General features: G+C 68.0%; 56 protein-coding genes and 1 tRNA gene (1 of these 57 only partly in view). 43 read left to right on the forward strand and 14 right to left on the reverse strand.

Annotated features, from left to right (window positions below; translation table 11 throughout):
• Positions 1–96: 96 nt before the first annotated feature.
• The 3 genes from ASE67_RS00005 to recJ form a co-directional block, all read right to left on the reverse strand.
• Positions 97–1,998, reverse strand: a complete 1,902-nt coding sequence (locus tag ASE67_RS00005; RefSeq protein WP_156348440.1) for a site-specific integrase — start codon at positions 1,996–1,998, stop codon at positions 97–99.
• Between the two features lie 98 nt (positions 1,999–2,096).
• Positions 2,097–2,171 (reverse strand) — tRNA-Glu (locus tag ASE67_RS00010).
• Positions 2,172–2,240: 69 nt separating this feature from the next.
• Positions 2,241–4,004 (reverse strand): single-stranded-DNA-specific exonuclease RecJ, encoded by a 1,764-nt coding sequence (gene recJ / locus ASE67_RS00015; RefSeq protein WP_055755619.1) that lies wholly within the window; start codon positions 4,002–4,004, stop codon positions 2,241–2,243.
• An 88-nt stretch (positions 4,005–4,092) separates the two neighbouring features.
• On the opposite strand from recJ, the gene ASE67_RS00020 reads away from it, so the two are divergent.
• From ASE67_RS00020 to tatC, 35 genes are all read left to right on the forward strand, one after another.
• Complete coding sequence (locus ASE67_RS00020; RefSeq protein WP_055755621.1) at positions 4,093–5,301, forward strand: trans-sulfuration enzyme family protein; 1,209 nt, start codon at positions 4,093–4,095, stop codon at positions 5,299–5,301.
• On the forward strand, positions 5,298–5,696 hold the full coding sequence (gene apaG / locus ASE67_RS00025) for a Co2+/Mg2+ efflux protein ApaG (protein WP_055755623.1): 399 nt from the start codon (positions 5,298–5,300) through the stop codon (positions 5,694–5,696). Before ASE67_RS00020 ends, apaG begins: the two co-directional genes overlap by 4 nt.
• Entirely contained in the window at positions 5,693–6,484 is a 792-nt protein-coding gene (locus ASE67_RS00030) for a LysR family transcriptional regulator (protein WP_055755626.1), read from the forward strand. The genes apaG and ASE67_RS00030 overlap by 4 nt, the downstream gene beginning before the upstream one ends.
• A gap of 109 nt (positions 6,485–6,593) precedes the next feature.
• Positions 6,594–7,586, forward strand: coding sequence for a cysteine synthase A (locus tag ASE67_RS00035; protein WP_055755628.1), 993 nt, complete (start codon positions 6,594–6,596; stop codon positions 7,584–7,586).
• Positions 7,587–7,598: 12 nt separating this feature from the next.
• Positions 7,599–7,880, forward strand: a complete 282-nt coding sequence (locus tag ASE67_RS00040) for a hypothetical protein (protein WP_055755629.1) — start codon at positions 7,599–7,601, stop codon at positions 7,878–7,880.
• Positions 7,881–8,274: 394 nt separating this feature from the next.
• Complete coding sequence (locus ASE67_RS18350; RefSeq protein ID WP_055755632.1) at positions 8,275–8,742, forward strand: division/cell wall cluster transcriptional repressor MraZ; 468 nt, start codon at positions 8,275–8,277, stop codon at positions 8,740–8,742.
• Positions 8,743–8,768: 26 nt separating this feature from the next.
• Positions 8,769–9,689: a 16S rRNA (cytosine(1402)-N(4))-methyltransferase RsmH gene (rsmH, locus tag ASE67_RS00050; protein WP_443025521.1), complete on the forward strand. Its 921-nt coding sequence runs from the start codon at positions 8,769–8,771 to the stop codon at positions 9,687–9,689.
• The gene (locus ASE67_RS00055) at positions 9,689–10,258 is read left to right on the forward strand and encodes a hypothetical protein (RefSeq protein ID WP_055755636.1); all 570 of its coding nucleotides are present in this window, start codon (positions 9,689–9,691) and stop codon (positions 10,256–10,258) included. The genes rsmH and ASE67_RS00055 overlap by 1 nt, the downstream gene beginning before the upstream one ends.
• Positions 10,255–11,970 carry a peptidoglycan D,D-transpeptidase FtsI family protein gene (locus tag ASE67_RS00060; RefSeq protein ID WP_055755637.1) on the forward strand — a complete coding sequence of 572 codons (1,716 nt, stop codon included), beginning with the start codon at positions 10,255–10,257 and terminating at the stop codon, positions 11,968–11,970. The genes ASE67_RS00055 and ASE67_RS00060 overlap by 4 nt, the downstream gene beginning before the upstream one ends.
• The gene (locus tag ASE67_RS00065; protein ID WP_055755639.1) at positions 11,967–13,382 is read left to right on the forward strand and encodes a UDP-N-acetylmuramoyl-L-alanyl-D-glutamate--2,6-diaminopimelate ligase; all 1,416 of its coding nucleotides are present in this window, start codon (positions 11,967–11,969) and stop codon (positions 13,380–13,382) included. Before ASE67_RS00060 ends, ASE67_RS00065 begins: the two co-directional genes overlap by 4 nt.
• A gap of 1 nt (position 13,383) precedes the next feature.
• The gene (locus tag ASE67_RS00070; RefSeq protein WP_235511782.1) at positions 13,384–14,754 is read left to right on the forward strand and encodes a UDP-N-acetylmuramoyl-tripeptide--D-alanyl-D-alanine ligase; all 1,371 of its coding nucleotides are present in this window, start codon (positions 13,384–13,386) and stop codon (positions 14,752–14,754) included.
• Positions 14,754–15,824 (forward strand): phospho-N-acetylmuramoyl-pentapeptide-transferase, encoded by a 1,071-nt coding sequence (gene mraY, locus ASE67_RS00075; protein ID WP_055756841.1) that lies wholly within the window; start codon positions 14,754–14,756, stop codon positions 15,822–15,824. The genes ASE67_RS00070 and mraY overlap by 1 nt, the downstream gene beginning before the upstream one ends.
• Entirely contained in the window at positions 15,821–17,176 is a 1,356-nt protein-coding gene (gene murD / locus ASE67_RS00080) for a UDP-N-acetylmuramoyl-L-alanine--D-glutamate ligase (RefSeq protein ID WP_055755643.1), read from the forward strand. The genes mraY and murD overlap by 4 nt, the downstream gene beginning before the upstream one ends.
• 5 nt (positions 17,177–17,181) lie before the next feature.
• Positions 17,182–18,405 (forward strand): FtsW/RodA/SpoVE family cell cycle protein, encoded by a 1,224-nt coding sequence (locus ASE67_RS00085; protein ID WP_200909338.1) that lies wholly within the window; start codon positions 17,182–17,184, stop codon positions 18,403–18,405.
• A complete protein-coding gene (gene murG / locus ASE67_RS00090) occupies positions 18,402–19,547 on the forward strand; it encodes an undecaprenyldiphospho-muramoylpentapeptide beta-N-acetylglucosaminyltransferase (RefSeq protein ID WP_055755648.1) in 1,146 nt (381 codons plus the stop codon). The genes ASE67_RS00085 and murG overlap by 4 nt, the downstream gene beginning before the upstream one ends.
• A complete protein-coding gene (gene murC, locus ASE67_RS00095) occupies positions 19,544–20,950 on the forward strand; it encodes a UDP-N-acetylmuramate--L-alanine ligase (protein WP_055755649.1) in 1,407 nt (468 codons plus the stop codon). Before murG ends, murC begins: the two co-directional genes overlap by 4 nt.
• A complete protein-coding gene (locus ASE67_RS00100; protein ID WP_055755652.1) occupies positions 20,947–21,141 on the forward strand; it encodes a hypothetical protein in 195 nt (64 codons plus the stop codon). Before murC ends, ASE67_RS00100 begins: the two co-directional genes overlap by 4 nt.
• Positions 21,138–22,019, forward strand: a complete 882-nt coding sequence (gene murB, locus ASE67_RS00105; RefSeq protein WP_055755654.1) for a UDP-N-acetylmuramate dehydrogenase — start codon at positions 21,138–21,140, stop codon at positions 22,017–22,019. Before ASE67_RS00100 ends, murB begins: the two co-directional genes overlap by 4 nt.
• Positions 22,020–22,158: 139 nt before the next feature.
• Complete coding sequence (locus ASE67_RS00110; protein ID WP_268795337.1) at positions 22,159–23,082, forward strand: D-alanine--D-alanine ligase; 924 nt, start codon at positions 22,159–22,161, stop codon at positions 23,080–23,082.
• Positions 23,079–24,011 carry a cell division protein FtsQ/DivIB gene (locus ASE67_RS00115; RefSeq protein ID WP_055755656.1) on the forward strand — a complete coding sequence of 311 codons (933 nt, stop codon included), beginning with the start codon at positions 23,079–23,081 and terminating at the stop codon, positions 24,009–24,011. Before ASE67_RS00110 ends, ASE67_RS00115 begins: the two co-directional genes overlap by 4 nt.
• 15 nt (positions 24,012–24,026) lie before the next feature.
• On the forward strand, positions 24,027–25,286 hold the full coding sequence (gene ftsA, locus ASE67_RS00120) for a cell division protein FtsA (RefSeq protein WP_055755658.1): 1,260 nt from the start codon (positions 24,027–24,029) through the stop codon (positions 25,284–25,286).
• A 110-nt stretch (positions 25,287–25,396) separates the two neighbouring features.
• Complete coding sequence (gene ftsZ / locus ASE67_RS00125) at positions 25,397–26,896, forward strand: cell division protein FtsZ (protein WP_055755660.1); 1,500 nt, start codon at positions 25,397–25,399, stop codon at positions 26,894–26,896.
• A 502-nt stretch (positions 26,897–27,398) separates the two neighbouring features.
• Positions 27,399–29,333: an SPOR domain-containing protein gene (locus ASE67_RS00130; protein ID WP_055755662.1), complete on the forward strand. Its 1,935-nt coding sequence runs from the start codon at positions 27,399–27,401 to the stop codon at positions 29,331–29,333.
• Positions 29,330–30,490, forward strand: coding sequence for a deoxyguanosinetriphosphate triphosphohydrolase (locus ASE67_RS00135; protein ID WP_055755664.1), 1,161 nt, complete (start codon positions 29,330–29,332; stop codon positions 30,488–30,490). Before ASE67_RS00130 ends, ASE67_RS00135 begins: the two co-directional genes overlap by 4 nt.
• Positions 30,491–30,547: 57 nt before the next feature.
• Entirely contained in the window at positions 30,548–31,987 is a 1,440-nt protein-coding gene (locus ASE67_RS00140; RefSeq protein ID WP_327196649.1) for a DUF1800 domain-containing protein, read from the forward strand.
• A gap of 3 nt (positions 31,988–31,990) precedes the next feature.
• Positions 31,991–33,136, forward strand: a complete 1,146-nt coding sequence (locus ASE67_RS00145; protein WP_055755666.1) for a DUF1501 domain-containing protein — start codon at positions 31,991–31,993, stop codon at positions 33,134–33,136.
• Positions 33,137–33,198: 62 nt separating this feature from the next.
• Positions 33,199–34,926, forward strand: coding sequence for an arginine--tRNA ligase (argS, locus tag ASE67_RS00150; RefSeq protein WP_055755669.1), 1,728 nt, complete (start codon positions 33,199–33,201; stop codon positions 34,924–34,926).
• Positions 34,926–35,657 carry an SPOR domain-containing protein gene (locus tag ASE67_RS00155; protein WP_055755671.1) on the forward strand — a complete coding sequence of 244 codons (732 nt, stop codon included), beginning with the start codon at positions 34,926–34,928 and terminating at the stop codon, positions 35,655–35,657. The genes argS and ASE67_RS00155 overlap by 1 nt, the downstream gene beginning before the upstream one ends.
• A 46-nt stretch (positions 35,658–35,703) precedes the next feature.
• Positions 35,704–36,708, forward strand: coding sequence for a beta-N-acetylhexosaminidase (nagZ, locus tag ASE67_RS00160; RefSeq protein ID WP_055755673.1), 1,005 nt, complete (start codon positions 35,704–35,706; stop codon positions 36,706–36,708).
• A gap of 58 nt (positions 36,709–36,766) precedes the next feature.
• Positions 36,767–37,198: a hypothetical protein gene (locus ASE67_RS00165; RefSeq protein WP_235511729.1), complete on the forward strand. Its 432-nt coding sequence runs from the start codon at positions 36,767–36,769 to the stop codon at positions 37,196–37,198.
• Positions 37,199–37,231: 33 nt separating this feature from the next.
• On the forward strand, positions 37,232–37,963 hold the full coding sequence (locus ASE67_RS00170) for a segregation and condensation protein A (protein WP_055755677.1): 732 nt from the start codon (positions 37,232–37,234) through the stop codon (positions 37,961–37,963).
• Positions 37,960–38,526, forward strand: a complete 567-nt coding sequence (gene scpB / locus ASE67_RS00175) for an SMC-Scp complex subunit ScpB (protein WP_055755679.1) — start codon at positions 37,960–37,962, stop codon at positions 38,524–38,526. Before ASE67_RS00170 ends, scpB begins: the two co-directional genes overlap by 4 nt.
• A 38-nt stretch (positions 38,527–38,564) precedes the next feature.
• On the forward strand, positions 38,565–38,846 hold the full coding sequence (locus ASE67_RS00180) for a twin-arginine translocase TatA/TatE family subunit (RefSeq protein WP_055755681.1): 282 nt from the start codon (positions 38,565–38,567) through the stop codon (positions 38,844–38,846).
• Positions 38,847–38,893: 47 nt separating this feature from the next.
• On the forward strand, positions 38,894–39,334 hold the full coding sequence (tatB, locus tag ASE67_RS00185; RefSeq protein ID WP_055755683.1) for a Sec-independent protein translocase protein TatB: 441 nt from the start codon (positions 38,894–38,896) through the stop codon (positions 39,332–39,334).
• On the forward strand, positions 39,331–40,104 hold the full coding sequence (gene tatC, locus ASE67_RS00190; protein ID WP_055755685.1) for a twin-arginine translocase subunit TatC: 774 nt from the start codon (positions 39,331–39,333) through the stop codon (positions 40,102–40,104). The genes tatB and tatC overlap by 4 nt, the downstream gene beginning before the upstream one ends.
• A gap of 89 nt (positions 40,105–40,193) precedes the next feature.
• On the opposite strand, the gene ASE67_RS00195 is transcribed toward tatC, so the two are convergent.
• The 4 genes from ASE67_RS00195 to lipB form a co-directional block, all read right to left on the reverse strand.
• Positions 40,194–40,328, reverse strand: coding sequence for an entericidin A/B family lipoprotein (locus ASE67_RS00195; RefSeq protein WP_055755687.1), 135 nt, complete (start codon positions 40,326–40,328; stop codon positions 40,194–40,196).
• A 307-nt stretch (positions 40,329–40,635) separates the two neighbouring features.
• Positions 40,636–41,307 (reverse strand): hypothetical protein, encoded by a 672-nt coding sequence (locus ASE67_RS00200; RefSeq protein WP_055755689.1) that lies wholly within the window; start codon positions 41,305–41,307, stop codon positions 40,636–40,638.
• Positions 41,308–41,510: 203 nt separating this feature from the next.
• Positions 41,511–41,783, reverse strand: a complete 273-nt coding sequence (locus tag ASE67_RS00205; RefSeq protein WP_055755690.1) for a hypothetical protein — start codon at positions 41,781–41,783, stop codon at positions 41,511–41,513.
• A gap of 87 nt (positions 41,784–41,870) precedes the next feature.
• Positions 41,871–42,557 (reverse strand): lipoyl(octanoyl) transferase LipB, encoded by a 687-nt coding sequence (gene lipB / locus ASE67_RS00210; RefSeq protein WP_055755691.1) that lies wholly within the window; start codon positions 42,555–42,557, stop codon positions 41,871–41,873.
• A gap of 60 nt (positions 42,558–42,617) precedes the next feature.
• On the opposite strand from lipB, the gene ASE67_RS00215 reads away from it, so the two are divergent.
• The gene (locus tag ASE67_RS00215) at positions 42,618–43,454 is read left to right on the forward strand and encodes a hypothetical protein (RefSeq protein WP_055755692.1); all 837 of its coding nucleotides are present in this window, start codon (positions 42,618–42,620) and stop codon (positions 43,452–43,454) included.
• Positions 43,451–44,185 carry a hypothetical protein gene (locus ASE67_RS00220; protein ID WP_055755693.1) on the forward strand — a complete coding sequence of 245 codons (735 nt, stop codon included), beginning with the start codon at positions 43,451–43,453 and terminating at the stop codon, positions 44,183–44,185. The genes ASE67_RS00215 and ASE67_RS00220 overlap by 4 nt, the downstream gene beginning before the upstream one ends.
• Here the strand turns inward: ASE67_RS00220 and ASE67_RS00225 are convergent.
• Both ASE67_RS00225 and hemF read right to left on the reverse strand, forming a co-directional pair.
• Positions 44,158–44,751: a GNAT family N-acetyltransferase gene (locus ASE67_RS00225; RefSeq protein ID WP_055755694.1), complete on the reverse strand. Its 594-nt coding sequence runs from the start codon at positions 44,749–44,751 to the stop codon at positions 44,158–44,160. The genes ASE67_RS00220 and ASE67_RS00225 overlap by 28 nt on opposite strands.
• Before the next feature lie 4 nt (positions 44,752–44,755).
• The gene (gene hemF / locus ASE67_RS00230) at positions 44,756–45,598 is read right to left on the reverse strand and encodes an oxygen-dependent coproporphyrinogen oxidase (RefSeq protein WP_055755696.1); all 843 of its coding nucleotides are present in this window, start codon (positions 45,596–45,598) and stop codon (positions 44,756–44,758) included.
• A gap of 181 nt (positions 45,599–45,779) precedes the next feature.
• On the opposite strand from hemF, the gene kduI reads away from it, so the two are divergent.
• From kduI to ASE67_RS00260, 6 genes are read left to right on the forward strand one after another with little or no spacing between them, the layout of a single operon-like run.
• The gene (gene kduI, locus ASE67_RS00235) at positions 45,780–46,619 is read left to right on the forward strand and encodes a 5-dehydro-4-deoxy-D-glucuronate isomerase (protein WP_055755698.1); all 840 of its coding nucleotides are present in this window, start codon (positions 45,780–45,782) and stop codon (positions 46,617–46,619) included.
• Between the two features lie 5 nt (positions 46,620–46,624).
• Positions 46,625–47,380, forward strand: a complete 756-nt coding sequence (gene kduD, locus ASE67_RS00240; protein WP_055756849.1) for a 2-dehydro-3-deoxy-D-gluconate 5-dehydrogenase KduD — start codon at positions 46,625–46,627, stop codon at positions 47,378–47,380.
• Positions 47,377–48,378: a sugar kinase gene (locus ASE67_RS00245; protein WP_055755699.1), complete on the forward strand. Its 1,002-nt coding sequence runs from the start codon at positions 47,377–47,379 to the stop codon at positions 48,376–48,378. Before kduD ends, ASE67_RS00245 begins: the two co-directional genes overlap by 4 nt.
• A 55-nt stretch (positions 48,379–48,433) precedes the next feature.
• Complete coding sequence (locus tag ASE67_RS00250; RefSeq protein WP_055755701.1) at positions 48,434–51,022, forward strand: PAS domain-containing protein; 2,589 nt, start codon at positions 48,434–48,436, stop codon at positions 51,020–51,022.
• The gene (locus ASE67_RS00255) at positions 51,019–52,215 is read left to right on the forward strand and encodes an MFS transporter (protein ID WP_055755703.1); all 1,197 of its coding nucleotides are present in this window, start codon (positions 51,019–51,021) and stop codon (positions 52,213–52,215) included. The genes ASE67_RS00250 and ASE67_RS00255 overlap by 4 nt, the downstream gene beginning before the upstream one ends.
• A 45-nt stretch (positions 52,216–52,260) precedes the next feature.
• Positions 52,261–53,049 (forward strand): metallophosphoesterase family protein, encoded by a 789-nt coding sequence (locus tag ASE67_RS00260; RefSeq protein WP_055755705.1) that lies wholly within the window; start codon positions 52,261–52,263, stop codon positions 53,047–53,049.
• Between the two features lie 243 nt (positions 53,050–53,292).
• Here the strand turns inward: ASE67_RS00260 and ASE67_RS00265 are convergent, their stop codons facing one another.
• The 5 genes from ASE67_RS00265 to ASE67_RS00285 form a co-directional block, all read right to left on the reverse strand.
• The gene (locus ASE67_RS00265) at positions 53,293–54,042 is read right to left on the reverse strand and encodes a class I SAM-dependent methyltransferase (RefSeq protein ID WP_055755708.1); all 750 of its coding nucleotides are present in this window, start codon (positions 54,040–54,042) and stop codon (positions 53,293–53,295) included.
• 155 nt (positions 54,043–54,197) lie between these two features.
• Positions 54,198–54,758 carry a 30S ribosomal protein S9 gene (gene rpsI / locus ASE67_RS00270; RefSeq protein WP_082456864.1) on the reverse strand — a complete coding sequence of 187 codons (561 nt, stop codon included), beginning with the start codon at positions 54,756–54,758 and terminating at the stop codon, positions 54,198–54,200.
• Positions 54,758–55,237: a 50S ribosomal protein L13 gene (rplM, locus tag ASE67_RS00275; RefSeq protein WP_082456865.1), complete on the reverse strand. Its 480-nt coding sequence runs from the start codon at positions 55,235–55,237 to the stop codon at positions 54,758–54,760. Before rplM ends, rpsI begins: the two co-directional genes overlap by 1 nt.
• A gap of 128 nt (positions 55,238–55,365) precedes the next feature.
• A complete protein-coding gene (locus ASE67_RS00280; protein WP_055755710.1) occupies positions 55,366–56,160 on the reverse strand; it encodes a hypothetical protein in 795 nt (264 codons plus the stop codon).
• Positions 56,160–56,793, reverse strand: the 3' portion of a protein-coding gene (locus ASE67_RS00285; RefSeq protein WP_055755712.1) for a COX15/CtaA family protein. The gene runs 395 nt beyond the window's last position; the window shows 634 of its 1,029 coding nt (coding positions 396–1,029); its start codon lies beyond the right edge, outside the window; the stop codon is at positions 56,160–56,162. Before ASE67_RS00285 ends, ASE67_RS00280 begins: the two co-directional genes overlap by 1 nt.

The raw sequence follows: 56,793 nt of genomic DNA on the forward strand, positions 1-56,793 counted from the left end.
CGCCTATGATCTGATCCTCGGTAAAACGGCCTCGCCGCATCGCTCGTCTCCATCTGACGAGCTAACTTACCAGTGGCATGATTCCCGGGGAGCACGTCAGTTCGCAAGGTGAACATGCTGGTGCAGAATCGAGACCAGTCCGTACTTGTCGCCTTCGGTGGCATTGGAATGTCCCTTGATCGAATTGGCGACGCGCGTCGGGATTTGGCTCAGATCCGCGCGGTCGGTGAACTCATGCCGGGTCGAGTGGAAGACGTAGCGGGGATCTTCCGTCACCACACGATCAAGATAGCGGTTCAGCCGGCGGCTTAATTCCTTGACGAAATTGCCGTTGCGGTCGGGTTCAAGATCGAACAGTCGGGCATGCCCGGCTTTCCGGCGGCGCTCGACATAGTCACGGAATCCGAGGTCGATCAAACGCTCGTGAATGACGACGTAGCGCTCCGATGCTTCGGTCTTGACGTGCTGGTCCTTGCCGGTGCCGGTGATATGGACATAGGTGCAGCGGCCCTCGAACTCGTCACCGTAGGTCCGGCGCAAATCACACTCATGGATGTCTTTGAGCGCGATCTGGCCGATCTCGCCCAGTCGTGGGCCGCCAACGACCCCGAACAGCAGGCACCAGTAGAGTTCATCCTGATAGACGTGCGGCCCCGGCTTGGCGCGTGCCGCATCTCCCTTGCCTGCGCAACCGGTGAACAGCGGCGAGTCGAACAACGTCTGCATCATCGCCGAGGTAAACGGCAAGCGCGGCCGCTTCTGGCCCTTGCGCGTCTTGGAATAGCCAGCGATCTCGATGTCGGCGGCGACGTTGACGCCCTGTCCGAGATCGGACTGGATTTTGCCGAGGATGGAGCTGATCGCGCCGACATCCTTTTTGACCGACCCCGGTGCCAGCCGGTCGGGGGCAGGCTGGTTGCGGTCGCCAGCTTCCCACTCGCGGCGCGCTTGCCGCGCTGCGTCGATAACCGAGCGTAGGGTCCGCCCCGACGCGACCACGCGTGCCAGTTCGGTCTGCGGCGGTATGTCGGATACGAGATTGCGGAATTCGATGACTTGGTCGCGGGTTATGTCGCCCACCACCACGTCGCCGAATAGTGCGACGAAGCGTGCGACTGCCCGCTTCGCTTCGGTGATCGCCGAAGCACCGGGACGGCGCTGCTCCTGCCAGTAGCGGCACGCCTCGGTCAGCGGCATGGCGAGCAGACCGTTGTGGCGACCAGATGTCGGGGCGGCAGCTTTCGCCGGAAGGGACGGCAGGTTGATGGGCGGCGGAGCGTTTGTCTGCGCGAACGGGATCATGGCCGCGTGGATATTGGACGGCCAGTGGTCGAACCGATGCTCGGCTAGCTTGCGCAAATAGGCTTCGGCGACAGCATCATACACGTCGTCGGGCTCGAGATCGAGGCGCGGCTCGATCGACCGCATGTAGCTCACCACGAACCAGATCGGGCGGAATACGCGCCGACGCAGCAGGATCGTCGCCAATTCCTGATAGACCAGCCCGTCGGCGATCCCGCGCCCTTCGAGGATCTCGGCGCGGAGCCGGAACACGTCGCGTTCGGGCTCGGCGTCGATCGATGGCACCACATCAATGATGGTCGCAGGTTCATGGGCGGGTATGTCGCCCCACCATTGCGGCTGGCCGGCTTCCTCGCCGCCGGCCCATGAGTCACACACGAAGGTGGCGAGCAGATTTAGCTGTTGGCCGACGGCTGCGTCCATCGATCCGCGCGCTACCGCGAGTCCGGCAAAAGCCCGATCGAGCAACGCCAGCGCTTCGACTTCCGCCCGACGGCCGCTGGCGTCGCGCAACTCGCGGATGAGCGCCTTGTGCCGGGCAATCAGCATGCCGCGCTTCTCCGCGGCCAGCAGCGGGTCGGTTGTGCCGAGGCTCTCCGTCCACGCGGTCTTGCCGACCATCGCTCGGAGGTCGGCCGGTACGACCATGCGGAACTGCTCGTTCTTCGATTTTTTACGCCTGACGGAATGCGACATCCGACGCCCCATATGTAGCACCCTTTTGTAGCACTGGGCGCCTAACGAAGCGTTGATTTTGCTGGTATTCCGCCAATCTCCGCTACTTAGCTGGGAGATGGTGACCCCTACGGGAATCGAACCCGTGTTTCAGCCGTGAAAGGGCCGCGTCCTAACCGCTAGACGAAGGGGCCATCTGGTGGCGTGGACGGGCTGTTAGAAGAGGGTCGGCGATCGGTCAACAGCTATTTCAGATTTTTTGCTCAATCCGCCCACGCCATGTCGTCGATATGCAGTTCGGCGGCCGGGCGGCTGCCCCAGTCGTCGAGCTTTGCGCGGCCCGCCAGCCACAGCTTGCGGTGCGGCGGTGCGCCCAGCAGTGCTATGCCCAGATCGGTTTCAGCCTGGCGAAAGGCCACGCCCTTGAACCGGCGGCCATCGTCGCCGGTCAGGATCGCGCGGACATGGCCGTTGCCGACGATATCCGCCTTCACGATCCGCACCGGGCCTGCCGCCACGCGCGGGGCGGGCCAGCCCATGCCATAGGGGCCACCGGCCTCCAGCGCCTCGATCAGCAGCGGGCTGACCCCGCCGGGGGCGAGCACCGCATCGACCAGCAGTGCGCGATCCTCGCGAGCGCGCTCGACCGGTTCGGCCATGCGCTGGTGCAGGAAATCGGCGAGCGCGGGGATGGCGTCCTCCGCCACGGTCACGCCGGCCGCCGCCGCATGGCCGCCGCCCGCGCTGACCAGCCCGAGTTCCTTGGCCGCAAGGATCGCCGCCCCCATGTCGACGCCGGGGATCGACCGGCCCGAACCCTTGCCCACGCCATGGTCGTCGATGGCGATGACCAGCACCGGGCGGCCGAGCTTTTCCTTCAGCCGCCCGGCAACGATGCCGATGACGCCCGGATGCCAGCCGCGTCCGGACACCACCACGCAGCCGCGCGATTCCTGCGCGCGCGCCGACAGGTCGGCCGATGCCTGCACATCGCCTTCGATCAACCGGCGTTCCTCGTTCAGCCGGTCGAGTTCGACCGCAAGGGTGCGGGCTTCCTCCGGGTCCTGCGTCGTCAGCAGGCGAACGCCGAGATCGGACTTGCCGACCCGTCCGCCGGCGTTGATGCGTGGCCCTAGCGCAAAGCCGAGGTCGGTGGCGGTCGGCGCGCGGGTCAGGCGCGATGCCTCGATCAGTGCGGCGATACCGATATTCTGCCGTCGGGCCATGACCTTCAGCCCCTGGGCCACGAACGCCCGGTTCAGCCCGCGCAGCTGCGCCACATCGGCGACGGTGCCGAGCGCCACGAGGTCGAGCAGGTCGAGCAGCTTCGGTTCGGTACGGCCGGCAAAGAAACCGCGTGCGCGCAACGTCCGCACCAGCGCCGCCGCCAGCAGGAACGCGACTCCCACCGCCGCCAGATGGCCGTGCGCCGCGCCTTCGCCCTCATCGAGCCGGTTCGGGTTGACGATGGCGAGCGCGGGGGGAAGCGCGGTGGTGCATTGGTGATGGTCGACCACCAGCACATCGACCCCGGCGTCGCGGGTGGCGGCCAGCGCCTCGAACGCCTGCGCGCCGCAATCGACCGTGACGATCAGCGTCGCGCCTTCGCCCGCCAGCAGCAGCATCGCCGGCGCGTTGGGGCCATATCCCTCACGCTGCCGGTCGGGGATATAGGGGCGGGCGGCCAGGCCCAGGTCGCGCAGCAACCGCACCAGCAGCGCGGCCGACGTCGCGCCATCGACGTCGTAATCGCCAAAGATCGCGATCGGCTCCTGCGCCATCACCGCATCGGCGAGCCGATCTGCGGCGCGGTCCATGTCGCGAAAGATCGACGGATCGGGCATGAATTCGCGGATGCTGGGCGCCTTGTGCGCGGCAATGCCCTCGCGCGGGCAGCCACGGGCCAGCAGGATACGGGTGACGAGATCGTCGGCGACGAACCCGTCGTCGCACACATCGCCCTCCAACCCGCGCCAGCGCCACGGCTGGCCCAGAATGGAGCGATGCACATTGAGTACGGAACGCATCGCCGCGCTGTACCCCGTGGGGGCAGGTGGGTCCAGCGGGGCGCATCTCCTCTGGAAATTTGAGGGGCAAACGCGCAAAGACGGCGCCATGAAGCGCAAGACCGGACAAGACCGCAGCATCACCGCCACCTGGCGTCCCGCAACGCAGGCCGTGCGCGGGGGCACCGCACGCAGCGAATATGGCGAGACGTCGGAGGCGTTGTTCCTCACCTCGGGCTATGCCTATGACTGTGCCGGCGACGCCGCCGCGCGGTTCGCGGGCGAACAGGTCGGCATGACCTATTCGCGGCTGCAGAACCCGACGGTCGAGATGCTGGAAGAGCGTATCGCCCTGCTCGAAGGGGCGGAGAGCTGTCGCACCATGGCGACCGGCATGGCGGCGATGACCGCGGCCTTGCTCAGCCAGCTGTCGTCGGGCGACCATCTGGTCGGCGGGCGGGCGGCGTTCGGGTCGTGCCGGTGGCTGACCGACACGCTGCTGCCGAAGTTCGGCATCGAAACCGATGTGGTCGATGCGCGCGACACTCAGGCGTTCATCGATGCCAGTCGCCCGAACACGAAGGTCTGGTTCTTCGAAACGCCGGCCAACCCGACGATGGACGTCGCCGACCTGACCGCGATCTGCGCGGCGGCGCGCGAGCGCGGCATTGTCACCGTGGTCGACAACGCCTTTGCCAGCCCGGCGCTGCAACGCCCGATGGAGTTCGGCGCGGACGTGGTGGCCTATAGCGCGACCAAGCTGATGGAAGGGCAGGGCCGCGTCCTCGCCGGTGCCGTCTGCGGGACGAAGGCGTTCATCGACGACGTGCTGCTGCCCTTCACCCGCAACACCGGGCCGACGCTCAGCGCGTTCAACGCCTGGGTGGTGCTGAAAGGGCTGGAGACGCTCGACCTGCGGGTCATGCGCCAGTCGGAAAACGCGCTGAAGGTCGCGAGCTTCCTCGAAGGACGCGTGCCGAAGATCAATGCGCCCGGCTTGCCGAGCCATCCGCAGCACGCGCTGTGCATGCGCCAGATGAAGATGGCCGGGCCGATCTTCTCGTTCGAACTGGATGGTGGTCGCGCCCAGGCGCACGGCCTGCTCGATGCGCTGCAGCTAATCGATATCTCGAACAATATCGGCGACTCGCGCTCGCTGATGACGCATCCCGCCTCCACCACCCATTCGGGCGTGGCCGAGGAAAAGCGGATCGAGATGGGCATTTCCGAAGGAATGATCCGCATCAATGTGGGTCTGGAGGACCCGGAAGACCTGATCGTCGACCTCGATCAGGCATTGCGGGCGGTCGCCCTATGAAGGCGTTGTTCCCGCACGAGGCGACGACCGGCGGTATCGTGGTGCGGGTATCGGCGACCTATCTGCCCGAACAGTCGCAGCCCGCGCAGGGGCGCTGGTTCTGGGCCTATCACATCCGGATCGAGAATGATTCGGAACGGACGGTGCAGCTGCTTACCCGCCACTGGATCATCACCGACGGGCGCGGCGAACGGCATAGCGTGGAGGGCGAAGGCGTGATCGGCGAACTGCCCGTGATCGAACCGGGCGGCAGCTTCGATTATGTGTCGGGCTGTCCGCTGTCGACCTCCAGCGGGGCGATGCAGGGGAGCTATCACATGCTGGCCGATGACGGGGAGACGTTCGACGTGGCCATTCCACGCTTCGGGCTGCTGGCACCGGCGGTCGGCGCATGAAGCGGACGCACCTTCCGCTCAACGGCCTGCGCGTGCTGGACGCGGCGGCCCGCCATCTGTCGTTCACCCGCGCCGCCGACGAATTGGCGGTGACCCCGGCGGCCGTCGGCCAGCAGGTCCGCGCGCTGGAGGATACGCTGGGCGTCGTCCTGTTCCGCCGCACGACCCGTGGCCTCGAACTGACGCCGGAGGGTGAGGCCGGGTTGGCAGCATTGCGCGGCGGCTTCCTGCAGTTCGAGGAAGCGGTGCGCGCGATGCAGGCGGGACAATCGTCCAAGTCGCTGACCATCGCCGCGCCGCGCGACGTCACGCAAAAATGGCTGCTCCCGCGCCTGTCGCGCATCGCCGCCGCCGATCCCGAACTGCGCTTCGCGCTGGTCGCGGCGGACGATGCGCTCGACTTCACCGAAGCCAATCTCGACCTCGCGATCCGCTGGGGTGAGGGGCCGGGCGCGCATGAGGGCGAGGCGCTCGAGTCGGACGGCATGGTCACCGTCGAACGCGTCGGTGGCGGGGCGGATACCCGCATCGGCTGGCCCGGTTGCAACCCGGAGGATGCGACCGCGCTGGTCCGCGTCGCCGATGCCGGTCTCGCGATCGATGCGGCGGCGGCGGGGCTGGGGCGGGCGACCGTGCCCGAACTGCTCGCCCGCGACGACATCGCTGCCGGGCGCGTCGCGGTGACCGGCGAGCCCAAGTCCGGGCGGCTCGGCTATTGGCTGGTCGCACCCTTGCCACAGTGGCGGCAGGCGAAGGTGAAGGCGCTGGTGGACGTGCTGGCGGGGTAGCGCCCAAGGTACCCCCCTCAGCCACCCCCAAGCCACTATTGCCTGCCCTCAACCCATTCTACCGCGCCGCCGCCTTGCCGTGTTGCGCCGTCCGCGCCATCTGGAACCCATGCATACTGCTCTCGATACGCTCGCCCTGATCGGCAACACCCCGCTCGTCCGGCTGAAGGGGCCGAGCGAAGCGGCGGGGGCGGAGATTTTCGCCAAGTGCGAATTCGCCAATCCCGGCGCCAGCGTGAAGGACCGCGCCGCGCTGTCGATCGTCGAGGATGCGGAAGCGCGAGGCCTCATCCAGCCGGGCGGGACGATCGTCGAGGGGACGGCGGGCAATACCGGCATCGGCCTCGCGCTGGTCGCCAATGCCAAGGGCTATCGCACGATCATCGTGATGCCCGAGACGCAGAGCCGCGAGAAGATGGACACGCTGCGCGCGCTGGGTGCCGAACTGGTGCTGGTGCCGGCCGCGCCCTATTCGAACCCCGGCCATTTCGTGCACACCAGCAGGCGTATCGCCGAGGAAACGCCCAACGCGATCTGGGCGAACCAATTCGACAATATCGCCAATCGTCGCGCGCATATCGTCGGGACCGCTACCGAAATCTGGGAACAGATGGACGGCCGGATCGATGGCTTCACCTGTGCGGCGGGGACCGGCGGTACGCTGGCCGGCGTCGGGCTGGGGCTGAAGGAAAAGGACGAATCGGTCACCATCGCGCTGACCGACCCGCACGGCGCGGCGCTGTACGACTATTATGCCCATGGCGAATTGCGCTCCGAAGGATCGTCGGTCGCCGAGGGGATCGGGCAGGGGCGGATCACCGCGAACTTAGACGGTGCGCCGATCGACACCCAGTTCCGCGTGTCGGACGAGGAGGGCATGGTCTGGGTCCGCCGGCTGCTGGCGGAGGAGGGGCTGTGCCTCGGCCTGTCGTCGGGGATCAACGTTGCGGGTGCGGTGCTGCTCGCGCGGCAATTGGGGCCGGGCAGCCGGGTGGCGACGATCCTGTGCGATACCGGCTTTCGCTATCTGTCCACGCTGTACAATCCCGAATGGCTGGCGGCCAAGGGGTTGGCGGTCGACAGCGGGACGACTTCGGCGTAACACCGCGCCCAGATGACGCCGCGATCGGACCAATCCCAATTACTGCAACGCCTGCGCGTCGGCGCGACCGGACTGGTGCTGGTCGTGCTGCTGATCGTGCTCGCCAGCGCCCTGTTCCGCTCGGCGATCGACGAGGCGCCGATCGGCGAGGATGTCGCGACGGTCGAGGAACAGGCCAATCTGGCGGTCGCGAATCTCACTCCGACCGGTAACCCGGACGAACCGCTGGCCGAACTCGGCATTTCGCCTGGGGCTGCGCCCAGCGGGAATATCGCGACTCCCGAGATTCGCTGATCCCGGCCACGCGCGTCGTCCCGTCGAAAGCCGGCTTTCCCAACGATAGCGGAGACAGGCACCGCCGTAGGTCCTGGCCTTCGCTCGGGTAGCGGATCGGCCCGCATTTCCCACGCCTTCCCAGTCCGTCCCATCGCCAGTGGGGCACGGTCCCATCGCCGCGCCCGCGCTCACCCAAAAATACGGTGAGAACAAACAACGTACATCCCAAAATCTGCTATTCAAGTGGTGCTTTTTCCCACTCTCACCCAACTTCTCCCATTGTTACCCATGTTGCATTTTGGTACGTCTCGAGGCGTCACAGGGGGCAGGTCCTGGGATCGTCGTTACACACTGCCCGGCGCGTATTTGCCGGCGGTCGACGCTTCTCCTGCGTGACCGAACAGGGGCTGTGTTGGAGAGGGAACTCTACCTGAGCTACGGGCTACAGGCAGTCGACGCGAAGGGTCGCGTCGCGGTGCCTGCCAAGCTGCGCTCGGTGCTGGAGAAGAACGCCGACGCCCGCGAACTCCTGCTCAAACGGCACGCCAAGCATGTCTGCCTCAGCGCCTTCGATGCCGCCTGGCCGAAGATCCTCTATTCGCGCAAACCCCAGGGCAGCGACGAGGACGCCGACACCGACTATAATGTCGCGGGCAAGGCGTTCGGCAACCTCGAAACCGCACCGTTCGACAGCGCGGGGCGGTTCGTCCTGCCGACCTTCTATCGCCGCCGTGCCAAGATCGACAAATGGGCGTTCTTCCACGGGCGCGGCGACACGTTCAACATCTGGGACCCGCACACGCTGATCGCCGACATGGAGATCGACGCCGACACGCGCGAGCTGTGCGAATTCCTGATGGAAGAAAAGGGGCTGTTGTGACCGACGCGCCGCACGTCCCCGTCCTGATGACCGAGGCGGTCGCTGCGCTCGCGATCCAGCCGGGCGAGGTCCATGTCGACGCGACCTTCGGCGCGGGCGGCTATACCCGCGCGATGCTGGCCGCCGGTGCGCGGGTGATCGCGTTCGACCGCGATCCGACCGCGCACGATGCCGCCGCGCCGCTGCTGGCCGAGGCGGGCGATCGCCTGACGCTGATCCGCGCGCCCTTCTCGGCGATGGCGAGCGAGCTGGCCGCGCGCGATATCGATGCGGTCGATGGCGTCGTGATGGACATCGGCGTGTCCTCGATGCAGCTCGACCAGGCCGATCGCGGCTTCTCGTTCCAGTATGACGGCCCACTCGACATGCGGATGAGCCGCGAGGGGATCACCGCCGCCGAGTGGCTGAACACCGCCGCCGAGGCCGAGATTTCGGACGTGCTCGACCGGTATGGCGAGGAACCGCGCCATCGCCGCGTCGCGAACTTCATCATCGGCGCGCGGCCACTGGAGCGTACCGGCGAACTGGCCGCCGTCGTCCGCCGCGCGCTGGGTCATCGTCCGCATGAAAAGAAGGACCCGGCGACCCGCGCGTTCCAGGCGATCCGCATCCACCTGAACGACGAGCTGGGCGAACTGACCGCCGGCCTCGCCGCGGCGGAGCGGGTGCTGCGGCCCGGCGGACGGCTGTCGGTCGTCAGCTTCCACAGCCTCGAGGACCGGATCGTGAAGCGGTTCCTGCGGGAGCGCGGCGGGGCGATGCCGGCCGGCTCGCGCCATCGCCCGGTCGTGGCGCAGGGGCCGGCGCCCAGCTTTGGCGACATTGCCAAGGCGGTGCGGCCAAGTGACGAAGAAATTTCGATTAACCCGCGCGCACGGTCGGCTACGCTGCGCTCGGGCCTTCGCACGGCGTCCGCGCCGTGGAGTTCGAACGGGAGTGCGATGTGATGGGTGCGTTCGGGTTCGGGACGTTGGGCAAACTGGTGGCGGTCGGCGTGATGGCGCCGGCCTTCTATCTCGTCATCTCGCAGGGCGCGGCGGAACGCGGCCGGGTCGAGGCGGTCGAGCGCTCGATCGTGCAGGCGCGCAAGGATATCCGCGCGCTGGAAACCGAATTCGACACCCGCGCGAACATGGCGCAGCTGGAACGCTGGAACGGTGACGTGCTGGCGCTCGCCGCGCCGCGCGCCGAACAATATGTCGGCGGCGAGCATCAGCTGGCGTCGCTGCCGGGCCGTACCGAGGGGGGGAATGTCGCGCTCGCCTATGTCGTACCCAGCGCGCCGATGGAAATGGCCGCCGCGGCGCCCGAACCGACCCTCGCCGCCGCGCCCGTCGCGACCCCGGCCAAGGGTGAAAAGGGCAAGCCGGTGGTGAAGCCGGTCGGCGCGGTGCGGACAGCGGCGGTGATCCCCGCCAAGGCGCGGGCGGTGGCGATGCTCGACCGCACGCTGCTCAGCGACGCGACCATGGCCGATCTTGCCCGCTCGGCACGCAAGGAAGCGGCCAGGCCGTGATCGTCGTCGTGGCGCCCCCCCTCAACCAGCAACGATCCGATGGTGCGCGGCACACATTGGTCAACATCGCCCATTACCGGTTGATGGTGCTGATGCTGCTGTTCGCGGCGGGCGTCACGGTCATTCTCGCGCGGCTGATGCTGCTGGCGGTCGCGGCCGAGCCGCGTTCGGCGATCGCGGCGGAGGCGGCGCTGGTTCCGCTGCGCGGCGATCTGGTCGATCGCAACGGCGCGCCGCTCGCCCGCACCATCGACGCCTGGTCGATCGCGGTGCGCCCGGACAAGGTGATCGGCGACAAGAAGCAGCTGGCGCAGCAGCTCGCCGAGCTGATGCCCGAACATGACGTCGGCTATTATTATGCGCAGCTGAACCTGGAGCGCAATTTCGTCTATCTGCGCCGCCGCGCGCTGCCCGAACTGGTGCAGGCGGTGAATGCGCTGGGCGATCCGGGCATCGTGCTCGGCCGCGAACCGGAGCGCCTGTATCCGCAAAGTGCGATGGCGGCCCATGCGCTCGGCTATCTCGACATGGATGGGCGCGGCGTGCGCGGCATGGAGAAGTATCTGAACGGCCGGCTGGTCGACCCGGCCGAGCGTGGGCGGCCGGTCGCACTCAGCCTCGACCTGCGGGTGCAGGCCGCACTGGAAAGCGAACTCGCCAACGCGATGGCGGTGTTCCAGGCACGCGGCGCGGGCGGCATCGTGCTGGACAGCGATACCGGCGAAGTGATCGCCATGACCTCGCTGCCGACGTTTAACCCCAATGCCGTGACCGCGAACACCGGACAGATGAACACGGTGACGCAGGGCGTGTACGAGCTGGGGTCGGCGTTCAAGCCGCTGACGATGGCCGCCGCCCTCGACAGCGGCGTCGTGCCGTCGCTGTCGAAGCGCTATGACGCGACCCAGCCGCTGGCCGTTGGCGGCTTCCGCATCCGCGACGATCATGCGCAGAAGCGGTGGCTCGACGTGCCGGAGATCCTCGTCCATTCGTCGAACATCGGTACCGCCCGCATCGCCGACGAAATGGGGCAGGCGCGGATGGAGAACCTGTTCCGTGCGCTGCATTTCGACACCGCGCCCGACATCGAACTGGAAAAGTCGCGCACCATCTGGCCGCATTACTGGGGCCGCACGACCACGATGACCACCGCCTATGGCCATGGCATCGCGGTGACGCCGCTGCACCTCGCCAGCGCCTATGCCGCGTTGGTCAATGGCGGCATCTGGCGCCCGGCGACGATGCTGAAGCTGAAGCCCGGTCAGGCCCCGGCCGGCAGCCGCGTGTTTTCGGAAGCGACCAGCGCCAAGATGCGCGGCCTGCTGCGCCTGATCGTCACCGACGGTACGGGAAAGAAGGCCGAGGCACCCGGCTTCCGCGTCGGCGGGAAGACCGGCACCGCCGAAACCGTCGGCGCAGGCGGCGGCTATTCGAAGAAGGTCAACGTCTCGACCTTTGCCGCCGTCTTTCCGATGGATCGCCCGCGCTATGTCGTGATCGCCATGCTCGACAGCCCGAAGGGAACGAAGGAAACCTTCGGCTTCACCACCGCCGCATGGACCGCCGCGCCGGTGGTCAGCCGGGTGATTTCGCGCACCGGGCCGCTGCTGGGGGTGATTCCCGACGGCAATGCCGATATTGACCTCGCCGGACTGCGTTCGCTGCTGTGGCGGGCGCCGGGGGATGCGAAGAAGCTGGCGAACGTCGAATGAAATTAGGAACCATCACGGGCGGTGACGAACCGCAGACGGTGACCGGCTTCGCGATCGATCATCGCAAGGTCGCACCCGGCACGATTTTCGGCGCCTTCGAAGGCGCACGGGTGAATGGCGAGGACTTCATTCCCGCCGCGATCGCCGCCGGCGCGATTGCCGTCGTGGCGCGGCCCGAAGCGGTCGTGGAGGGCGCGGTCCACATCGCCGCGCGCGACCCGCGCGAGGCGTTCGCCCGCGCCGCCGCGCAATTCTTCGCGCCGTTCCCGCCGACCTGCGTCGCGGTGACCGGCACCAACGGCAAGACCAGCACCGTCGAAATGGTGCGCCAGTTGTGGCGGATGCAGGGGCATCACGCCGCCTCGATCGGCACGCTGGGCGTCACCACCGCCGACGAACGCGTCGTCACCGGCCTGACCACGCCCGATATCGTCACCTTCCTGTCTAACGTCGCAGGGCTGGCGCGCGAGGGCGTGACCCATGTCGCGTTCGAGGCGTCGAGCCACGGCCTGTCGCAATATCGCACCGAGGGACTCCCGGTTCGTGCGGCGGCCTTCACCAATCTCAGCCGCGATCACCTCGACTATCATGGTGACATGGCGAGCTACCTGACCGCCAAGCTGCGCCTGTTTTCCGAAGTGCTTGCCGATGACGGCACGGTCGTGGTGTGGATCGACGACCCCCATGCCGACCGGGTGATGGACCTCGCGCGGGTACGCGGCAATCGCCTCATCACCGTTGGTGAACATGGCGAGACGCTGCGCCTGATCGGGCGGGAGCCGAGCCTGCTCGGCCAAGCGCTGACGATCGAGGCGGAGGGCGCGACGCACAAGGTGCAGTTGCCGCTGATCGGTGCCTATCAGGCGGCGAACGCGCTGACCGCCGCCGGCCTCGTGCTGGCGACCGGCGGCACGCTTGCAGCGACGCTCGCTGGCCTTGCCCGGTTGCAGCCGGTGCGCGGGCGGCTGGAGCGCGCGGTGATCCTGCCCAACGGTGCGCCGGTCTATGTCGACTATGCGCACACTCCCGACGCGCTCGAAGCCGCCATCGCTGCGCTCCGTCCCCATGCCGAGGGGCGGCTGATCGTCGTGTTCGGCGCGGGCGGCGACCGCGACAATGGCAAGCGCGCGCCGATGGGCGAGGTCGTCGCCGCACAGGCGGATGTCGCGATCGTTACCGACGACAATCCTCGCACGGAAGACCCCGCGCAAATCCGTGCGCAGGTGCTGGCCGGTGCGCCGGGCGCGACCGAGATCGGCGACCGCCGCGCCGCGATCCGCGCGGCGTGCGATATGGCCCAGCCGGGCGACATCGTGCTGATCGCGGGCAAGGGCCATGAACAGGGTCAGATCGTCGGCGACATGATCCTCCCGTTCGATGACGTACAGGTGGCGCGTGACTGTGCCGGCTGACCTGCCGCTCTGGACCGCCGCCGCCATCGCCGCCGCGACCGGGGGCACCGCCTCCACCGATTTCACCGCGAACGGTGTCGCCTTCGACAGCCGTGAAGTGGGGCCGGGCGACCTGTTCGTCGCGCTATCGGGCGAGGCGACCGACGGCCACCGCTTCGCGGACCAGGCCTTCGCGCAAGGGGCGGCGGGGGCGATCGTTGCGCGGCCGGTCGATGGCCCGCATGTGCTGGTCGACGACACGACCGTCGCGCTGAACCAGCTCGCCACGGCATCGCGCGCACGCACCGCCTCGCGGATCATCGGCGTGACCGGATCGGTGGGGAAGACCGGGACCAAGGAAGCGCTGTTCGCCGCGCTCGACCGGATCACCCACGGCAACGCGCATCGTTCGGTCAAGAGCTACAACAACCATACCGGCGTGCCGCTGAGCCTCGCCCGGATGCCGGCCACTTGCGACGCGGCAGTGTTCGAAATGGGCATGAACCATGCGGGCGAACTGGCGCAACTGACCCGGCTGGTCCGTCCTGAGGTGGCGATCGTAACCACGATCGCCCCGGCGCACACCGAATTCTTCACCGGCGAAGACGCGATTGCCCGCGCCAAGGGCGAGATTTTCGAAGGACTGGTCGATGGCGGCATAGCCATCATCCCCTTCGACAGCCCGCACCGCGACACGCTCATCGCCGCCGCGCGGCCCCATGCTGCCAAGATCGTGACCTTCGGCCTGCGCGACGGCGCCGACGTCTGCGCGATCGAGCATGTCCGCATGTCGGGCGGCGACAGCTTTGTCACCGCGCGACTGGGCACGCGGGAGGTCAGCTATACGCTGGCCCCGCCGGGCGAACATTGGGTTGCCAACTCGCTCGCCGTCATGGCGGCGGTCGACGCGATCGGCGGCGATCTGGGCGTCGCCGGCCTCGCGCTCGCCGACCTCGCGGGTCTCGCCGGGCGCGGTGCCCGCCGCAAGGTCACGCTGGCGGGTGGCGAGGCATTGCTGATCGACGAAAGCTACAACGCCAACCCCGCATCGATGCGCGCGACGTTGAAGGTGCTGGCCGCCGAGCGTGCCGATCGCCGCATTGCCGTACTCGGCGAAATGCGTGAGCTGGGCGAGTCGTCGGACGCCTATCACGCCGCCCTTGCGGTCCCCATCGACGAAGCGGGCGTTTCGCGCGCCGTGCTGGTGGGGCAGGGGATGCTTCCGCTCGCCAAGGCGCTTGAGGGGCGCATCGAAACCGTCCATGTGCCCGACGCCGCCACCGCCGCGCAGGTCCTGTCCGACCTGCTGCTGCCGGGGGACGCGGTACTTGTAAAGGGATCGAACGGGGTGGGGCTGGCGCGGGTCGTCGCCGACCTGTGGGGCCAGGGCTGATGTTGTACGAAATCGCCGAATATCTCGGCTTTCCGGGGGTTCTGAACCTCTTCCGCTACCTGTCGTTCCGCACCGGCGCGGCGACGGCGACGGCGCTGCTGATCGGGCTGGTCATCGGCCCGCGCTTCATCGGCTGGCTGCGCGTGCGGCAGGGGAAGGGGCAGCCGATCCGCCTCGACGGGCCGCAAAGCCACCTCGCCAAGCGTGGGACGCCGACCATGGGCGGGCTGATGATCCTGACCGCGCTCGCCACCTCGGTGCTGCTGTGGATGGACCTCGCCAACCCCTTCGTCTGGGCGTGTCTGTTCGTGACCCTGGGGTTCGCCGCGATCGGCTTCCTCGACGATTATGACAAGGTGCGGAAGGCCAGCACGGCGGGCGTTTCCGGGCGCACGCGGCTGCTCCTCGAATTCCTGATCGCCGGCATCGCCAGCTGGATCATCATCCGCCAGACCGGCACGATGCTCTACGTACCGTTCTTCTCGAACGTCGCGATCGATCTGGGGCCGTTCTACATCCTGTTCGCCGCCTTCACGATCGTCGCGTTCGGCAATGCGGTGAACCTGACCGACGGTCTCGACGGCCTTGCGACGATGCCGGTCATCATCGCCTCGGTCGCGCTGATGCTGATCGTGTACATGGTCGGCAATGCGAAGTTCGCCTCCTATCTCGGCATCCCGCACGTACTGGGCGCGGGCGACCTTGCGCTGTTCTGCGGCGCGATCGTCGGGGCGGGGCTGGCATTCCTGTGGTACAATGCCCCCCCGGCGGCGGTGTTCATGGGCGATACCGGTAGTCTTGCCTTGGGCGGTGCACTCGGCGCGATCGCGGTGTCGTCGCATCACGAAATCGTACTGGCGATCATCGGTGGCCTGTTCGTGGTCGAGGCGCTCTCCGTCATTATCCAGGTGTTCTGGTACAAGCGTACTGGCAAGCGCATCTTCCGCATGGCGCCGATCCACCATCATTTCGAACAGCTCGGCTGGGCCGAGGCGACGGTCGTGATCCGCTTCTGGATCATCGCCTTCGTGCTGGCGCTCGCTGGCCTCTCGACGCTGAAGCTGCGGTGATTATCGCTGCGGCCTGGGCGGGGAAACGGTTCGCGGTGCTGGGGCTGGCGCGCTCGGGCGCGGCGACGGTGCGCGCGCTGCTGGCCGGCGGCGCGGAGGTCGTCGCGTGGGACGGGGATGAGGCGCGCCGTTCTCCCTCTCTCCGCTTGCGGGGAGAGGGTCGGGGAGAGGGGGCTTCTTCTACGACATCGCCCGCGACACCCCCTCTCCCAACCCTCTCCCCCATGGGGGAGAGGGCTTTGGTGTTTGCCGACCCGCTGACGATCGACCTCACCGGTTTCGATGGCATCGTTGTGTCCCCCGGCGTGCCGCTCAACCGCCACCCGATCGCCCAGCACGCCGGCGACACCCCCATCATCGGCGACATCGAACTCTTCGCGCAGGCCCGCGGCGAACTGCCGCCGCACAAGGTCGTCGGCATCACCGGCACCAACGGCAAGTCGACCACCACTGCGCTGATCCACCATATCCTAGACCAAGCCGGCGTCCCCACGCGCATGGGCGGCAATATCGGCCTGCCGATCCTTGCACAGGACCCGTTGCCCGCCGGTGGCGTCTATGTCCTCGAACTGTCGAGCTACCAGATCGACCTGACCTACAGCCTCGACTGCGACGTCGCAGTGCTGCTCAACATCACCCCCGATCATCTCGACCGCTATGCCGGGTTCGAAGCCTATGCCGCGTCGAAGGCCCGGCTGTTCGCGATGCAGTCCGCCGGTCATGCCGCGATCATCGGCACTGGCGATGCGACGTCCGCCGCCATCGCCGACACGCTGCCGCATGCGACGCGCATCGCCGTACCTGCCGACGCGCCCGCCTACGGACCCGCGCTCGCCGGCCCGCACAATGCCCAGAACGCTTTGACTGCCATTGCCGTCTGCGAAGCGCTCGGCCTCGACGCCGATACCATCCGCGACGGCCTCCGGAGCTACCGCGCGCTCCCGCACCGCATGGCCCATGTCGCCGATGTGAACGGCGTCGCCTATGTCGACGACAGCAAGGCGACGAACCCCGATTCCACCGCGCCCGCGCTCAATGCGTTCCAGCGCATCCACTGGATCGTCGGCGGCCTCGCCAAGTCCGACGACCTCGACGCCTGCCGCCCCGGTTTCGGCAATGTCGTCCACGCTTACACCATCGGCACCGCCGCCAAGCGGTTCGCCGAGCTGCTCGCGCCCGACCTTCCGGTAACCATCGCCAACACATTGGACGAAGCGGTAAAATTGGCCGCGACAGCGGCGCGACCCGGCGATACCGTGCTGCTGTCGCCGGCATGTGCGTCGTTCGACCAGTTCAGCGATTTCGAAGCGCGGGGGCGTGCCTTCGCAGCGGCGGTGGGGGCATTGGCATGACCGATATGGGCCGCGGGCGCGACGTCCGGGCACTGCGCCAACGGGTGGAGACGCTGCAGGGGCGCAGCGCGCGCTCGCCGATCGGCGCGTGGTTCCGCGAAGTCGACCGGGTGCTGCTGCTGATCGCGATGGTGCTGATCGCCATCGGCCTGGTCGCGGTCGCCGCCGCGTCGCCTGCCTCGGCCGTGCGCTATTCGGGTGGCGACGTCACCGTGCCGCCGATGATGTATTTCTGGCGACAGGCCGGGTGGATCGCGCTTTCCTTCCCGGTGATGATCGTCGTGTCGATGCTGCCGGTCACGGTCGCGCGGCGGCTATGCCTGCTGGGTGCCGCCGTGCTGGTGCTGGCACTGATGGTCACGCCCTTCGTCGGCGTGGAGGCGAACGGCGCACGGCGGTGGATCAACCTCGGCGTCGGGCAGTTCCAGCCGTCCGAGTTCCTGAAACCGATGTTCATCGTGACAACCGCTTGGCTGCTGTCGCTGCGTGCCAAGGACCCGCAGCTGCCGATGTTGTGGGTCACCGGCGCGTTGACCGCCGTCATCGCAGGTTGCCTGATGCTCCAGCCCGATTTCGGCCAGACCGTGATTTTTTGCGGCGTGTGGGCGGCGTTGCTGGTGATCGCGGGCATTCCGGTGCGGACCATGGCGCTGCTGGCGGCGGCCGGGGTCGGCATGGTCGCCGCTGCCTACACCTTCTACGGCACGGCACGCGTCCGCATCGACGGCTTCCTGTTCCCCGATCCGGCGAGCGCTGCGACCGACAGCTATCAGGTCGACATGGCCCATGCCGTGCTGACCGCCGGTGGCGTGATCGGCACGGGGCCGGGCGGCGGGCGGGTGAAGTTCAAGCTGCCCGAGGCGCATACCGACTATATCTTTGCGGTGGTGGGCGAGGAATTCGGCCTGATCGCCTGCGCGATCATCGCCGTCATCTTCCTGGCCATCGTCGTCCGCGTCTTCGTCCGGCTGCTGGATGAAGAGGACGCGTTCAAGCTGCTCGCCGCCGCCGGCCTCGCCATCCAGTTCGGGGCGCAGGCGCTCATCAACATGGCGGTCAATGTCGGTATCGCCCCGTCAAAGGGGATGACGCTGCCGTTCATCTCGTACGGCGGGTCGTCGATGATCGCGCTGTCGATCGGCATGGGGCTGCTGCTCGCTTTCACGCGCCGGAACCCGTATCTGAGCCGCTCACCTTACGGCCCACAGCGCTGGAGCGGAGCGAAATGAGCAAGCATTATGTCCTCGCCGCCGGGGGCACCGGGGGGCATATGGTCCCGGCCGCGGCGCTGGCGACCGAACTGACCCGGCGCGGCCACCGCGTGGCATTGGTCAGCGACGAACGCGGCGTGCGCTTTCCCGACCTGTTCGACGGCATCCAGACCCATGTCCTGCCCGCCGGGCGCCTGAGCGGCGGCCCGATCGGCTGGGCGAAGGCCGCGCGGCAGATGCTGGCCGGGCGGTCGATGGCGATCGAGCTGTACAAGACCTTCCGCCCCTCTGCCGTGATCGGCTTCGGTGGCTATCCGGCGCTGCCGGCGCTGCTGGCCGCCTTCGCGCAGAAGGTACCGACGATCATCCATGAACAGAATGCCGTGCTCGGCCGGGTCAACCGGCTGGTCGCGGGCAGCGTGCATGGTATCGCCACCAGCTACGAACGGGTCGATCGGCTGAAGGACAGCCACGTCCCCAAGACGCATCTGGTCGGCAACCCGGTGCGCGAAAGCGTCCTTGCCCTGCGCGAACGTCCCTATCCGGCGCTGGACGAGGAAGGCATCTTCCGCGTGCTGGTCACCGGCGGCAGCCAGGGCGCGAGCATCCTCAGCCAGGTCGTGCCCGACGGCCTAGCACTGCTGCCGGTCGCCTTTCGCCGCCGGATGCAGGTGACGCATCAGGCGCGGATCGAGGACATCGACGCGGTGCGCGCGAAATATGCCGAGCACGGCATCCCCGCCGAGATCGCGACCTATCTGCCCGACCTGCCCGACCGGCTGGCATGGAGCCATGTCGTGATCGCCCGCGCCGGTGCGTCGACCATTGCCGAGCTGACGGCCGCCGGCCGGCCGGCGATCCTCGTGCCACTGCCCGGCGCGACCGACGACCACCAGACCGCGAACTGCCGCGAGATCGTGGCGGCAGGCGGTGCGCGCTCGATCCAGCAGCCGCAGTTCACCGCACCGGAACTCGCCAAGCAGATCCAGAAGCTCGGCCTCGATCCCGCCGCGCTCGCCAATGCGGCGGCGCGCGCGCGAAGCTGCGGCCGCCCGTTCGCCGTCCGCGACCTCGCCGATCTGGTCGAGAGCATCGACGCACCCAAGGCGAAAGTGGGCAAGATCGCCCCCGCCAAACGACAGAAGGAAGCATTTGCGTGAAGGGCGTCGCTACCGACATCGGCACGATCCATTTCGTCGGCATCGGCGGCATCGGCATGTCGGGCATTGCCGAGGTGATGCATAATCTCGGCTATAAGGTGCAGGGATCGGACGTGGCCGAGGGCTATGTCGTCGATGGTCTCCGCGCGCGCGGCATCGACGTGCATATCGGCCACCGAGCGGAGAATGTGGAGGGCGTGGCGGTCGTCGTCACCTCGACCGCGATCAAGCCCGGCAATCCCGAGCGCGACCATGCGCTGGCGAAGCGCATCCCGGTGGTCCGCCGCGCGGAGATGCTCGCCGAGCTGATGCGCCTGAAATCGACGGTCGCGGTCGCGGGGACGCACGGCAAGACGACGACGACTTCGCTGATCGCCGCATTGCTCGATGCCGGTGGCGTCGATCCGACCGTCATCAATGGCGGCATCATCAACTCCTACGGCTCGAACGCGCGCCTCGGCGCGTCGGACTGGATGGTGGTCGAGGCGGACGAAAGCGACGGCAGCTTCCTGCGATTGGACGGCACGATCGCGGTCGTCACCAATATCGACCCCGAACATCTCGACCATTATGGCAGCTTCGACCGGGCGAAGGACGCCTATGTCGAGTTCATCGAGAACGTGCCCTTCTACGGCGCGGCGGTGCTGTGCCTTGACCACCCCGAGGTACAGGCGCTGATCCCGCGCATCCGCGACCGCCGCATCGTGACCTACGGCTTCGCCGCACAGGCGGACGTGCGCGGTGTCGAGGTGACGGCGGGCCGCGACGGCAACCGCTTCGACTGCGTGGTCCGCGACCGTGACGGCAACACCCGCACGATCTCGGGCATCCATCTGCCGATGGCTGGCCGCCACAATGTCCAGAACGCGCTGGCGGCGATTGCCGTCGCCGTCGAACTGGGCCTCGACGACGCGACCATCGCGCAGGGCTTTGCCAAGTTCGGCGGCGTGAAGCGGCGCTTCACCCGCATCGGCGAGGTCGCCGGCATGACCGTGATCGACGATTACGGCCACCACCCGGTCGAAATCCGCGCCGTCCTGTCCGCCGCGCGCGAAGCGACCGGTGGCCGCGTGATCGCGGTCGTGCAGCCGCACCGCTATTCGCGGCTGGGTGCGCTGATGGACGAGTTCGCGCAGGCGTTCAACGACGCCGACGCCGTCCATGTCCTCCCCGTCTACGCCGCCGGCGAAACGCCGGTCGAGGGCGTCAGCGCCGAGGCACTGGTCGACGGCATCCGCCTGCGCGGCCACCGTTCGGCACAGGTCGCGGCGGACAAGGATGCGCTGGCATCGGCACTCGCGGCGGAAGGGCAGGACGGCGACCTGATCGTCTGCCTCGGCGCAGGCGACATCACCAAGATCGCCGCCGGCCTCCCCGCCGCGATTGGCGAGAAGCTCACATGAGCGACTGGTTCTCCACCGCGATCGAGATGCAGCGCGAAATCCTGCGCGCGCAGCAGGCGCAGCTGGACGCCGCCAAGAAGCTGCTCGACACCGCCGAACAGCGCGACCTCACGCAGGTCGGCAAGCAGATCGTCGATGCGCAGGCAGAGGCATGGACCGCCTGGGCGCGTTTCTGGGGTAGCGGCAAATGACCCTGCCGCCGGTTCGTGGCAAGCTGACCGCGAACGCCCCGTTGGCCCCGCTCGTCTGGTTCAAGGCGGGCGGCGCGGCGGAGTGGCTGTTCGAACCGGCCGACACGGACGATCTGTGCGACTTCCTCCGCGCACTCGACCCGGCGGTGCCGGTGATGGGGCTGGGCCTCGGCTCCAACCTGATCGTCCGCGACGGCGGCGTCCCCGGCGTCGTCTTGCGCCTCGGCAAGCCGTTCGCGAAGGTATCGGCCGACGGCCTGACGCTTACCTGCGGCGGCGGGGCGAGTGGCATCCTCGTCTCCTCGACCGCGCGCGATGCAGGCATCGCCGGTGTCGAATTCCTGCGTTCGATCCCCGGCACGGTCGGCGGCTTCGTGCGGATGAACGGTGGTGCCTATGGCCGCGAGGTCGCCGATGTGCTGGTCGAGGCGCAGGTCGTGACGCGCGACGGCACGCTGACCACGCTGGGACAAGCCGACCTCAACTACCGCTACCGCCACAGCGATCTGCCCGAAGGCGCGATCGTCGTCGCGGCGACCTTTCGCGGCGAACCGGGCGAGCCGGCTACGATCCAGGCCGAAATGGACCGCATCGCGGCGGCACGCGAAGCATCGCAGCCGTTGCGATCGAAGACCGGCGGTTCGACCTTCAAGAACCCAGACGGTCACAAGGCCTGGGCGCTGGTCGACGCCGCGGGCTGTCGCGGGCTGATGCGCGGCGATGCGCAGGTGTCGGAAAAGCACTGCAACTTCCTGCTCAACACCGGCAACGCCACCAGCGCCGATATCGAAGCGCTGGGTGAGGACGTGCGTGCGAAGGTGCTGGAACAATCCGGCGTGACGCTCGAATGGGAAATCCAGCGGGTAGGGCGGGCGTGACCTTCGTTCGCCACCAACCGTCATTCCGGCGAAAGCCGGAATCCATGGACACGGGCCGATTCGATGGAGCCGCAACGATTGCCTATCCATGGATCCCGGCCTGCGCCGTGCTGACGTTCGACCTATTGGAGATTGAAGCGTGACCGACCCCCTCAACATCGTCGTCCTCATGGGCGGCTGGTCGTCGGAACGCGAAGTCTCGCTGATGTCCGGCGCAGGCGTAGCGACCGCGCTCGAATCGCTCGGCCACCGCGTCACCCGCATCGACATGGACCGCAACATCGCCGCGCGCCTGACCGAGGCGAAGCCCGACCTCGTGTTCAACGCACTCCACGGATCACCGGGCGAAGACGGCACGGTGCAGGGCATGATGGACCTGATGGGGTTGCGCTACACCCATAGCGGCCTCGCCACCTCGGTCATCGCGATCGACAAGGTGCTGACCAAGCACGCGCTCGTTCCCGCCGGCGTGCCCATGCCCGGCGGCCGCATCGTCAAGACCGCCGAACTCTACGAGCGCGATCCGCTCCCGCGCCCCTATGTCCTGAAACCCGTAAGCGAAGGATCGTCGGTCGGCGTCGCCATCGTCACCGACGACAGCAACTATGGCAACCCGATCGCGCAAGCGTCGAAGGGGCCGTGGGCCGAGTTCGACGAACTCCTCGCCGAACCCTTCATCCGCGGCCGCGAGCTGACCACCGCCGTGCTCGGCGACCGCGCGCTGGGCGTGACCGAACTCAAGCCCAAGAGCGGCTTCTACGATTACGACAGCAAATATACCGACGGCATGACCGAACATGTCTGCCCGGCCGACATTCCCGACGACATCGCGCAGGCGTGCATGGCGTACGCGGTCACCGCGCACCGCGTGCTGGGGTGCAAGGGCGCGTCGCGCACCGATTTCCGCTGGGACGACCATCTGGGCATCGACGGCCTGTTCGTCCTCGAAACCAATACCCAGCCCGGCATGACCCCCTTGAGCCTGGTCCCCGAACAGGCGCGCCATGTCGGCATGAGCTACGAACAACTCGTCGGCTGGATCGTGGAAGAGGCGATGCGATGACCCAGACCGGCAAGCGCGTCGTCCAGACCCGCACCGTCAAGCCCAAGCGTCGCGTCCAGGCAAAGCGCGCGGTGCGCGCTTCGGTGCTCGACCAGGCCGTCGCCGCGCTCCCCGGCGGGGCGGCCACCGCGCGCCGCATCGTCGGCTGGAGCCTGACCGCCGGGGCAGGGGCCATTGCGCTGGCGCTCGCCAACTGGTTCGGCCTGTTCGGCGCGATCGGTGTCGCGGCGGCCGAAGCAGTCGGCGCGGCGGGTTTCCGCGTCGAACAGATCGAGGTGACCGGCCTCAAGCGGATGGACGCGACCTCGGTCTATGCCGTCGCGCTCGACCAGCGGTCGCGGGCGATGCCGCTGGTCGATCTCGACGCCACGCGGCAGAAGCTGCTCGACTATGGCTGGATCGCCGATGCCCGCGTCTCGCGCCGCTTGCCCGATACGCTGGTCGTCGATGTGGTCGAACGCGACCCCGCCGCCGTCTGGCAGAACAAGGGCCAGCTGATGCTGATCGACGAGGGCGGCGTGCTGCTCGACGGCGTACAGCCCAACAAGATGCCGCGCCTGCCGCTGGTCATCGGCGATGGCGCCAACGCGCAGGAACCGGCCTATCGCAAGCTAATGGCCGCCGCGCCCGCGCTGAAACCGGTGGTGAAGGCGGCGGTATGGGTCGGCAATCGTCGCTGGGACATCCTGTTCCAGACCGGCGAGCGGCTGGTCCTGCCCGAAGGCGACAAGGAATCGGCGCGCGCGCTGGTGAAGTTCGCGCAGCTCGACGGGACGCTCGGCCTGCTGGGCAAGGGCTATGACCGGTTCGACCTGCGCGATCCGACCAAGCTAGTCGTGCGGATGAAACATGCGACACCGGATAACGGCGATGACGGCACTGAACAGGGCAATGCCGCGTCGACCGCGAAACCGGTCGATGGCGACTGACAAGGGGGCAGGGACATGGCGAAGGTAGCACCGGAAGGGATCATCACCGCGCTCGACATCGGTACGTCGAAGGTCTCCGCGCTGATCGCGAAGCCGGGGGAGGGCGGCGAACTGACCGTACTCGGCACCGGCCAGCGCGAGAGCCGCGGCGTCAAGCGCGGCTATATCGCCGACATGAAGGCGACCGAGACGGCGGTACGCGAGGCGGTGGAGCAGGCCGAACGCATCGCCGGTTTCAATATCGAGGATGTGTGGGTCAGCTTTTCGGCTGGCGGGCTGGTGTCCGACATCGTCAAGCTGGAGGTCGATCTGGGCGGCCACCGCGTCGAACAGTCGGATATCGACGCGCTGCTGAAGGCCGGTCGCAACGCGATCGATCCGGGCCAGCGGATGGTGCTGCACGCGCAGCCGATGCGCTACACGCTCGACGGTCTCGGCGGCGTGAAGGAGCCGAAGGGCCTGCACGCCGATCGCCTCGGCGTCGAAATCCATGTCGTCGCCACCGAAGGGTCGCCGGTGCGCAACCTCGACCTGTGCGTCCGCTCGGCACATCTCGAAACCAAGTCGATCGTCGCCGCGCCCGTCGCTACCGGCCTTGCCTGCCTGTCCGAGGAAGAACGCGAACTGGGTGTCGCGCTGGTCGAAATCGGCGCGGGGATCACCAATGTCTCGGTCTTTGCCAATGGCGTGCTGACCGGCCTCGCCTCGATCGCGATGGGGGCCAGCGACATTACCGACGACGTGGCGTCGGCCTTCGGCACAAACCGCGCGCAGGCCGAGCGGCTGAAATGCTTCTACGGATCGGCCAACATGTCCCCGCGCGACAATCACGACATGATCGACGTCGCCCCCGTCCGCGCGGACGAGGATGCGGAGGGCACGCGCATCACCCGCGCGCAGCTGATCTCGGTCATCCGCCAGCGGCTCGACCGGCTGGTCGCCGAAATCTCCAAGGAACTCCGCCGGTTGAACTTCGACGATCCCGTTGGGCGACAGGTCGTGCTGACCGGCGGCGGGGCCGAGCTGAAGGGCATCGCCGACTATGCGCAGCAGGCGCTGGGCCGGCCGGTGCGTGTCGGCCGCGCACGCGGGCTGGTCGCGCTGCCCGATGCACATTCGGGGCCGGGATTCGCGACGCTCGCCGGGCTGGCCATGTTCGCCGCATCGAACCCGGTCGATCTGCGCGCGTTGCAGCCGACCCAGCAAATGGTGTCGCGCCCCAGCACGGGGGCACTGTTCCAGCGTCTGTTGACCGCATTTCGCGCCAACTATTGACGATTTATTACCATCGGGCCGGGTGGAGGGGCTAGGATCGTCCTTCGGCTTGATGCACAACCGCCTATCGAATTTTGTGCCCGGTGCCGGCCGGGACAGGGAGACCGAGTATGAGCATCGAATTTCTGGCACCCGACGTCGACGAGCTGACCCCGCGCATCACCGTGATCGGCGTCGGCGGGGCCGGCGGCAACGCGATCGCGAACATGATCCGTGCCGAGGTGCAGGGGGTCGAGTTCCTCGTCGCGAACACCGACGCGCAGGCGCTGAAGCAGTCGGAAGCGCCGCAGCGCATCCAGCTGGGCGCAAAGATCACGCAGGGGCTGGGTGCCGGCAGCCGCCCCGAAATCGGTCGCGCCGCGGCCGAGGAAACGATCGAGCAGGTGCAGAAGTCGCTTGAGGGCGCGCACATGTGCTTCATCGCCGCCGGCATGGGCGGCGGCACCGGCACCGGCGCCGCTCCCGTGATCGCCAAGGCCGCGCGCGAGATGGGCATCCTGACCGTTGGCGTCGTGACCCGTCCGTTCGCGTTCGAGGGCAAGCGCCGCGCGAAGTCGGCCGAGGCCGGCATCGAGGAACTGCAGAAGTATGTCGATACGCTGATCGTCATCCCGAACCAGAACCTGTTCCTGATCGCGAACGCCAACACGACCTTCAAGCAAGCCTTTGAAATGGCGGATGAAGTGTTGCAGCAGGGCGTGCGCGGCATCACCGACCTGATGGTCATGCCCGGCCTCATCAACCTCGACTTTGCCGACGTGCGGTCGGTGATGCAGGAAATGGGCAAGGCGATGATGGGCACCGGCGAGGCCGAGGGCGACAACCGCGCCATCGAAGCCGCCCAGCAGGCGATCGCCAACCCGCTGCTCGACGGCGTGTCGCTGAACGGCGCCAAGGGCGTGATCGTGTCGATCACCGGCGGCGACGACATGCGCCTGCTCGAAGTCGACGAAGCCGCGAACCACATCCGCGAACTGGTCGACGACGACGCCAACATCATCTGGGGTTCGGCGTTCAATTCCGAGCTGGAAGGCAAGATCCGCGTGTCGGTCGTCGCAACCGGCATCGAGGACGAAGCCCCGTCGCAGGCCGCGCCGCAGCCGGCACAGGCCGAACCTACCCGCGCCTTCTCGTTCAACGCGCCGCGCCGTGCCGCCGCACCTGCGCCCGCGCCGGTCGCGCCGAGCGGTGCCGCTGCCGAGCATCTGGAAGAAGCGCCCGCGCCGCAGCCGATGGACCGCTTCCCGCAGGGCGCAAGCCAGCCGTCGGCATCGGAGCGGATGGTACCGCACTCGACTTACGACACGCCCGCCACGGCGGCGCAGGACGAGGACGAACTGGTGCTGGGTGCCGAACAGGCCGCCGCCCCGATCCCCGCACCGACCCCGGCCAGCGACTTCGGCGCATCGTCGAACGACGGCCGCCGCCGCTGGCTGACCCCGGACGCCCCGGTCGAGGCCCCGCGCGAAGAAGCGGCCCCGGCGCGCAAGCCCGGCGGCACGCTGTTCGAACGCATGGCCAATGCCGGTCGCGCGCCCGCACGCGGCACCGACGATGCCAAGGAACCGCTGGACATCCCGCGCTTCCTGCACCGCCAGAACAACCAGTAAGCGGTACGCACCCCCTTCTTGCTTTGCAGGGAGTGGGGCGTTCGCTGGATAACAGAGGGCGTTAAAGCGCCGGGCCATCCAACTCCGTAGGAGGCCATCGTCGGCCGCCCCACACGAAACGTCACCCCGGGCTTGACCCGGGGTCCCGCTTCTTCTGCTGTTTTGGCAGTTCAGGAAAGCGGGACCCCGGATCAAGTCCGGGGTGACGAGTATGGGGAGGGGGAGTTACCACCACCATCCGCGCCATGTCCCGACAGGCGGAACCCGCGCAAACCACTTTCCTACACCCCGGCATCCTGCCAGCCTGCCGCTTCCCATCACTTGACACCATCATGGCCGCCCAGGCCAACCGCCACACGACACACAAAACGCGCACGAGTGTGAACTTTGTGAACTTTGGCCACCGCAGGCTCGCTTCATCGTCACCACCACTCGCTTCACCGCCGGATCGCGGTCCCGAACATTCCCCGTTCAGCCGTCCCATGGTTAAGCGGGCAGGCCCATGACCCAGCTCCCCACGCTCCGCGCCATCGCCCTGCTGCTCGCCACCGCCGCGCCCTTGCCCGCGCTGGCCCAGCCCGGCGCGATCGTGCAGCCGCTGACGCCCAATGCCGACCGGCTGTCGGAACAGATGCGCATCCTCGGCCGCAGCCCGAATGATGTGTCGGCGCTGGTCGAGGCGGGGCGGTTGTCGGGCAAGCTCGGTGACACCGATGCGGCGATGCAGTTCCTCGCCCGCGCCGAACGGGCGTCGCCGAATGACCCACGGATTCGCGCCGCGCGCGGCGTTGCACTGGTGGCGATGGAACGGCCGGGCGAGGCGCTGGCCATGTTCGCCTCGGCCGAGCGGGCCGGGGTATCGATGACGCCCTATCTCGCCGACCGCGGCCTCGCCTACGACCTGCTCGGCCGCGGCTCGCTGGCGCAGGCGGACTATCGGCAGGCACTGCGTATGGGCGAGGATGACGAGGTAATCCGCCGTCTCGCCCTGTCGCTCGGCATCGACGGCAACGTGGCCGAATCGACGACGGTGCTGAACCCGTTGCTGCAAAAGGGCGACCGCGCGGCGTGGCGGGTGCGCGCCTTCGTCCTTGCCATGTCGGGCGATGCCGCCGGCGCGGACAAGATCACCGCGAGCATGCTGCCCGGCTTCTCGGCCAGCCTCTCGCCCTTCTTCCGCCGCCTGCCGCAGCTGGCCGGGGCCGACCGCGCCTTTGCGGTCCATTATGGTCGCCTCGCGCCGACGCCCGAGCGGCTGGCCGATGCACGTCTCGCCCCGGCGCTGCCCGCTCCGGTGCGCACCGCGCCACCGGTCGCGCTGGCGTCGGCCGCGCCGGTGGCGTCCGCCGCCACGGCACGTACCGCAACCCGCACGCCGACCTATGCTGAACGCCGGGCCGAACGGCAGCGCGCGGCACAGGCCGCCCAACTCGCCCAGGCCGAAGCCACCCGCCGCGCCGCCGACCTGCAGGCGCAGCAGCTTGCGCAGGCCCGGGCCGACGAAGTCGCGCGCCGCACCGCGCTGGCCCAGCGGCAGCAGCTCGCCGCGCAACAGGCCGAACAGGCCCGCATCGCAGAAGCGACCCGCGTCGAGGCGCAGCGCGTCGCCGCGCGGCAGGCCGAGGAACGCCGCGTCGCTGCTGAGGCGCTCGCCGCCCGCGACCGCGCCGAACAGGCCGCGCGCGCACCGGTACAGGTCGCCGCCGCCCCGGTCCCGGTCACCATCGTCGACCGCCCGGCGGAACCGACCCCGGCCGCTCCGGTCGAGGTAGCCAGCGCTCCTCCGGTGGCACCGCCCGCTGCAACGCCCGCCGCCTCCAGCGCCGCCGCGACCGTCGCCGCCCGCGCGCCGTCCAACGACGACGTACTGGCCCGGATCATTCGCAACCTCGACATCCCGGCATCCGAACTGGGCGTCGGCCCGCCGCCGGCCCCCGTCGCGGTGCCGGCCAGCAGCACGACGCTCGCCGCCGATGCCGAAGCTGCCCGCCGCGCTGCGCAGGCGCGCGAAGCCGCCGACCGCGCGGCAGAGGCGGCCGAAGCGAAGAAGCTCGCCGCCGCCCGCGCCGCCACCGCCAAGAAAGCCGCCGAAGCCAAGCGCATCGCCGACGAGAAGAAGGCAGGGGCCGCCGAGGTCGCCCGCCTCGCCCAGATCAAGCGCGCCGACCCCGAACGCCACTGGGTCCAGATCGCCGGCGGCGCGAACGTCGCCGGCCTCCCCGCCGCCTGGGGTGTCATGGCCGCGAAGGCCCCAGCGCTGAAGGGGCGGCAAGCGTGGACCACGCCGCTGCGCGCGACCAACCGCCTGCTGACCGGCCCGTTCAAGAGCGATGCCGAGGCGCAGGACTTCGTGAACACGCTGCGCAAATCGGGGGTGCAGGCGTTCGCCTTCACCAGCGAAGCGGGGCAGAAGGTCGCACGGGTGCCCGTCAAGTGAGGGCATCCTATGCCGCCGACCCGCAGGCGCATGGCGGGCGGCTCCACCCTGAACCGGGCGATGCGACGCGCGGCCCCCGCGACGCGTTCCAGCGCGACCGCGACCGGATCATCCACTCGATCAGCTTCCGCCGGCTGCGCCACAAGACGCAGGTCTTCATGGCGCCCGATGGCGACCATTTCCGCGTTCGGCTGACCCACAGCCTGGAGGTCGCGCAGATCGGCCGCGCGGTCGCCCGCACGCTGGGGCTGAACGAGGATCTGACTGAGGCACTGTGCCTGGCCCACGATATCGGCCACCCTCCCTTCGGCCATGCCGGTGAGGACGCGCTGGAAGCGGCGATGGCCGCGCACGGCGGCTTCGACCATAATGGCCAGACGCTGCGCACGCTGACCGTCCTTGACAGCCCGTACCCGCGCTGGCGGGGGCTGAACCTGACATGGGACACGCTGGAGGGACTGGCCAAACATAACGGCCCGATCCCGACGCCCGGCTGGGCATTGGCGGCGGCGGATGCCGCGCACGGCCTGCGGCTGAACGAATGGCCCTCGCTGGAGGCGCAGATCGCGGCGATCGCCGACGACATCGCCTATGACAATCACGATATCGACGACGGCTTGCGCGCCGGGCTGCTGACGCTCGACCAGCTGCTGGAGGTGCCGTTCGTGGCCGCCGGATGGGACGCGGTGCGCGCGCGCTTTCCCGATGTGCCGGCCGATCGGCTGGTCGGCGAGCTTACCCGGTCGCAGATCGGATCGATGGTCAACGACCTGATCGCCGAAACGCAGCGACGCGTGGCGGCAGCGGGCGTCGAAACCGTCGCCGACGTCCGTGCAGCGGGCCAGTGCCTCGCCCATTTCTCGGCCGAAATGGCGGAGGCGGAGCGGACGCTGAAGCGCTTCATGTACGCCAATCTCTACCACCATCCGCGCCAGCTGGCAGCGGCGGCGATGGCGGAGACGGTCGTTGCCGGCCTGTTCGCGGCCTATCACGCTGATCCGGCGGCGATGCACGACGGCTGGCGCGCGACGCTGCCGGAGGCGGAGCCGGAGCGCAGCCGCCACATCGCCGACTATATCGGCGGCATGACCGACCGGTTCGCGGTGCGTTGCTACCGGGAGGTGGTCGGACCGATCGACCTGCCCGACGGATTCTAGGCCGACTGGCAAACTCCTGCGACAATCGGGGCGTCTAGTCGCCTGCGACGAGCAGCAGTGGAGTCGTGGCCGATGGCGCTGGCGGAGATTGCATGGAACCGGTTCGGGCTGGGCGCGCGCGGCGACGCGCAGCCGCCTGCGGACCCGAAACGCTGGCTGACCGACCAGTTCGCCCGCTGGGCTCCGCGCCCGGCGGCGCTGGCGGGCGTCGCAACGACCGCCGTTGCGGGACAGGCGGTGGCGCAGGCGCAGGCCGAGCTGCGCATGGTCCGCCAGGAACGCCGCGCGACCCAGGCAACGGCCAAGCCCGACGAAATGCCGATGGCGGCGGACCCGCCCGACAACCGCGCGGCGCAGATCCGCCGCGGCGTTCGCCAATTCTACCTCGACGGCGTGGCCGCGCGCACGGCGGCGGCGGTCGCCAGCGACACGCCGTTCGTCGAACGGCTCACCCATTTCTGGTCGAACCATTTCGCGGTGTCGGCGGACAAGCTGGAGGTCACCGGCCTTGCCGCCGCGTTCGAATTCGACGCGATCCGTCCGCACGTACTGGGCAGCTTCCACGACCTGCTGATCGCGGTCGAACATCACCCGGCGATGCTGCTCTATCTTGATCAGGCGCAGTCGGTCGGCCCCGACAGCCCGTTCGGCCAGCGGAGGGTGGGCGGTCGTGTCGGCCTGAACGAAAATCTGGCGCGCGAGATTTTGGAGCTCCACACGCTGGGCGTCCGCACCGGCTATGCGCAGGGCGACGTCACCGAACTTGCCCGTGCGCTGACCGGCTGGACGGTGGTGGGGCTGGGCAGGGGCGGGGCGCGCGCCGTGCCGGGCCAACCGGGCGAGGCGGTGTTCGCGCCCGCGCTGCACCAGCCCGGCGGGCGTCGCCTGTTGGGGAAGGACTATGCCGAGGGCGGCGCCGAGCAGTCGGCAGCGGTGCTTGCCGACCTCGCGGTCCATCCCGCGACCGCGAAGCATGTCGCGACCAAGCTGGTCCGCCATTTCATCGCCGATGATCCGCCCCCCGCCGCCGTCACGCGGGTCGAGCGGGCGTTCCTGTCGTCGCACGGCGACCTGCCGACCGTCTACCGCGCGCTGATCGCCGCGCCGGAGGCCTGGGCGCCCGGCACGCCCAAATTCCGTACGCCATGGGACTGGACCGTCGCGGCGCTGCGCGCGATCGATGCACCGGCGACCGAGGGTCGGGGGCTGGTCAACCTGTTCGCCCAGCTCGGCCAGCCGATCTGGCGACCGGGCCAGCCGATCGGGTTCGACGACATCGCCGCCAGCTGGGCAGGGCCCGACGCGCTGATGCGCCGGATCGAGGCGGCGGAGCGGCTCGCCGGGCGATTGCGCGAGCCACCCGATCCGCGCGCATTGGCGGCGCGGCTGTTCCCTGACAGCCTTGCCCCCACCACCGCGACGGCCATCGCCCGCGCCGAAAGCCCGGCACAGGGCCTCGCGCTGCTGTTCGTCGCACCCCAGTTCCTGCGGAGATAAGCCATGACCGACCGGCGACATTTCCTGATCGGCGGGGCCGCGGTCCTGTCCGCCGCCTTTGCCCCGCGACTCGCCTATGCCCGCGCCGTGACCGACCGGCGCTTCGTGTTCATCATCCAGCGTGGCGCTGCGGACGGCCTCGCCATGGTCATGCCGACCGGCGATCCCGGCTTCGCACCCGTGCGCGGGGCATGGGCGGAGGATGCGGCGGCGGCGCGCAAGCTGGATGCGATGTTCGCGCTCCATCCCGCGCTCACCGGCATGGCCGGGCTGTACGATGGCGGTCAGGCGCTGTTCGCCCATGCCGTCGCCTCGCCCTATCGCGATCGGTCGCATTTCGACGGGCAGAATGTCCTCGAAACCGGCGGTGCGGCGGCCTACGCCGTGCGCGACGGCTGGCTTAACCGGCTGCTGACCCTGCTTCCGCGCGAAGAAGCGCGCGCCATCGCCGTCGCTGCTACGGTTCCGCTGGCGCTGCGCGGGGGGCGGGAGGTCGCGTCCTACGCCCCCTCCGCGCTACCGGATGCGTCGGGCGACCTGATGGGGCGGGTGACGCAGCTTTATGCCGAGGACCCGCAGCTCCACGCGCTCTGGGCACAGGCGATGCAGACCCGGCAACTGGCGCAGGAGGCGGGCACCGACGCCGGGCGCGATGCCGCCGCCACTGGCGCGCTGGCGGCACGGCTGCTTGCCCCGGCGGACGGCGCGCGGATCGCGATGATCGAAACCGGCGGCTGGGACACCCATGCCGGACAGCGCGGGCGGCTGAACACGCAGCTGAAGGCGCTCGACGCGATGGTCGGTGCGCTCAAGACCGGCCTCGGCACGGCATGGGACCAGACGCTGGTGCTGGTCGCGACCGAGTTCGGCCGTACCGCGCGGATCAACGGGACCGGCGGCACCGACCATGGCACTGCGACGGCAACGATGCTGCTGGGCGGCACGGTGCTGGGCAAGCGGGTCGTCGCCGACTGGCCGGGCCTGACGAAGCTCTATGAGGATCGCGACCTGACACCCACGACCGATCTCGACGCGCTGATCGCCGGGGCGGTTGCGGGCCATTTCGGGATCGATCCGGCACGGACGATGGCGACACTATTTCCGGGCAGCATGGGCCGGCGTCCGGTTGCGGGACTGATCCGGGCGTGATCCTTTGCAGGGGCGGCGGTATCGGCTAAGCGGCGCGTTTGGATCAACCGACCGGAACCGCCATGACGCTGTACCCCCGTTTCTTCGCCCATCTCGACCGCGCGCTCGACACGCTCGTCGCCCGTGGCGACCTGCCGGCGGGGCTGGAGCGACGCGCGATCACGGTCGAACCGCCGCGCGACACGACGCATGGCGACCTGTCGACCAATGCCGCGATGGTGCTGGCGAAGCCCGCGAAGACCAATCCGCGCGTGCTGGCCGAATTGCTGGTCGCCGAACTCGCCGGTCTGCCCGAAGTGGCGAGCGCATCGGTCGCCGGCCCCGGCTTCATCAACCTGACGCTGACCGACGATACCTGGCGGGGCGAGCTGACCGCGATCGCCGATGCCGGCGACGCCTATGGCCGGTCGCAGGTCGGCGCGGGGCAGGTGGTGAACATCGAATATGTCTCGGCCAACCCCACGGGGCCCATGCATATGGGGCATTGCCGGGGCGCAGTGGTCGGTGATGCGCTCGCCAGCCTGCTGGAATGGAACGGCGCGCGCGTCATCCGCGAATATTATGTTAACGATGCCGGCGGGCAGGTCGCCGTCCTCGCCCGCTCGGCGCACCTGCGCTACCGCGAGGCGCTGGGCGAAACGATCAACATTCCAGAGGGGCTGTATCCCGGCGACTATCTTATTGAAGTCGGCGAAGCGCTTAAGGAAGACTTTGGAGATCGGTACTTAAACTTGCCGGAGAGTGAGTGGCTTGACGTCTTCCGCAAGCGCACAGTCGAATACATGCTTATCCTCATTCGTGCGGATTTGAAACTGCTGGGCATCCATCACGACGTCTTCTCGTCGGAAGCCGAATTGCAGGCAGCGGGCAAGCCCGAAGCGGCCGAGGCATGGCTGCGCGCGCGCGACCTGATCTATGACGGCGTGCTCGAAGCGCCGAAGGGCGAATTGCCCGACGACTGGGAACCAGTCGAACTGCCGCTGTTCCGCTCGACGAAGTTCGGCGACGATCAGGACCGCCCGATCCGGAAGTCGGACGGCAGCTGGACCTATTTCGGCGCCGACCTCGCCTATCATTTCCAGAAGGCGCAGGGGGCCGACCAGCTGATCGACATCTGGGGCGCGGACCATGCCGGCACCGTCAAACGGATCGTCGCGGCGGTGCAGGCGCTGACCGAAGGCAAGACGCGTTTCGACGTGAAGCTGGTGCAGATGGTGCGCCTGCTGCGCGGCGGCGAACCGGTCAAGATGTCGAAGCGCGCGGGCAATTTCGTGACGCTGGCCGACGTGGTGAACGAAGTCGGCAAGGATGTCGTCCGCTTCACCATGCTGACGCGCAAGGCCGATGCGCAGATGGATTTCGACTTCGCCAAGGTGGTCGAGGCGTCGAAGGACAATCCGGTCTTCTACGTCCAATACGCCCATGCCCGCGTCCATTCGCTGGTCCGCCGCGCCGCAGAGGCCGGGATTGCCGAGGACGCGAACGCCGATCTGTCCCGTCTCGATACGGTCGAGCTGGCGCTGGTGAAGCGCGCGGCGCAGTTCCCGCGCGTCGTCGAAAGCGCGGCGGCGGCACGCGAGCCGCATCGGATCGCCTTTTATCTCTATGACTTGGCTGCGGAGTTTCACGCTGCGTGGAACCTTGGCAACGATGATCCGTCCCGCCGGTACCTTCAGGCCGACGACGCTGCGCTGACGCAAGCACGGCTTTTCCTCGCCCGCGCGATCGGGCAGATTATCCGCAACGGCCTGGCCATCATGGGGGTCGAGGCGGTCGAGGAGATGAAGTGATGGCGGACATGATCGCATCCGGCGATCCCGACCACGAACGCCTGCCCTGGCTGGAAAGCGCGGAGCCGGAACCCGAACCCGCGCGTCCGATCTGGCGCACGGTGCTGATCGTGCTGATCGGGCTGCTGATGGTCGCCACGATCGCCTTTGCCTTGCTGCGGCAACGCGGTGCGCCGACCGCCAGCGGCACGGGCGACCTGATCGCTGCGCCCGAAGGGCCGTACAAGACCCGCCCGCAGGAAGCCGACGGGATGCAGGTGACCGGCGACAGCGACACCGCCATCGCCACCAGCGAAGGGGCGACCGGCGGCAATGCCTCGGTCAACCTCAACGCCGTGCCCGAAGCTCCGGTGCAGGGACGCGCCGCCGCGCCGACTGCCGGCCCGACCAGCAGCGGAACGGGACGGGTGGCCACCGCCGTGCCGACCACCTCGACCAAGCTGGAGGCGCGCGCACCGGCCGCTGCCCAGCGGGTCGAAACCGCGCCGGGGGCCGGCGGGTCGGTCGTGCAGCTTGGCTCGTTCCCCAGCGAAGCCGTGGCGAATACCGCGTGGAACCAGCTGTCGCGCCGCTTCGCTTATCTCGCCCCCTTGGGCAAATCGGTGCAAGCGGCGGAGGTGAAGGGCAAGACCGTCTATCGGCTGCGCGTAAATACCGGCAGCGCGAACCAGGCATCGGACCTGTGCGGGAAACTCAAATTGGCTGGAGAGAATTGCTTCATAGCCCGGTGACATACCCCGGTTGCCGCGGTCCGAAGCCTGCGGTAGCCGTCACCCCATGAAGCCCGTTATCTTCGGCCTGTCCGGCCCGACCCTGACCCCGGACGAAATCGCCCTGTTCCGCGCCGCCGATCCGCTCGGCTACATCCTGATGGGGCGCAACTGCGTCGACCGCGATCAGATGCGCGCGCTGACCGACGCGCTTCGCGATCTTTCGGGGCGGGCCGATCTGCCGATCCTGATCGATCAGGAGGGCGGGCGCGTCGCGCGGATGAAGCCGCCGGTCTGGCCGGCCTTTCCGGCACCCTCCGCCTTCGCCGCGCTCTACGATCGCGCGCCGTCCTCGGCCATCGCGGCTGCCAAGGCCAATGGGCAGGCGCTGGGCGTCATGCTGGCGGAGGTCGGCGTGACCGTCGATGCGACGCCGCTGCTCGACGTGGCGCAAGCCGATATGACCGGCGCGATCGGCGACCGCAGCTTCGGCGCGGACCCGATGCAGGTCGCAGCACTTGGCCGCGCCACGCTCGACGGGCTGGCGGCGGCGGGCATCGTCGGCATCGTCAAGCATATGCCGGGCCATGGTCGCGCGACCGTCGACAGCCACCTCGAACTACCGTGCGTGTCCGCCCCTGCCGACGCGCTGGAACAGGACATCGCCCCGTTCGCCACGCTGGCGTCCGCACCGATGGCGATGACCGCGCATGTCGTGTTCGAGGCATGGGATGCGGAGCACCCGGCCACGCTGTCGCCGACCGTCATTCGCGATGTGATTCGCGGCCGGATCGGCTTCGACGGGCTGTTGATGACCGACGATATCGACATGAAGGCGCTGAGCGGCGCCCCGGCGGACAAGGCGGCGGCGGCGATCGCGGCGGGGTGCGACGTGGTGCTCGACTGCTGGGCACGGCTGGATGAGATGACGGCGATCGCGGATCGACTGGAGGAGATCGCCCCGGTGTCACGCGCACGGCTCGACCGGGCGATGGCCGGGATCGGCTCGGCCGGCGCGATGGAAATCGCCGACCTCATCGCCACGCGGGACCGTCTGCTGGCCATCGCCTGATGCGATAACCGCTTCTTAACGCGCCGGACCTATCCTCATGGCGCGGAAGGACCGGACGATGCTGCCGACAGAGCCACTGCAACTCCACCATAGCTGGCCGATCATCGAGCGCGGTGTGCGCCTCGCACACGGGGTGCTCGATATAGGTCGTGGCGCCGCGACGATCGGCGATGGCCCGTTTTCCTGCGACCTGATCGATGGCAAATTGTCGTGGTCCGCCGCGACCTTCGCGCTGTTCGGCTTGCCGGCCGGCACCGTACCGACCCGCGGCCGGGTGCTGCCGATGTACCGCACCGACTCGCGCTCGGCGCTGGAGCGGCTGCGCGCCCACGCCATCCGCCACCGCCGCGGCTTCACGATCGATACCGAAGTCGACGCCCCCGGCCAGCCGCTGCGCTGGATTCGCATCGTCGCGGTGCCGGAGGTCGAGGGCGGCCGCGCGGTGCGGCTGCGCGGGCTGCATCAGGACGTAACGCACGAATATCGGTGACGGATCGCCCTGCCGCCCGGTAGGGTCGCGGCCATGGATGGCGACGCGCCGGTATTTACGATCGAACTGGACGGGTGGGAAGGGCCGCTCGACCTGCTGCTGGCGCTCGCGCGAACGCAGAAGGTTGATCTGCGCCGCATCTCGATCCTCGCGCTCGTCGAACAATATCTGCGCTGGATCGACCGGGCGGCGGCGCTGCGGCTCGAACTGGCGGCCGACTGGCTGGTGATGGCCGCGTGGCTCGCCTATCTGAAATCAGCGCTGCTGCTGCCGCACGAACCGGACATGGACCCTGATCCGGAGGAGATGGCGCTACGGCTGCAGCTTCGCCTGGAACGGTTGGATGCAATGCGCGAGGCCGGGGCACGGCTGATGGCGCGCGACCGCATCGGCCGGGATGTGTTCCTGCGCGGTGACCCGGAGGGGCTGAACATCGTGCGCAAGGCGCGGTGGGATGCCGGGCTGTACGATCTCATCGAAGCCTATGGCCGGGTCAGCGCGCGTACCCGCCCGGTGCTGCACGTCGTCGCCACCCGCCCGGTGATGACGCTGGACGTCGCGATCGAACGGGTGGAGGCGATGCTCGGCACACGGATCGACTGGACCTCGATCGCGGCGTTCCTGCCCGCCGATGCGGACGAGCGCTATCGCCGCTCCGCACTCGCCTCGACCTTTCTCGCGACCCTCGAACTCGCGCGACAGGGGCGGGTGGCGATCCGGCAGGATGCGCCGTTCGGGCCGATCGACGTGCGGAGGATCGCATGACCGATCCGTTCGTCCGCGCGGTGGAGGCCGTGCTGTTCGCCAGCGAAACGCCGATGACGGTTCCGATGATCGCCGCCTATGTCGGCGATGGCGACGTGCGCGCGGCACTGGCAACGATCGAGGCGGACCATGCAGGCCGCGGCTTTGGCCTTGTCCGGCGGGGCGAGCATTGGCATTTCGAAACCGCGCCCGACCTTGCCCATTTCCTGCGTCGCGACCGTGACGAATCGCGCCGCCTGTCGCGCGCCGCGATCGAGACGCTGGCGATCATCGCCTATCACGAACCGGCGACCCGCGCGGACATCGAATCGATCCGGGGGGTGCAGATATCGAAAGGGACGATCGATGTGCTGCTCGCGGCCGGCTGGGTCCGCCCGGCGGGACGGCGCGAGGTTCCGGGGCGTCCGCTACAGTACACAACGACGCAGGCGTTTCTGGACCATTTTGGCCTCAATACCCGCCGTGACCTGCCGGGAATCGAGGATTTGCGCGCGGCGGGGCTGCTCGACCCAATCGACGATGCCTTTGCAAGCGTGCTGGAAAGCGGCGACGATAGCGACTAAGTGAGCGGCAACGATATGTTTCGCTTGGAGTGTGGACGATGGGTGGTCTTAGCATTTGGCACTGGCTTATCGTCGGCGTCGCCATCTTGCTGCTGTTCGGCAAGGGTCGTTTTTCCGACATGATGGGCGACGTGGCCAAGGGACTGAAGAGCTTCAAGAAGGGCATGGCCGAGGACGATGATGTTCCCCCGCCGCCGGCGCGCCCGCGCGAACGGCTGGAACAGCGCCCGCTCGACAGCGCCTACGACCATGATCTGCCGCCGCGCGATCCGGTGCATCGCGATCCCGTTCGCGACGACCGCCCGCACGGCGACCGCTGACCTTTTGTTCCCTGGCGGGCCATGTGCCCGCCTGACCCCGAGCGCCGATGTTCGATATCGCTCCCACCGAATTGATGGTCGTCGCGCTCGTCGCGCTGGTCGTCATCGGTCCCAAGGATTTGCCAAAAGCCATGCGCATCGTCGGCCTGTGGGTCGGCAAGGCGCGCGGCGTGGCGCGCCAGTTCCGCTCCGGCTTCGACACGATGGTGCGCGAGGCCGAACTGGCGGAAATGGAAAAGAAATGGGCCGAGGAAAACGCCCGGATCATGCGCGAGCATCCGACCGATGCGCCCGCCGCAGTGCATCCGGTCGACGCACCATCGCCGCCGCCGCCCGTGCATCCGGTCGACGCGCCTTCGCCACCGCCGCCGGTGCATGACCCGGCACCGCAAGACGATGCGCCTGCGCCGGTGATGGTCGAACGGCCCGAACTGCGCGAGGCACCCGGCGATCAACCGCCCGCCGCCGATGGCAAGGCCCCGTCATGAACGATATCGACGACAGCCAGGCCCCGTTGCTCGATCACCTGATCGAACTGCGCCGCCGCCTGCTCTATTCCGCGCTGGCGGTTGCCGTCTGCTTCGGGGTCTGCTTCTATTTCTCGCACCAGATTCTGACGTTCCTGGTCAAGCCGCTGCTGGCGGCGGGACAGACGAAGCTGATCTTCACCCAGATTTTCGAGGCGTTCTTCGTCCAGATCAAGGTCGCGTTCTTCGCGGCGATGATGCTGTCCTTCCCGGTGATCGCCAACCAGCTGTGGCAATTCGTAGCGCCGGGGCTGTACCGCAACGAAAAGCGCGCGCTGTTCCCGTTCCTGATGGCGACGCCAGTGCTGTTCATCGCCGGTGCCGCGCTTGCCTATTACGTGACCATCCCGGTCGCGCTGCACTTCCTGCTCGGCTACCAGGGCAATCTGGGCGGCGTGCAGCAGGAGGCGTTGCCTTCGGTCGAGGCGTATCTGTCGTTCGTAATGCAGTTCCTGTTCGCGTTCGGGCTGGCATTCCTGCTGCCGGTGCTGCTGATGCTGCTGGAGCTGGCGGGGATCGTCACCCGCAAGCAGCTGGTCGGTGCGCGGCGCTATGCGATCGTCGGGGCGTTCGCGATCGCCGCCGTTGCGACGCCGCCCGATATCGGATCGCAGTTCCTGCTCGCGGTGCCGCTGATCCTGCTCTACGAATTGGCGCTGATCGCGATCTGGTTCACCGAGAAGCGCCGGGCGAGGCAGGACTCGACGGCGACTGAGGAAGAGGCGGCCTGACCGCCAGCCTTCTCACTGCCGAATGAAAAAGGGCGGCCCGGACATGATCCGGGCCGCCCTTTTCTTTGCCGGGTAACCGGCGGATGCGGTTACTTGCTATCCTTCGCGGCGCCCGCGACGGCATTGCCCGCCGAAGACACGTCCTTGCCGACGCCCTCGACGGTGTTGCAGGCGCTGATGGAAAGGGCGCCGGCGACGACGGCGAGGCTCAGGATCTTACGCATGTTCTTCTCCGGTATTTCGCGGGGCGTGCCCGCTTCCGGGAGAGGAATGTCCGACGAAAATATTCGTTCCGGAACGGCAATGGAATAGGCACCAAAAAAGCGACCCGCCGGTGTTAGCCGACGGGTCGCTTAGGTAAAAACCAGTATATGGGCCCGGTGGCGCTACCGGGGGGGGGAGGGTTTACGCCGACCGGGCCCTTTTAGCGGATAGCGAGAGCGGGGGGGCATAAATTCGCTATCCGAAGGTGATAACGGCAAGCCCTATCCTTGGTTCCGGCTGTCCGGCGTCTTTTTTTGGAAAAGAACGTCAGCTCGGAAACGCGCCGCACTTCTTGGTCTGCCAGATACCCTTGCGCCAGCATTTCGTGTTTTCGAACTGGTACAGGCGCACCGGGCGCATATACGTGATCTGGCGGGTGAACTGCTGTTCGCCATACGCCACCAGCGAGTTGCGCAGCTTGCGCATCCGCAATTCGGCGAATTCGCCCAGGTAGCCGCGCGGCACGAACAGTGCTTCCTGTCCGATCTCGTTCGCCGCCTGGCAGAAGCCGAGCTGTGCCGACACGGTCGAGAAGCTCGAATAGACGCGTGTGCCGAACTGGTCGAGCGCGGTCTGCCCGGCCTTCAGCGATCCGGTCGTCCGGTCGAAATACTTGTCGAGCGCGGCGTAGCTGTCCTTCAGCTCGTCGGCATGGTTGAAGAGCAGGGCGTTGTAGTTGTCGAGCGTCAGCATCGTCGGCTCGAACTGGCACTGCAGCGCAGCGACGTTCAGCGCCGAGCGCAGGTTCCACAGCACGGCGGCGCGCAGTTCCGCCGGGGTTGCACCCGGAAGCGCCTGCGACGTGATGCCGGGCTCTTCCCCCGTGACGCGCGGGCCTTCCATGTCGAAGGGCTTGAAGAAAAATTGGGCCGACGCGGGGGATGCCGCGACGGTCAGGGCGGCGGCAGCGGCCAGGACCAGGGTACGCACTACGCTCATCTCTTCCTTTCACGGCGCGACGGCGCCAGGGCAGGCAGCGATGGTTAAGGCGTTTTTGACGGGGACCCAAGCCCCATCTTGCATCCGTCGCGCACGTTTCGCCGCATGCAGGCGTAACGACCCGGCTAGGCCGGGCATGCCCAACGAAAAGGGCCGCCCGGTCGCCCGGACGGCCCTTCGCCAGAATAGCCGAAATCGGCTGATTACATGGCGTTGGTCATGCCGGCTTCGTTCGACATCATGGTGTCGTTCGACATCATCATGCTGTCGTTCGACATCATCATGGTGTCGTTGCCCATGGCGCCGTCAACGGCGGTCATGTTGTCCGACATCGTGCCGTCCATCATGTCGGTCGAGTTCAGGTCGGTGATCGTTGCGTTGTCGGCAGTGGTTTCGGTCTTGCCACCGCAAGCCGACAGCGCCAGTGCTGCGCCGGCGATCATCGAGCCGGTCAGAATCTTCGAGAATGCACGCATGGTAAGCTCCCTAAGCTAAGGATAGGCGGCATTTCTTGCCGTTAATACCCAATCCGCGCTGGACATTAGTCGAAGGGGTGTCCGCCCTCAAGCCTCTTTCGCAGGAGGGTACAGCCCGTCCAGAAACGCCGGCAGGCCGGCGGCGAGCGCATCGTCGAACATCGCAGGGTCGACCGATTTCCCCAGCGCCGCTGCGCTGGTCACGGGAAATTCGGCGATCCCACATGGCACGATGCCCCCGAAATGTGACAAATCTGGGGCCAGATTGACCGAAAAGCCGTGCAATGTCGCCCAGCGGCGGACCCGGACGCCGATCGCGCCGATCTTTGCCTCCCGTCCGCCGTCCGCCGTCCAGATGCCGATCCGGTCGGGCACTGCATAGGCATGGATGTCGAAGGTCGCCAGTGCACCGATCACCCACGCCTCCACCGCATGGACGAAACGGCGGACGTCGCGCCCGCGCTGGGTGAGGTCTAGCATCAGATAACCGATGCGCTGCCCCGGCCCGTGATAGGTATAACGCCCGCCGCGCCCTGCGGTATGCACCGGAAAGCGCGGGTCAAGCAACTCGGCGGGGTCGGCGCTGGTGCCGGCGGTGTAGAGCGGCGGATGTTCAAGCAGCCAGATCAGCTCGTCGGCGTGGCCATCGGCGATGGCGGTCGCGCGCGCCTCCATTGTGGCGAGCGCCGACGGATAGTCGATCTGTCCGGTTTCGGGGCGCCATTCGATCCGCTGGGCGATCGCGACGGGCGGTATGCTGGGGTCAGGGGCCATTTTCATTCGGGGTCAGGATGGGTACAGCGTCCATCGGATAAAAGGGGAGCAAGTGCAACGATGGCAAAGATCGGGACGATTTGGGACCGCGCGGTGGATTTCGTCCGCGATCATCTGGGTGAGGCGATGCCGGTACTGCTGGCGACGCAATTCGTGCTGCCGGCGATCAACGGCAGCCTGAGCGGCCTGCGCGCGGGCGCGGGCGGCGGTGTCACCGCGGCGCTGGGCATCCTGTCGGTCGCCGCTGCGCTCGTGTCGCTGTGGGGCGCGCTCTACCTCATCGCTTTTGCCGCGCAGCCCAATGGACAGGAGCAGCACCGCGTCGCGCTGTCGCTGGCCAAGACCCGGTTCCTGCCGATGATCGGCATCAGCATCGTGATGATCGTCGCTCTGACGGTGCTGGCGGTCCCCGGCATCATCCTGGCGGTCGCCAGCGGCTTTGATTTCACGTCGCTCATGCGCGGTGTCGCGCCGCAGCCGACCGAATTCGCCAAGCTGGGCGGGGCGGTGCTGTATTTCGTCGCGCTGGCGCTGTTCATCCTGTGGATTTCGGCGCGGCTGTTGCCGGTCAACGCCGTCGTTGCGCATGAACGCCGGGGCGTCGGTGCGCTGCGGCGCGCGTTCGAGCTGACGCGCGGCATGACGATCAAGCTGATCGGCGTACTGCTCCTCTATGCCATCGTCGCGGGGATCGCGGTATCGGCGGCGCAGTTCGCCATCGGCGGCGTCATCGGCCTGCTGACCAGCGGCACCGGCGCGCTGTCGCCCGCGATCATTGCCGGTGCGTTCGCGGTGGCGGCGGTCAGCACGGTGCTGGCGCTGTACCAGAGCGCATTCGTCGGCAAGCTGTACCGCGAAATCATCGGCCAGCAGGACGACGCGGCCGTCTTCGCATGAGGCTGAATATCGCTGCGGCCTGCCAGGAAGCATCGCATATCTGGAAACGCGACCGCGACGTGATCGCCGCGGTCGCCGGCGTATTCTTCTTCCTGCCCAATCTGGCGCTGGGGCTGTTCATGCAGGTAAGCCCGATCCCGGTCGGGGGCGGCGGGCAGGACGATCAGGCGCTGGTGGCATCAATGCAGTCGTTCCTGGTGGACAATGCGCCGCTGCTGCTGTTCCAGATGCTGGCCGAACTGGTCGGGGTCGCGGTGCTGCTTGCGCTGTTGCTGGACCCCGGACGACCCACGGTCGGGGAAGCATTGCGGATCGTCGCACGGCGGCTGCCGGTGCTGGTCGCCTCAACGATGCTCATCAATATCGCGCTGGTCGGGGGGATCGCGCTGTTCATCGTGCCGGGCCTGTATGTCATCGGCCGCGCGGCCCTGGTCCTGCCGGTATTGGTCGGTGAACCCGAGCGGCGTTTCGGCGATGCGATCGGCCGTGCGATCGAACTGACGCGGGGACGGGTGATCCAGTTGCTGTCACTCTGGGCGCTGATCTTCGTCGGCGCCTATTTCGTGCAGACGCTGTTGCAGAGCCTCGCGCGGGTTGCGTCGGCGGGTGGCACCAATCCGTTCACCGCCGGGATCATCGCGGTCGCGACGTCGGCGGTGTCGATGGCGACCCTCATCGCCTACACCCTTACCCGCGCAGTCATCTACCGCCGGCTCGCCAGCAACGGATAATGGCTCCCGCAGTCGTCGGGCAGCACCCCGGCGACGCGCGGATCGGCAAAGGTTTCGATCGTGCGCTGATACGGCACGAAGCCCGAGCGGCGGTAAAAGGCCAACGCGCCGGGATGGTCGAGCGTGCAGGTATGCACCCAAACCCGCTGCACGTCCTTGCCCCACGCCATCGCCAGCGCATTCGCCATCAGCCAGCGGCCATGGCCCTTGCCGGCCAGTTCGGGGATCAGCCCGACATAGGACAGCTCGCATTCGCCCGCATGGCGGAAATCGAGTTCGAGCATCCCGACCTCGATCCCTGCACGGTCGACCACGGCCCAGATGCGCACGGCGTCATCGTGGACGATCGCGCTCAGCCGTTCGTCGGCCATCACCAGCCGCGAAAACCACAGCCATGGCCCGCCGACCCGCCGGAACAGCGCGCGATATCGTTCGATCGCCGGTCGTTCCCATCGCACCAAGCGCAGTGGTGAGGCGGGCAGGGGGGCCGGGCGCGGCCGCTCCAGCATTTCCAGCGAGGTGACGATCGTCGCCACCTCGCCCGGTTTGACCGGGATCAGCCCCATGGCGTCAGCTCCATGTCGCCAGCGGCGGCAGGCTCATCAGGATCGCATCGATATTGCCGCCGGTCTTCAGCCCGAACAGCGTGCCGCGATCATAGACGAGGTTGAATTCGGCATAGCGCCCACGCCATTCCAGCTGCCGGGCCTTGTCGGCGTCGTCGAACGGCATGTCCATGCGCCGCCGCACCAGCTGCGGATAGATTGACAGGAACGCATCCCCCACATCGCGGGTAAAGGCGAAATCGGCGTCCCAGTCATTGCCGAGATGGTCGTAGAAGATGCCGCCGACGCCGCGATGCACCCCGCGGTGCGGAATGTAGAAATAATCGTCGGCCCATTGCTTGAACTTCGGATAATGCGCCGGGTCGTGCGCGTCGCATGCCGCCTGCATCGCGGCGTGGAAATCGGCGGTATCCTCCGCATACGGAATGGGCGGATTAAGGTCCGCGCCGCCGCCGAACCAGCGCTTCGTCGTGACCAGGAATCGGGTGTTCATGTGCACCGCCGGCACATGCGGATTGGCCATGTGCGCGACCAGGCTGATGCCCGTGGCAAAGAAGCGCGGGTCTTCGGCTGCGCCGTGGATCGACTTGGCAAACTCGCCCTCGAAGGTGCCGCCGACCGTCGACACGTTCACGCCGACCTTTTCGAACACGCGACCCTTCATCACCCCGCGCACCCCGCCACCGCCCGGCGCGCCCGACGGATCGATCCGGTCCCACGGGGTGTAGGTGAAGCTGGCGTCCGATCCGGCGTCACGCTCGATCGCCTCGAACGACGCGCAGATGCGGTCGCGCAGCGATTCAAACCAGGTGCGGGCGGATTGTTGCTGGGGGTCGAGCGGTTGCATGGCACGCGACTTAAGCCGGATTGCCGATTGCCGCAAAGCCCTCTGGCACAACCGCTAAGAAACCGGTGTCAATAAACCATCTCGACGCCATGGACGAACCGCTTTACGAAGGCTCTAGCACACCAAAGATCACCGGCACGGCGGAGAATATCGCTGATACCGGTTACCATCGGAGAGAATGATGTACGACCGCACCTATTACGCGACCCACCCGGACATGATGGAATGCGTGTCGAACGAGGAGCTGCGCGACCGCTATCTGATCGACGGGCTGTTCCGCGAGGGTGAGTGCGTGCTGAACTACACCCATGCCGACCGGTTCGTGATCGGCGGCGTGGCGGTGGGTACTGCGCCGGTCAAGCTGCCGACGCAGACCGAGCCGAAGTCGGCGGAGGGGCATCCCTTCCTCGAACGCCGCGAGATGGCGGTGGTCAATGTCGGGTCGGCCGAGGGCACGGTGAGCGTCGATGGCGAGGTGTTCACGCTTGGCAACAAGGACTGCGTGTACGTCACGATGGGCGCGCAGGACGTGGAATTCGCTGGCAACGGCGCGCGTTTCTACCTGGCTTCGTGCCCGGCGCATAAGGGCTTCCAGACCCGCAAGCTCGGCATTGCCGACGCCAACGCGCTGGAACGCGGCAGCCTCGAGGAATCGAACGAGCGGACGATCTTTCAGCTGGTGATCCCCGGCGTGTGCGACAGCGCGCAGCTGGTCATGGGCCTGACGGTGTTGAAGCCCGGCAGCGTGTGGAACACCATGCCGCCGCACATCCACGAACGCCGCAGCGAAATCTATTTCTACTTCGAACTGCCGACCGACAATGACAAGGTGTTCCATTACATGGGTGAGGGCGAAGCGATGCGCCACATCGTCATGGGCAACGAGGAAGCGGTGATTTCCCCGCCCTGGTCGGTGCACATGGGGTCGGGCACGCGGTCCTATGCCTTCATCTGGGCGATGGCGGGCGAGAATCAGGACTATACCGATATGCAGGTCCTCGACATCTGCCAGTTGGCGTGAGCGCCATGGCCAACCCCTTCGATCTGTCCGGCCGGGTCGCCGCCGTCACCGGCGCCAATACCGGTATCGGGCAGGCGATCGCGGTCGCGCTGGCCGCGGCGGGGGCCGATGTCGCGCTGATCGGGCGGACACCGGCGACCGACACCGCCGAACAGGTGCGCGCGCTTGGCCGGCGGGCGGCGATCGTGTCGGCCGACTTGTCGACCATCGCGCCCGTCGAGCGGGTCGTCGCCGAGACGCTGGCGGCTCTCGGGCGGCTAGACATCCTCGTCAACAATGCCGGGATCATCCGCCGCGCCGATGCGGTGGATTTTACCGAGGAGGACTGGGACGCGGTGGTCGACACCAACCTGAAGTCGGTGTTCTTCCTCTCGCAAGCCGCCGGGCGGCACATGATCGCTGAAGGGCACGGGCGGATCATCAACATCGCCTCGATGCTGACCTTCCAGGGCGGGGTGCGCGTGCCGAGCTATACTGCGTCCAAATCGGGGATCGGTGGCCTTACCAAGCTGCTGGCGAACGAATGGGCGAAGCACGGCGTGACCGTCAACGCGATCGCACCGGGCTATGTCGCCACCAACAACACCGCCGCGCTGCAGGCCGATCCGGTGCGCAATACCGCGATTCTGGACCGCATTCCGGCGGGGCGCTGGGGTGATCCGGGCGATCTGGGCGGGGCGGCGGTGTTCCTCGCCTCCGATGCCGCCGCCTATGTCCAGGGCCACATCCTGGCCGTCGATGGCGGGTGGTTGGCGCGATGATCCTGTGCTTCGGCGAAGTGCTGCTGCGGCTGACCGCACCGGGCCGCGAACTGTTGATGCAGACCGGGCGGTTCGACGTCCATGTCGGCGGCGCGGAGGCGAATGTCGCGGTCGGTCTTGCGAATCTCGGCCATGCGACCGCGATGGCGAGCGCCGTGCCCGACAACCCGCTGGCGCGCGGCGCGGTCGGTGCGCTGCGGGCGCAGGGCGTCGATTGTTCGCGGGTCGCGGTGCGCGACGGGCGGATGGGGCTGTATTTCCTCAGCCCCGGCGCCGGGCTGCGCGCATCCGACATCGTGTACGACCGCGCTGGGTCCAGCTTCGCGACGACGCCCGCCGATGCCTGGGACTGGGACGCGCTGCTCGCGGGCTGCACGCGCCTGCACCTGTCGGGCATCACCCCGGCGCTGGGCGAGGAGACCGCACGGGCCGCGATCGCCGCCGCCGAAGCGGCGCGGGCGCGCGGGCTGACCATCTCGTTCGACGGTAATTACCGGGCGCGGCTGTGGGACGCATGGGACAGCGACCCGCGCGGCGTGCTGACCCGGCTGGTCGGGATGACCGACCTGTTGTTCGGCAACCACCGCGACGTGTCGCTGCTGCTCGGCCGGGCGTTTTCGGGCGATGGCGAGGATCGCCGGCGCGAGGCGGCGGAGGCAGCCTTCGCGGCGTTTCCGAACCTGAACCATATCGCCTCGACCGCCCGCCATGTCGATGATGCCGATCGCCATCGCCTGTCGGCGCGGATCGATACGCCGGCGGGCGCGGTGCAGACGCAGGAGGTGGCGATATCCGGCATCGTCGACCGGATCGGTGGCGGCGATGCCTTTGCCAGCGGCGTGCTGCACGCGCTGATGTCGGGGCGGGACGACGCGACGGCGGCGCAGTGGGGGCTGGCGGTTGCCGCGCTCAAACATTCGCTGCCCGGCGATTTCAGCCTGTTTCGTCAATCGGATATCGATGCATTCCTGTCCGGCGGGCTGGACGTCCGCCGCTGATCCTAGCATAGCGGGGCGGGGGAACGGCCGCGGGGGCGCCACGTTTCCGTGATCGATGCGAGGCGACGTGGAACAGGGCGGCGACACGAGCGGACAGGCGGCGCGCGACGACCGCAGGATCGCGCTGGAGATCGCCGGGACCGATGGCGGGACCGACCCGTTCGTCGCCGCCGTGCGTGCGACCCGCATGCCGATGATCATCACCGACCCGCGGCTGCCCGACAATCCGGTGGTGTTCGTCAACGATGCCTTTTGCCGCCTGACCGGCTATGCCCGCGACGCGATCATCGGGCGCAACTGCCGGTTCCTGCAGGGTGAGGATACCGACCCCGCGACCATCGCGCAGATTCGCGCGGCGGTGGCGGCGGTGGAATCGGTCGAGGTCGATATCCGGAACTATCGCGCCGACGGCACGGCGTTCTGGAACCGGCTGCTGCTGGCGCCGGTCCATGATGCGGATGGCAGGCTCGCCTATTTCTTCGCCAGCCAGCTCGACGTCACGCAGGAGCGCGCGCGGCTCGAGGGGCTGGAATCGACCAACGCCGCCCTGCTCGCCGAACTCGCCGGGCGCTTCCGCGAACAGGAGGAGCGCGAGCGCGAGATGCTGTTCGCGCTGGAGGCGGGGCGCTTTGGCACCTGGTCGTTCGATCGCGCGACGCGGGAACTCACGTTGTCGGCGATCTGCCGGACCAATTTCGGTTTCGATGCCGACTATCCGCCGTCGACTGCGGAAATCTCGGCGATCCTCCACCCCGACGACCGGGTGGCGGCCGTGGCGGCGATCGAGGCCAGCTTCGCCGGACAGCCGCTGGAGATCGAGGTTCGCATCCGTCCCGCCGGTGGCGAAATCCGCTGGATCGCCAGCCGGGGACAGCCGACGCTGAATGCCGAGGGGCAGGTCGTCCGTCTGACCGGCGTGTCGATCGACGTCACCGTGTACAAGCGGCTGGAGCGGATGCGCGCGGCGATGGCCGAGCTGAACGACGCGCTGCGCCTGCTCGACGATCCGGTCGACATGAGCGTGGAGGCAGCGCGGATCATCGGTGAGGCGCTGAGCGTCGACCGCGTGGGGTACGGCGTGGTCGATCGCGCCGCCGAAACCATTACCATCGAACGCGACTGGAACGCGCCCGGCGTGACCACCATCGCCGGGGTGCTGAACTTCCGCGACTATGGCAGCTATATCGACGACCTGAAGCGCGGCGAGACGGCGATCGTCGAGGATGCGCGCACCGACCCGCGTACCGCCGACACCGCCGCGCAGCTGGAATCGATCAACGCCCGCGCGTTCATCAACATGCCGCTGACCGAACTGGGTGGCCTGGCCGCGCTGATCTACATCAATCACGGCGAACCCCGGGCGTGGCGCGACGACGAGATCGCGTTCGTCCGCGAAGTCGCCGAACGCACCCGCGCCGCGACCGAACGCCGCCGGGCCGAGCGCGAACTGGCGGCACTGGCCGAATCGCTGGAGGAACAGGTCGTCGACCGGACCAAGGCGCTGGTGACGGCACAGGACGCACTGCGCCAGAGCCAGAAGATGGAAGCGATCGGGCAGTTGACCGGCGGGGTCGCCCACGACTTCAACAACCTGTTGACCATCGTGCGGTCGTCGGTCGACCTCCTGCGCCAACCAACACTTAGCGACGACCGGCGCGAGCGGTACCTGGCGGCGATCAGCGACACGGTCGATCGCGCGGCGAAGCTGACCGGGCAGCTGCTGGCCTTTGCCCGCCGATCCGCGTTGCAGCCGGAGGTGTTCGACGTCAACGAAGCGGTCGCGGCGCTGGGCGATATCGTCCGCACGCTGGCGGGTTCGCGGATCGAGGTGACGATCCGCCCCTGCGACACGCCCGTGTTCGTCGATGCCGATCCGAACCAGTTCGATACCGCCATCGTCAACTTCGCCGCCAATGCCCGCGACGCGATGCAGGGGGAAGGGCGCCTTACGCTGTCGGTCGACCGGGTGGATGGCATCCCCGCCGGGCCTGGTGCCGCGCCACAGCCGGGGCCGTTCGTGGTCATTATCGTCGGCGATACCGGCAGCGGGATCGACGACGAAACGCTGATCCGCATCTTCGAACCGTTCTTCACGACCAAGGAACTGGGCAAGGGCACCGGGCTGGGGCTCAGCCAGGTGTTCGGCTTCGCCAAACAGTCGGGCGGGGAAGTGCGCGCGCGCAGCGTGCCCGGCAACACCGAATTCGCGCTGTATCTGCCGCAGGTCACCACCCCCGACCAGCGACCGGCATCGCTGCGGGAAGTGCCCGTATCGCCGGCGGGCGAGGGGCTGCGCGTGCTGGTGGTCGAGGATAATGTCGCCGTCGGTACTACCACGGCACAGGCATTGGAGGCGCAGGGCTTCGTACCGGTCCATGTCGTCGACGGACAGGCCGCACTGGCGCTGCTCGCCGAACGATCCGACGGCTTCGATATCGTCTTTTCCGACGTGATGATGCCGGGGATCGATGGCGTCGAACTGGCGGCACGGGTCCGCGCGCGCTATCCGGCGCTGCCGGTCTTGCTGACCAGCGGCTATAGCGACGTGATCGTCCGGCACGGCACCATGGGATTCGAATTGCTGCACAAGCCCTATACCATCGGCCAGCTGATCGTTGCCTTGCGCCGGGTCGCCGGGCGTTGAGCGACCGGCCCGCCGCGCCCGCGCGCGGTTTCATACCCCTCTACACCTTCGCCTATTGCGGGCTGTTCGTCGCGTTCATGCCGTTCGTGTCGATCCTGTTGCAGGTGAAGGTCGCGGCGATCGATCCGGCGAACCGCGTCGCGCTGCTCGGCTGGGCGGTACTGGGCGGGGCGGTGGTCGCCAGCGTCGCGAACATCGCCGCCGGCTGGCTCAGCGACCTGCATTGGCGGCGCAGCCACAGCCGGCGCCTGCCGATCGCCATCGGCCTGTTGCTGCTGGCGCTGGCCTTTGCCGCGATCCACCGGGCGGGGGATCGCACCGGGCTGCTGATCGCCATCGCCTTCTGGCAGGTCGCGCTGAACCTGATGTTCGCGCCGATGGTCGCAGTAATGGCCGACGAGGTGCCCGACGCGGCCAAGGGGCGGGTGTCGGGGTTGCTCGGCATTTCGCATCCGATCGGCATGTTGTCCGCCGCCGCCGTCACCGCGCCGCTCTTCCCGACCGAGGGCGCGCGTTTCGCGGTCAACGTCGCGCTTGCGGCGGTGATGATCGTGCCGTTCCTGCTGCTGGCGCGCGAACGCGGGGCAGGGGGCGATAGCCGGCCCGCCGACACTGCCCCGGTCGCGGTGGTGCGCGGCGATCTGGTGCGGGCATGGATCGCGCGGCTGGCAATGCAGGTCGCGGGAAATGGGCTCACCGCCTATGCCTTTTTCCACTTTGCCGATCGCTGGCGCGGGACCGGCGATCCGGCGGGGCCGGTGGCGCAGGCTATGGCGATCGTCACCGCGGTCGTCGTGGTCGCGACGATCGTCGCCGGGCGCTGGTCCGACCGGTTGGGCGGGCGCAAGCCGTTCCTGGGCGCCGCCACGCTGCTCGTCATTGCCGGGCTGATCGGCATGGCGACCGCCCCCGGTTTTGTCGGGGCGATCATCGGCTATGGCGTGGCGCAGACCGGGCTGTCGGTGTTCCTGGCGCTGCATTCGGCACTGGCGATGCAGATGCTGCCGTCGCCTGCGACGCGCGGGCGCGACCTTGCCGTGCTGAACCTCACCAACACGCTGCCGGCCTGCGTGCCGCCGTTGCTCGCCGCGCTGGTGCCGGCCGGTGCCGGACTGGGCGCGGTGTTCGTCACGCTGGCGCTGGTCGCGGCGGTGGGTGGGGCCACGGCGCTGGCGATCCGTTCGGAGCGCTGACCCGCTTCGTGCGTTGCCCGGTTAGTGTAATGCCGGGAGTGCCTGATGATCCGTCTGTTCCATGTCAGCGACGTACATTTCGGCGCGGAGGACAAGGCGGCGATCGCGTGGTTCGGCGAAGCGGTACGCCGCGAACAGCCCGATGCGATCATCATGACCGGCGACCTGACCATGCGCGCGCGCACCGCCGAGTTCGAGGCGGCGGCGGAATGGCTGGAGAGCCTGGGCCGCCCGGTCACGGTTGAGGTCGGGAACCACGATTTGCCGCTCTACAATCTGTTCGCGCGCTTCGTGCGGCCGTACAAGCGGTACAAGCGGCTGGAGCGGATGATCGAGCGGCCGCTGGAAATCGATGGCGTGGCGATCGTCCCGCTGAAAACCACGGCGCGGTTCCAGTTCCGCTGGGACTGGTCGAAGGGCTATGTCGGCGACAAGGCGCTGGCGCGGACGCTCAAGCTGATCCGCCGCGTGCCGAAGGGGGACCTGATCTTCATCGCCGCGCACCATCCGCTGATCGACGTCGGCACGAAGTCGAGTGGGGAGACGCGCGGCGGCGCGGTCGCGCTGAACGCGGTGAAGGCGGCGGGCGCCGATGCCGTCCTGTCGGGCCATGTCCATGACCCGTTCGACATTCCCTATGGCACCGCCGGCGGACAGTTGCGGATGGTCGGTGCCGGCACGCTGTCGACCCGCACCCGCGACGATCCGCCATCGTTCAACGAAATCCGGATTGAGGGCGGCCAGTTCGAAACGATCGCGCGGAAGATGGGGGCGGAGGATGCGCCGGTGACGGCATTGGAGCCAACATCCTACGCTTCGTCACCCCGGACTTGATCCGGGGTCCCGCTTCTTCCGCGTACCTCGGAGCACGGTATATTGGAACTCGCCCGTTCGTCCTGAGTAGCCGCTGAGCTTGTCGAAGGGGCGTATCGAAGGACCGCCAGCGGTGCTTCGATACGGGTCTTCGGCTGCGCTCAGCCCCTACTCAGCACGAACGGGACGGTTTCAGGGTGACAGGCACCGATAGCGGGACCCCGGATCAAGTCCGGGGTGACGAAAGGCGAAGGAGAAAAGCGCCTACGACAGACGCTGCCCGATCAACGTCCCCTTGGTCCCGCGATTGACCAGTTCGAAGCGGAAATTCGGCCACCGCTTGCGCCAGCGCTGCGCCACAACGCGCTCGCCCGGCCGCGCACCGTCGTCGAGCATGACCACGCCCCCGACCGGCAGCCGGTCGAACAGCGTCTCCGCCGCGCCGCGGACATAGGGGTGGATGGTCCAGGGTGGCCCGTCGATCAGCAGCAGGTCGACCTGATCGGGCAGCGCGTCGATATCATACCACACGCCCGGCCAGTCGCCGGGCGATGCGACCAGCGGTGCGGCGCGCAGGTCGGCGGCGATGCCGTGTTCGGCCAGCCATTCGCGGGTCGCATCGACGAAGCCGGCATGCTGGTCGAAACTGATGAGCTGTCCGCCGCCATGCTTGGCCAGCGCCGCGCCGGTCACCAGGCTCGACGCGCCGGTGCCCAGTTCGACGACGGTCTGCGGGCGGCTGGCGGCGATGCGGTCGACGATCAGCGACAGATAGCCGGTGTCGGCCTTCCAGCTGCCAAGGTTCGGCAGGGCATCGGGTGCAAGGCCCAGGTCCGCCATCAACCGCGCCTTGTCCGCCTTCTTGCCGCCCGACAGGCTGCGCAGCAGCCACGGCCACTGGATCGCGCCGAACGCGATGGTGAACAGCTTGTCCGACAGGCTGCGGCGCAGTTCGTCCGGCCACAGGTCGGAATCGGCAAGCGGCAGCAGCGAAGTCTTGGCACGCGAGGTCATGGCGTCTCTTGGGTTGTTCCGCCAGCGCGCGGACGGCCTCTCGCTATACGGTTACGGCCCAAACGAAAAGGGCGGCCCGACACCGAACCGCCCCAAATCGACCGCGACTGGCCGCAAACGGGAACTTTTTCGGCTCCCGCGCGTGCCAGGAACGATTAGCGCTTCGAGAACTGGAAGCTGCGGCGGGCCTTCGCCTTGCCGTACTTCTTGCGCTCGACGGCGCGGCTGTCGCGGGTCAGGAACCCGGCGGCCTTGACCGGCGCACGCAGGACCGGCTCGTAACGGGTCAGCGCCTGGCTGATGCCATGCTTGACCGCGCCGGCCTGACCCGACAGGCCGCCGCCCTTGACGGTGCAGATCACGTCATACGCACCGGTGCGGTCGGCAACGCCGAACGGCTGGTTGATGACGAGACGCAGCGTCGGACGTGCGAAATACACTTCCTGGTCACGACCGTTGATCGTGATCTTACCCGAACCCGGCTTCAGCCAGACGCGCGCAACGGCGTCCTTGCGGCGGCCGGTGGCATAGGCGCGACCGTACTGGTCGATTTCCTGCGCGCGCAGCGGCATGGTCGGGCGCGGTGCTTCGACCGGAGCGGCGGGCGCTTCGGCGCCGTCGGCTTGCGGAGCCGACGCCTGCGGCGCGGCATCGGCCGGCGCCTGCTGACCGGTCAGGTTCGCGAGGTCGGAAAGGGACTGGCGGTTGTCGGACATTATGCGCCCACCTTGTTCTTGCGGTTCATGCTCGCGATGTCGAGAACCTGCGGGTTCTGCGCTTCATGCGGATGCTCGGCACCCTTGAAGATGCGCAGGTTGCGCATCTGCTCGCGACCCAGCGGCCCGCGCGGGATCATCCGCTCGACGGCCTTTTCTAGGACGCGCTCGGGGAATCGACCTTCGAGGACCTTCTCGGCGGTGACCGCCTTGATGCCGCCGGCGTAGCCGGTGTGCTTGTAATAGGTCTTCGTCTTCGCCTTGTTCGAGGTGAAGCGGATCTTGTCGGCATTGATGACGACGACGTTGTCACCGCAATCGACGTGCGGGGTGAACGACGTCTTGTGCTTGCCGCGCAGCACGTTGGCGATGATCGACGCAGCGCGACCGACCACCAGGCCGTCGGCATCGACGATATGCCACTTCTTCTCCACCTCGTGCGGCTTAACCGACTTGGTGGTCTTCATGAGCGCCTTCATGGGCGTTTGACCTTTCGGAAGTTTAACGCGTCCACCCCGAACCGGAGCGGTGCGAACGCCGGGCAAATGCCGAAGGACCGGCGGAAAGTCAAGCAAAGTGCGGCTTTGCTGACGGGTATTATGATACCTTATGGCATTCGCTGGCTGATGCGCGTGGTGGCGGTGGAGGTGGCCGACCCGCTTTCGATGCGCACGACGGTCTGCTGGGTCAGGATCATGGCCGTGCGCGCATCGACGCGGCGCAGGATCGTGCTGGTGCGCCGGCCGCTGGCCTGTCCACCGCGCGCCACGATGTCGCCCGACAGGCGCTGTTCCTCGATCAGCGCGTTGCCCTCGGCATGGATGCGTTCGGTGCCGGTCACGTCCGATCCGCCGTCGAACGGCGGCGTTCCCCGCTGGCGGATATCACGCTGCGGGATGACGCCGCGGCGGACGACGTCGGGGGCGAGCAGGGTCGACAGCATCGACCCGAGCATCGCGACCTGCTGCCGCTCTGGCAGTAGCCGCAACGGGGCGGTCAGCTTCTGCAGCATCGCTGCCCGCGCCGGATCGGTGCCGCCCTGCGCGGTCACGGCATCGATCAGTTTCGCCCACAGCGCGGCGCGGTCGACCACCCCGACCACTTCGCCACGATCCGACAGCTGGTAGGTGATGGGCTGTCCGCGCAGCCCGGCAAAGGCGCGCTCGAACATCGCACCGGGACCATCGGACAGGCCGCCCGCGACCGAATCGATGGTCAGCTCGGCGGTCAGGCCATCGGGGGTGCGGTGAAACCGGACGGTGCGATCGGTGGCATAGCGGCGGACCACGCCCGCTTCGTCGCGTTCCTGTTCGATATGGTAGCGATAGGCGGTGTCGAGCGCCGGCGCGAAGCCGGTCGCCGCCGCCGCTTCGACGGCGGGCGCGGGCGGGAGGAGCGGCATCAGCGTCGGCCGGTGGCGTGCGCGCCCCAGGTCGCCGCGATCACCAGCAGTGCACCGACCAGCTGGTGCAGCGCCGCCACCTCGATCCGCACGCCGCTCATCACCGTGCTGATGCCGAGCAGGATCTGCACGCCGAAGGTGATGTGGATCGCGCGGGCGACCTTGGGGTGACCGGCACGCTTGGCGGCGCGGGCAAGCAGGATCAGCGCCCCGACCGCGGCCCATGCCCACCAGCGATGGATGAAGTGGACGACATAGGGATCGTTGACGATGGCATCGAGCGGCGCGCGGAGCGACCATTCGTCGGCGGGGAAGAAGTGCCTGTTCATCAGCGGCCATTGATCGGTCACCAGCCCGGCGTTCAGCCCGGCGACCCATGCACCGAACAGCAGCTGGACGAAGAGCACCACCAACGCCACCGCGCCGATCGCGGTCATCCGCGCCGGGCGGGCATAGCGATCCGCCGCCAGTTCACGCAGGTCGAGCGCAGTCCACACCGTGCCGGCGAGGATCAGCAACGCATTGAGCAGATGCACCGACAGGCGGATGTGCGACACATCAGTCCTGACCGACAGGCCCGACGCCACCATCCACCAGCCGATCGCCCCCTGCAATCCGCCCAGCGCCAGCACC

This window comes from Sphingomonas sp. Leaf23 (assembly GCF_001421585.1).
GTDB lineage: Bacteria > Pseudomonadota > Alphaproteobacteria > Sphingomonadales > Sphingomonadaceae > Sphingomonas.

Excerpts from the sequence above, each read along its gene's own strand:
- ASE67_RS00005 (WP_156348440.1), bottom strand. The coding sequence starts at position 1,998 with ATGTCGCATTCCGTCAGGCGTAAAAAATCGAAGAACGAGCAGTTCCGC.
- ASE67_RS00155 (WP_055755671.1), top strand. The coding sequence starts at position 34,926 with ATGGCGGACATGATCGCATCCGGCGATCCCGACCACGAACGCCTGCCC.
- ftsA (WP_055755658.1), top strand. The coding sequence starts at position 24,027 with ATGGCGAAGGTAGCACCGGAAGGGATCATCACCGCGCTCGACATCGGT.
- tatB (WP_055755683.1), top strand. The coding sequence starts at position 38,894 with ATGTTCGATATCGCTCCCACCGAATTGATGGTCGTCGCGCTCGTCGCG.
- ASE67_RS00265 (WP_055755708.1), bottom strand. The coding sequence starts at position 54,042 with ATGACCTCGCGTGCCAAGACTTCGCTGCTGCCGCTTGCCGATTCCGAC.
- ASE67_RS00165 (WP_235511729.1), top strand. The coding sequence starts at position 36,767 with ATGCTGCCGACAGAGCCACTGCAACTCCACCATAGCTGGCCGATCATC.
- ASE67_RS00100 (WP_055755652.1), top strand. The coding sequence starts at position 20,947 with ATGAGCGACTGGTTCTCCACCGCGATCGAGATGCAGCGCGAAATCCTG.
- kduI (WP_055755698.1), top strand. The coding sequence starts at position 45,780 with ATGTACGACCGCACCTATTACGCGACCCACCCGGACATGATGGAATGC.
- ASE67_RS00020 (WP_055755621.1), top strand. The coding sequence starts at position 4,093 with ATGAAGCGCAAGACCGGACAAGACCGCAGCATCACCGCCACCTGGCGT.
- nagZ (WP_055755673.1), top strand. The coding sequence starts at position 35,704 with ATGAAGCCCGTTATCTTCGGCCTGTCCGGCCCGACCCTGACCCCGGAC.
- rsmH (WP_443025521.1), top strand. The coding sequence starts at position 8,769 with ATGACCGAGGCGGTCGCTGCGCTCGCGATCCAGCCGGGCGAGGTCCAT.
- ASE67_RS00200 (WP_055755689.1), bottom strand. The coding sequence starts at position 41,307 with ATGAGCGTAGTGCGTACCCTGGTCCTGGCCGCTGCCGCCGCCCTGACC.
- rplM (WP_082456865.1), bottom strand. The coding sequence starts at position 55,237 with ATGAAGGCGCTCATGAAGACCACCAAGTCGGTTAAGCCGCACGAGGTG.
- argS (WP_055755669.1), top strand. The coding sequence starts at position 33,199 with ATGACGCTGTACCCCCGTTTCTTCGCCCATCTCGACCGCGCGCTCGAC.
- ASE67_RS00180 (WP_055755681.1), top strand. The coding sequence starts at position 38,565 with ATGGGTGGTCTTAGCATTTGGCACTGGCTTATCGTCGGCGTCGCCATC.
- ASE67_RS00065 (WP_055755639.1), top strand. The coding sequence starts at position 11,967 with ATGAAATTAGGAACCATCACGGGCGGTGACGAACCGCAGACGGTGACC.
- ASE67_RS00170 (WP_055755677.1), top strand. The coding sequence starts at position 37,232 with ATGGATGGCGACGCGCCGGTATTTACGATCGAACTGGACGGGTGGGAA.
- murG (WP_055755648.1), top strand. The coding sequence starts at position 18,402 with ATGAGCAAGCATTATGTCCTCGCCGCCGGGGGCACCGGGGGGCATATG.
- ASE67_RS00205 (WP_055755690.1), bottom strand. The coding sequence starts at position 41,783 with ATGCGTGCATTCTCGAAGATTCTGACCGGCTCGATGATCGCCGGCGCA.
- mraY (WP_055756841.1), top strand. The coding sequence starts at position 14,754 with ATGTTGTACGAAATCGCCGAATATCTCGGCTTTCCGGGGGTTCTGAAC.
- ASE67_RS00225 (WP_055755694.1), bottom strand. The coding sequence starts at position 44,751 with ATGGGGCTGATCCCGGTCAAACCGGGCGAGGTGGCGACGATCGTCACC.
- tatC (WP_055755685.1), top strand. The coding sequence starts at position 39,331 with ATGAACGATATCGACGACAGCCAGGCCCCGTTGCTCGATCACCTGATC.
- apaG (WP_055755623.1), top strand. The coding sequence starts at position 5,298 with ATGAAGGCGTTGTTCCCGCACGAGGCGACGACCGGCGGTATCGTGGTG.
- scpB (WP_055755679.1), top strand. The coding sequence starts at position 37,960 with ATGACCGATCCGTTCGTCCGCGCGGTGGAGGCCGTGCTGTTCGCCAGC.
- ASE67_RS00260 (WP_055755705.1), top strand. The coding sequence starts at position 52,261 with ATGATCCGTCTGTTCCATGTCAGCGACGTACATTTCGGCGCGGAGGAC.
- ftsZ (WP_055755660.1), top strand. The coding sequence starts at position 25,397 with ATGAGCATCGAATTTCTGGCACCCGACGTCGACGAGCTGACCCCGCGC.
- ASE67_RS00250 (WP_055755701.1), top strand. The coding sequence starts at position 48,434 with ATGCGAGGCGACGTGGAACAGGGCGGCGACACGAGCGGACAGGCGGCG.
- ASE67_RS00195 (WP_055755687.1), bottom strand. The coding sequence starts at position 40,328 with ATGCGTAAGATCCTGAGCCTCGCCGTCGTCGCCGGCGCCCTTTCCATC.
- ASE67_RS00040 (WP_055755629.1), top strand. The coding sequence starts at position 7,599 with ATGACGCCGCGATCGGACCAATCCCAATTACTGCAACGCCTGCGCGTC.
- ASE67_RS00215 (WP_055755692.1), top strand. The coding sequence starts at position 42,618 with ATGGCAAAGATCGGGACGATTTGGGACCGCGCGGTGGATTTCGTCCGC.
- ASE67_RS00145 (WP_055755666.1), top strand. The coding sequence starts at position 31,991 with ATGACCGACCGGCGACATTTCCTGATCGGCGGGGCCGCGGTCCTGTCC.
- ASE67_RS00030 (WP_055755626.1), top strand. The coding sequence starts at position 5,693 with ATGAAGCGGACGCACCTTCCGCTCAACGGCCTGCGCGTGCTGGACGCG.
- rpsI (WP_082456864.1), bottom strand. The coding sequence starts at position 54,758 with ATGTCCGACAACCGCCAGTCCCTTTCCGACCTCGCGAACCTGACCGGT.
- ASE67_RS00085 (WP_200909338.1), top strand. The coding sequence starts at position 17,182 with ATGGGCCGCGGGCGCGACGTCCGGGCACTGCGCCAACGGGTGGAGACG.
- ASE67_RS00280 (WP_055755710.1), bottom strand. The coding sequence starts at position 56,160 with ATGCCGCTCCTCCCGCCCGCGCCCGCCGTCGAAGCGGCGGCGGCGACC.
- lipB (WP_055755691.1), bottom strand. The coding sequence starts at position 42,557 with ATGGCCCCTGACCCCAGCATACCGCCCGTCGCGATCGCCCAGCGGATC.
- ASE67_RS00115 (WP_055755656.1), top strand. The coding sequence starts at position 23,079 with ATGACCCAGACCGGCAAGCGCGTCGTCCAGACCCGCACCGTCAAGCCC.
- ASE67_RS00055 (WP_055755636.1), top strand. The coding sequence starts at position 9,689 with ATGGGTGCGTTCGGGTTCGGGACGTTGGGCAAACTGGTGGCGGTCGGC.
- ASE67_RS00035 (WP_055755628.1), top strand. The coding sequence starts at position 6,594 with ATGCATACTGCTCTCGATACGCTCGCCCTGATCGGCAACACCCCGCTC.
- recJ (WP_055755619.1), bottom strand. The coding sequence starts at position 4,004 with ATGCGTTCCGTACTCAATGTGCATCGCTCCATTCTGGGCCAGCCGTGG.
- ASE67_RS00130 (WP_055755662.1), top strand. The coding sequence starts at position 27,399 with ATGACCCAGCTCCCCACGCTCCGCGCCATCGCCCTGCTGCTCGCCACC.
- ASE67_RS00220 (WP_055755693.1), top strand. The coding sequence starts at position 43,451 with ATGAGGCTGAATATCGCTGCGGCCTGCCAGGAAGCATCGCATATCTGG.
- hemF (WP_055755696.1), bottom strand. The coding sequence starts at position 45,598 with ATGCAACCGCTCGACCCCCAGCAACAATCCGCCCGCACCTGGTTTGAA.
- kduD (WP_055756849.1), top strand. The coding sequence starts at position 46,625 with ATGGCCAACCCCTTCGATCTGTCCGGCCGGGTCGCCGCCGTCACCGGC.
- ASE67_RS00245 (WP_055755699.1), top strand. The coding sequence starts at position 47,377 with ATGATCCTGTGCTTCGGCGAAGTGCTGCTGCGGCTGACCGCACCGGGC.
- murB (WP_055755654.1), top strand. The coding sequence starts at position 21,138 with ATGACCCTGCCGCCGGTTCGTGGCAAGCTGACCGCGAACGCCCCGTTG.